Annotated in this window: 57 protein-coding genes and 3 tRNA genes (1 of these 60 running past the window's edge); 32 read left to right on the forward strand and 28 right to left on the reverse strand. The window is 46.3% G+C overall.

What is annotated here, in order from left to right; translation table 11 throughout:
* The 4 genes from tuf to NA59_RS04415 form a co-directional block, all read right to left on the reverse strand.
* Entirely contained in the window at positions 1 to 1,191 is a 1,191-nt protein-coding gene (gene tuf, locus NA59_RS04400; protein WP_044408878.1) for an elongation factor Tu, read from the reverse strand.
* 57 nt (positions 1,192 to 1,248) lie between these two features.
* A tRNA-Thr gene (locus NA59_RS04405) sits at positions 1,249 to 1,324 on the reverse strand.
* Between the two features lie 10 nt (positions 1,325 to 1,334).
* Positions 1,335 to 1,409, reverse strand: a tRNA-Gly gene (locus NA59_RS04410).
* 5 nt (positions 1,410 to 1,414) lie between these two features.
* A tRNA-Tyr gene (locus NA59_RS04415) sits at positions 1,415 to 1,499 on the reverse strand.
* Positions 1,500 to 1,616: 117 nt separating this feature from the next.
* Here NA59_RS04415 and bioA point away from each other — a divergent pair.
* Positions 1,617 to 2,948 (forward strand): adenosylmethionine--8-amino-7-oxononanoate transaminase, encoded by a 1,332-nt coding sequence (gene bioA, locus NA59_RS04420; RefSeq protein WP_044408607.1) that lies wholly within the window; start codon positions 1,617 to 1,619, stop codon positions 2,946 to 2,948.
* Here bioA and speE read toward each other — a convergent pair.
* The 9 genes from speE to rpe all read right to left on the reverse strand — a co-directional run bounded on the left by speE (position 2,928) and on the right by rpe (position 10,220).
* Entirely contained in the window at positions 2,928 to 3,779 is an 852-nt protein-coding gene (gene speE / locus NA59_RS04425) for a polyamine aminopropyltransferase (RefSeq protein ID WP_044408609.1), read from the reverse strand. The two genes, bioA and speE, sit on opposite strands and share 21 nt — an antisense overlap.
* Complete coding sequence (speD, locus tag NA59_RS04430) at positions 3,772 to 4,260, reverse strand: adenosylmethionine decarboxylase (RefSeq protein ID WP_044408612.1); 489 nt, start codon at positions 4,258 to 4,260, stop codon at positions 3,772 to 3,774. The genes speE and speD overlap by 8 nt, the downstream gene beginning before the upstream one ends.
* A gap of 87 nt (positions 4,261 to 4,347) precedes the next feature.
* On the reverse strand, positions 4,348 to 4,773 hold the full coding sequence (locus NA59_RS04435; RefSeq protein ID WP_044408615.1) for an OsmC family protein: 426 nt from the start codon (positions 4,771 to 4,773) through the stop codon (positions 4,348 to 4,350).
* Positions 4,774 to 4,842: 69 nt separating this feature from the next.
* Complete coding sequence (trpC, locus tag NA59_RS04440; RefSeq protein WP_044408618.1) at positions 4,843 to 5,637, reverse strand: indole-3-glycerol phosphate synthase TrpC; 795 nt, start codon at positions 5,635 to 5,637, stop codon at positions 4,843 to 4,845.
* Positions 5,637 to 6,656, reverse strand: coding sequence for an anthranilate phosphoribosyltransferase (trpD, locus tag NA59_RS04445; protein ID WP_044408622.1), 1,020 nt, complete (start codon positions 6,654 to 6,656; stop codon positions 5,637 to 5,639). Before trpD ends, trpC begins: the two co-directional genes overlap by 1 nt.
* Positions 6,657 to 6,697: 41 nt before the next feature.
* Complete coding sequence (locus NA59_RS04450; RefSeq protein WP_044408625.1) at positions 6,698 to 7,285, reverse strand: aminodeoxychorismate/anthranilate synthase component II; 588 nt, start codon at positions 7,283 to 7,285, stop codon at positions 6,698 to 6,700.
* Between the two features lie 12 nt (positions 7,286 to 7,297).
* Complete coding sequence (gene trpE / locus NA59_RS04455) at positions 7,298 to 8,797, reverse strand: anthranilate synthase component I (RefSeq protein WP_044408628.1); 1,500 nt, start codon at positions 8,795 to 8,797, stop codon at positions 7,298 to 7,300.
* 18 nt (positions 8,798 to 8,815) lie between these two features.
* Positions 8,816 to 9,502 (reverse strand): phosphoglycolate phosphatase, encoded by a 687-nt coding sequence (locus NA59_RS04460; RefSeq protein ID WP_044408631.1) that lies wholly within the window; start codon positions 9,500 to 9,502, stop codon positions 8,816 to 8,818.
* Positions 9,503 to 9,515: 13 nt separating this feature from the next.
* Positions 9,516 to 10,220 (reverse strand): ribulose-phosphate 3-epimerase, encoded by a 705-nt coding sequence (gene rpe, locus NA59_RS04465; RefSeq protein ID WP_044408880.1) that lies wholly within the window; start codon positions 10,218 to 10,220, stop codon positions 9,516 to 9,518.
* A gap of 127 nt (positions 10,221 to 10,347) precedes the next feature.
* Between rpe and NA59_RS04470 the strand changes: the two genes are divergently transcribed.
* The 4 genes from NA59_RS04470 to NA59_RS04485 are packed head-to-tail and all read left to right on the forward strand — an operon-like array spanning position 10,348 to position 13,742.
* Positions 10,348 to 10,836: a phosphate-starvation-inducible protein PsiE gene (locus NA59_RS04470; RefSeq protein ID WP_083944942.1), complete on the forward strand. Its 489-nt coding sequence runs from the start codon at positions 10,348 to 10,350 to the stop codon at positions 10,834 to 10,836.
* Positions 10,833 to 11,717: a phosphoribosylaminoimidazolesuccinocarboxamide synthase gene (locus tag NA59_RS04475; protein ID WP_044408634.1), complete on the forward strand. Its 885-nt coding sequence runs from the start codon at positions 10,833 to 10,835 to the stop codon at positions 11,715 to 11,717. The genes NA59_RS04470 and NA59_RS04475 overlap by 4 nt, the downstream gene beginning before the upstream one ends.
* Positions 11,718 to 11,737: 20 nt before the next feature.
* On the forward strand, positions 11,738 to 12,445 hold the full coding sequence (bioD, locus tag NA59_RS04480; protein WP_083944943.1) for a dethiobiotin synthase: 708 nt from the start codon (positions 11,738 to 11,740) through the stop codon (positions 12,443 to 12,445).
* Between the two features lie 19 nt (positions 12,446 to 12,464).
* Positions 12,465 to 13,742 (forward strand): O-acetylhomoserine aminocarboxypropyltransferase/cysteine synthase family protein, encoded by a 1,278-nt coding sequence (locus tag NA59_RS04485; RefSeq protein ID WP_044408637.1) that lies wholly within the window; start codon positions 12,465 to 12,467, stop codon positions 13,740 to 13,742.
* 28 nt (positions 13,743 to 13,770) lie between these two features.
* Here NA59_RS04485 and NA59_RS04490 read toward each other — a convergent pair whose 3' ends face one another.
* The 10 genes from NA59_RS04490 to NA59_RS04535 form a co-directional block, all read right to left on the reverse strand.
* Positions 13,771 to 14,028: a hypothetical protein gene (locus tag NA59_RS04490; protein WP_044408640.1), complete on the reverse strand. Its 258-nt coding sequence runs from the start codon at positions 14,026 to 14,028 to the stop codon at positions 13,771 to 13,773.
* Positions 14,029 to 14,052: 24 nt separating this feature from the next.
* A complete protein-coding gene (locus NA59_RS04495) occupies positions 14,053 to 14,322 on the reverse strand; it encodes a Txe/YoeB family addiction module toxin (RefSeq protein WP_044408643.1) in 270 nt (89 codons plus the stop codon).
* On the reverse strand, positions 14,312 to 14,569 hold the full coding sequence (locus tag NA59_RS04500; protein ID WP_044408646.1) for a type II toxin-antitoxin system Phd/YefM family antitoxin: 258 nt from the start codon (positions 14,567 to 14,569) through the stop codon (positions 14,312 to 14,314). The genes NA59_RS04495 and NA59_RS04500 overlap by 11 nt, the downstream gene beginning before the upstream one ends.
* Positions 14,570 to 14,908: 339 nt before the next feature.
* Complete coding sequence (locus tag NA59_RS04505; RefSeq protein WP_044408649.1) at positions 14,909 to 15,178, reverse strand: type II toxin-antitoxin system RelE/ParE family toxin; 270 nt, start codon at positions 15,176 to 15,178, stop codon at positions 14,909 to 14,911.
* An 11-nt stretch (positions 15,179 to 15,189) separates the two neighbouring features.
* On the reverse strand, positions 15,190 to 15,405 hold the full coding sequence (locus tag NA59_RS04510) for a TA system antitoxin ParD family protein (RefSeq protein WP_044408651.1): 216 nt from the start codon (positions 15,403 to 15,405) through the stop codon (positions 15,190 to 15,192).
* A gap of 79 nt (positions 15,406 to 15,484) precedes the next feature.
* Positions 15,485 to 16,762 carry an McrC family protein gene (locus tag NA59_RS04515; protein ID WP_044408654.1) on the reverse strand — a complete coding sequence of 426 codons (1,278 nt, stop codon included), beginning with the start codon at positions 16,760 to 16,762 and terminating at the stop codon, positions 15,485 to 15,487.
* Positions 16,763 to 17,014: a DUF2442 domain-containing protein gene (locus tag NA59_RS04520; RefSeq protein ID WP_044408656.1), complete on the reverse strand. Its 252-nt coding sequence runs from the start codon at positions 17,012 to 17,014 to the stop codon at positions 16,763 to 16,765.
* On the reverse strand, positions 17,007 to 17,273 hold the full coding sequence (locus NA59_RS04525; protein WP_044408659.1) for a DUF4160 domain-containing protein: 267 nt from the start codon (positions 17,271 to 17,273) through the stop codon (positions 17,007 to 17,009). Before NA59_RS04525 ends, NA59_RS04520 begins: the two co-directional genes overlap by 8 nt.
* Positions 17,274 to 17,288: 15 nt before the next feature.
* Positions 17,289 to 19,199: an McrB family protein gene (locus NA59_RS04530; RefSeq protein ID WP_232504029.1), complete on the reverse strand. Its 1,911-nt coding sequence runs from the start codon at positions 19,197 to 19,199 to the stop codon at positions 17,289 to 17,291.
* A 50-nt stretch (positions 19,200 to 19,249) separates the two neighbouring features.
* Positions 19,250 to 19,939 (reverse strand): class I SAM-dependent methyltransferase, encoded by a 690-nt coding sequence (locus NA59_RS04535; RefSeq protein WP_044408662.1) that lies wholly within the window; start codon positions 19,937 to 19,939, stop codon positions 19,250 to 19,252.
* 68 nt (positions 19,940 to 20,007) lie between these two features.
* Here NA59_RS04535 and NA59_RS04540 point away from each other — a divergent pair, with 68 nt between their 5' ends.
* Complete coding sequence (locus NA59_RS04540; protein WP_044408665.1) at positions 20,008 to 20,343, forward strand: zinc ribbon domain-containing protein YjdM; 336 nt, start codon at positions 20,008 to 20,010, stop codon at positions 20,341 to 20,343.
* 100 nt (positions 20,344 to 20,443) lie between these two features.
* Here NA59_RS04540 and NA59_RS04545 read toward each other — a convergent pair whose 3' ends face one another.
* Positions 20,444 to 20,854 (reverse strand): DsrE family protein, encoded by a 411-nt coding sequence (locus NA59_RS04545; RefSeq protein WP_044408892.1) that lies wholly within the window; start codon positions 20,852 to 20,854, stop codon positions 20,444 to 20,446.
* A gap of 358 nt (positions 20,855 to 21,212) precedes the next feature.
* Between NA59_RS04545 and NA59_RS04550 the strand changes: the two genes are divergently transcribed.
* The 9 genes from NA59_RS04550 to hisI all read left to right on the forward strand — a co-directional run bounded on the left by NA59_RS04550 (position 21,213) and on the right by hisI (position 31,964).
* Positions 21,213 to 24,053 carry a monovalent cation/H+ antiporter subunit A gene (locus NA59_RS04550; protein WP_044408668.1) on the forward strand — a complete coding sequence of 947 codons (2,841 nt, stop codon included), beginning with the start codon at positions 21,213 to 21,215 and terminating at the stop codon, positions 24,051 to 24,053.
* Complete coding sequence (locus tag NA59_RS04555; RefSeq protein ID WP_044408671.1) at positions 24,053 to 24,487, forward strand: Na+/H+ antiporter subunit C; 435 nt, start codon at positions 24,053 to 24,055, stop codon at positions 24,485 to 24,487. The genes NA59_RS04550 and NA59_RS04555 overlap by 1 nt, the downstream gene beginning before the upstream one ends.
* Complete coding sequence (locus NA59_RS04560; protein WP_044408674.1) at positions 24,484 to 26,010, forward strand: monovalent cation/H+ antiporter subunit D; 1,527 nt, start codon at positions 24,484 to 24,486, stop codon at positions 26,008 to 26,010. The genes NA59_RS04555 and NA59_RS04560 overlap by 4 nt, the downstream gene beginning before the upstream one ends.
* Positions 26,007 to 26,501 (forward strand): Na+/H+ antiporter subunit E, encoded by a 495-nt coding sequence (locus NA59_RS04565; protein WP_044408677.1) that lies wholly within the window; start codon positions 26,007 to 26,009, stop codon positions 26,499 to 26,501. Before NA59_RS04560 ends, NA59_RS04565 begins: the two co-directional genes overlap by 4 nt.
* Positions 26,495 to 26,764: a K+/H+ antiporter subunit F gene (locus NA59_RS04570; protein ID WP_044408680.1), complete on the forward strand. Its 270-nt coding sequence runs from the start codon at positions 26,495 to 26,497 to the stop codon at positions 26,762 to 26,764. The genes NA59_RS04565 and NA59_RS04570 overlap by 7 nt, the downstream gene beginning before the upstream one ends.
* A 10-nt stretch (positions 26,765 to 26,774) precedes the next feature.
* Positions 26,775 to 27,110 (forward strand): Na+/H+ antiporter subunit G, encoded by a 336-nt coding sequence (locus NA59_RS04575; protein ID WP_044408683.1) that lies wholly within the window; start codon positions 26,775 to 26,777, stop codon positions 27,108 to 27,110.
* 151 nt (positions 27,111 to 27,261) lie between these two features.
* On the forward strand, positions 27,262 to 30,330 hold the full coding sequence (locus tag NA59_RS14245; protein WP_052501463.1) for a methyl-accepting chemotaxis protein: 3,069 nt from the start codon (positions 27,262 to 27,264) through the stop codon (positions 30,328 to 30,330).
* A gap of 105 nt (positions 30,331 to 30,435) precedes the next feature.
* Entirely contained in the window at positions 30,436 to 31,515 is a 1,080-nt protein-coding gene (locus NA59_RS04585) for a 3'-5' exonuclease (protein ID WP_044408686.1), read from the forward strand.
* Between the two features lie 11 nt (positions 31,516 to 31,526).
* Positions 31,527 to 31,964, forward strand: a complete 438-nt coding sequence (hisI, locus tag NA59_RS04590) for a phosphoribosyl-AMP cyclohydrolase (RefSeq protein ID WP_232504030.1) — start codon at positions 31,527 to 31,529, stop codon at positions 31,962 to 31,964.
* Between the two features lie 63 nt (positions 31,965 to 32,027).
* On the opposite strand, the gene NA59_RS04595 is transcribed toward hisI, so the two are convergent.
* Positions 32,028 to 32,243, reverse strand: a complete 216-nt coding sequence (locus NA59_RS04595; protein ID WP_044408692.1) for a hypothetical protein — start codon at positions 32,241 to 32,243, stop codon at positions 32,028 to 32,030.
* A gap of 218 nt (positions 32,244 to 32,461) precedes the next feature.
* Between NA59_RS04595 and NA59_RS04600 the strand changes: the two genes are divergently transcribed.
* Positions 32,462 to 34,195 carry a hypothetical protein gene (locus tag NA59_RS04600; protein ID WP_044408695.1) on the forward strand — a complete coding sequence of 578 codons (1,734 nt, stop codon included), beginning with the start codon at positions 32,462 to 32,464 and terminating at the stop codon, positions 34,193 to 34,195.
* 16 nt (positions 34,196 to 34,211) lie between these two features.
* Here NA59_RS04600 and NA59_RS04605 read toward each other — a convergent pair whose 3' ends face one another.
* Positions 34,212 to 35,141: a DnaJ C-terminal domain-containing protein gene (locus tag NA59_RS04605; protein ID WP_044408698.1), complete on the reverse strand. Its 930-nt coding sequence runs from the start codon at positions 35,139 to 35,141 to the stop codon at positions 34,212 to 34,214.
* 117 nt (positions 35,142 to 35,258) lie between these two features.
* Here NA59_RS04605 and ppnN point away from each other — a divergent pair, with 117 nt between their 5' ends.
* On the forward strand, positions 35,259 to 36,638 hold the full coding sequence (gene ppnN, locus NA59_RS04610) for a nucleotide 5'-monophosphate nucleosidase PpnN (protein ID WP_044408701.1): 1,380 nt from the start codon (positions 35,259 to 35,261) through the stop codon (positions 36,636 to 36,638).
* 26 nt (positions 36,639 to 36,664) lie between these two features.
* Positions 36,665 to 37,876 (forward strand): DEAD/DEAH box helicase, encoded by a 1,212-nt coding sequence (locus tag NA59_RS04615; RefSeq protein WP_044408704.1) that lies wholly within the window; start codon positions 36,665 to 36,667, stop codon positions 37,874 to 37,876.
* 26 nt (positions 37,877 to 37,902) lie between these two features.
* On the opposite strand, the gene NA59_RS04620 is transcribed toward NA59_RS04615, so the two are convergent.
* Positions 37,903 to 38,319, reverse strand: a complete 417-nt coding sequence (locus tag NA59_RS04620; RefSeq protein WP_232504031.1) for a YkgJ family cysteine cluster protein — start codon at positions 38,317 to 38,319, stop codon at positions 37,903 to 37,905.
* Between the two features lie 509 nt (positions 38,320 to 38,828).
* On the opposite strand from NA59_RS04620, the gene NA59_RS04625 reads away from it, so the two are divergent.
* The 4 genes from NA59_RS04625 (at position 38,829) to NA59_RS04640 (ending at position 43,298) form a co-directional block, all read left to right on the forward strand.
* A complete protein-coding gene (locus tag NA59_RS04625) occupies positions 38,829 to 39,191 on the forward strand; it encodes a hypothetical protein (protein ID WP_044408710.1) in 363 nt (120 codons plus the stop codon).
* Between the two features lie 133 nt (positions 39,192 to 39,324).
* Positions 39,325 to 40,284, forward strand: coding sequence for a hypothetical protein (locus NA59_RS04630; protein WP_044408713.1), 960 nt, complete (start codon positions 39,325 to 39,327; stop codon positions 40,282 to 40,284).
* Positions 40,285 to 40,535: 251 nt separating this feature from the next.
* On the forward strand, positions 40,536 to 42,635 hold the full coding sequence (locus tag NA59_RS04635; RefSeq protein WP_044408716.1) for a TonB-dependent receptor domain-containing protein: 2,100 nt from the start codon (positions 40,536 to 40,538) through the stop codon (positions 42,633 to 42,635).
* 126 nt (positions 42,636 to 42,761) lie between these two features.
* A complete protein-coding gene (locus NA59_RS04640; protein ID WP_044408719.1) occupies positions 42,762 to 43,298 on the forward strand; it encodes a hypothetical protein in 537 nt (178 codons plus the stop codon).
* A 20-nt stretch (positions 43,299 to 43,318) separates the two neighbouring features.
* Here the strand turns inward: NA59_RS04640 and NA59_RS14250 are convergent, their stop codons facing one another.
* Entirely contained in the window at positions 43,319 to 45,493 is a 2,175-nt protein-coding gene (locus NA59_RS14250) for a diguanylate cyclase (protein ID WP_052501464.1), read from the reverse strand.
* A 252-nt stretch (positions 45,494 to 45,745) separates the two neighbouring features.
* Here NA59_RS14250 and NA59_RS04650 point away from each other — a divergent pair, with 252 nt between their 5' ends.
* From NA59_RS04650 to NA59_RS04695, 10 genes are all read left to right on the forward strand, one after another.
* Positions 45,746 to 48,349, forward strand: coding sequence for a putative bifunctional diguanylate cyclase/phosphodiesterase (locus NA59_RS04650; protein ID WP_052501465.1), 2,604 nt, complete (start codon positions 45,746 to 45,748; stop codon positions 48,347 to 48,349).
* Between the two features lie 69 nt (positions 48,350 to 48,418).
* A complete protein-coding gene (locus tag NA59_RS04655; protein ID WP_052501466.1) occupies positions 48,419 to 49,411 on the forward strand; it encodes an ABC transporter substrate-binding protein in 993 nt (330 codons plus the stop codon).
* On the forward strand, positions 49,408 to 52,122 hold the full coding sequence (locus NA59_RS14255; protein ID WP_052501467.1) for an EAL domain-containing protein: 2,715 nt from the start codon (positions 49,408 to 49,410) through the stop codon (positions 52,120 to 52,122). The genes NA59_RS04655 and NA59_RS14255 overlap by 4 nt, the downstream gene beginning before the upstream one ends.
* Positions 52,122 to 52,640, forward strand: coding sequence for an adenine phosphoribosyltransferase (locus tag NA59_RS04665; protein ID WP_044408721.1), 519 nt, complete (start codon positions 52,122 to 52,124; stop codon positions 52,638 to 52,640). Before NA59_RS14255 ends, NA59_RS04665 begins: the two co-directional genes overlap by 1 nt.
* 99 nt (positions 52,641 to 52,739) lie before the next feature.
* Positions 52,740 to 53,111 (forward strand): hypothetical protein, encoded by a 372-nt coding sequence (locus tag NA59_RS04670; protein ID WP_052501468.1) that lies wholly within the window; start codon positions 52,740 to 52,742, stop codon positions 53,109 to 53,111.
* Positions 53,112 to 53,442: 331 nt separating this feature from the next.
* A complete protein-coding gene (locus tag NA59_RS04675) occupies positions 53,443 to 53,889 on the forward strand; it encodes a hypothetical protein (RefSeq protein WP_044408724.1) in 447 nt (148 codons plus the stop codon).
* Positions 53,890 to 53,892: 3 nt separating this feature from the next.
* Positions 53,893 to 55,059 carry a DUF3095 domain-containing protein gene (locus tag NA59_RS04680; protein WP_044408727.1) on the forward strand — a complete coding sequence of 389 codons (1,167 nt, stop codon included), beginning with the start codon at positions 53,893 to 53,895 and terminating at the stop codon, positions 55,057 to 55,059.
* Entirely contained in the window at positions 55,056 to 55,844 is a 789-nt protein-coding gene (locus tag NA59_RS04685) for a methyltransferase domain-containing protein (RefSeq protein WP_044408730.1), read from the forward strand. Before NA59_RS04680 ends, NA59_RS04685 begins: the two co-directional genes overlap by 4 nt.
* Before the next feature lie 181 nt (positions 55,845 to 56,025).
* Positions 56,026 to 56,655 carry a rhodanese-like domain-containing protein gene (locus tag NA59_RS04690; protein ID WP_044408912.1) on the forward strand — a complete coding sequence of 210 codons (630 nt, stop codon included), beginning with the start codon at positions 56,026 to 56,028 and terminating at the stop codon, positions 56,653 to 56,655.
* A gap of 253 nt (positions 56,656 to 56,908) precedes the next feature.
* On the forward strand, positions 56,909 to 57,671 hold the 5' portion of the coding sequence (locus NA59_RS04695) for a DNA/RNA non-specific endonuclease (protein WP_232504032.1). It continues 167 nt past the right edge of the window; the window shows 763 of its 930 coding nt (coding positions 1-763); the start codon lies at positions 56,909 to 56,911; its stop codon lies off the right edge, out of view.

Here is a 57,671-nt window from a genome sequence, read left to right on the forward strand (position 1 = left end):
TTATTTTAAAATCTTAGAAACAACACCCGCACCAACTGTACGCCCACCTTCACGAATCGCAAAACGTAGACCTTCGTCCATCGCAATTGGGTTGATTAGGGTGATTGTCATTTGAATGTTATCACCTGGCATAACCATTTCAACACCTGAAGGTAATTCACACGCACCCGTTACATCCGTTGTACGGAAGTAGAACTGTGGACGGTAGCCATTGAAGAATGGAGTATGACGACCACCCTCTTCTTTTGACAATACGTAAACTTCGCCTTCAAACGTGGTATGCGGCTTGATTTTACCTACATGTGACAATACCTGACCACGCTCAACGTCTTCACGCTTGGTTCCACGCAACAATACACCTACGTTATCGCCTGCTTCACCCTGGTCAAGCAGTTTACGGAACATTTCAACACCGGTTACAGTGGTGCTTACCGTGTCGCGAATACCAACGATTTCAATCGTGTCACCCACTTTAACAATACCGGTTTCAATACGCCCAGTAACAACCGTACCACGACCTTGGATTGAGAATACGTCTTCTACTGGCATTAGGAACGGTTTATCTGTGTCACGCTGTGGCTCCGGAATATAGGTATCCAAAGCATCAATTAGACGCGCAATGGCTGGCTCACCAATTTCTGATTGGTCGCCTTCGATTGCTTTCAATGCTGAACCCATAATTACTGGCGTGTCATCACCTGGGAAGTCGTAGTCTGAAAGCAATTCACGCACTTCCATTTCTACCAATTCCATCAATTCTTCGTCATCAACCATGTCGGCTTTGTTTAGGAATACAACGATGTAAGGTACACCTACTTGACGTGATAACAAAATGTGCTCACGCGTTTGTGGCATAGGGCCATCAGCCGCTGAACATACTAGGATCGCACCATCCATCTGTGCCGCACCCGTGATCATGTTTTTTACATAGTCAGCATGCCCTGGGCAGTCAACGTGCGCATAGTGACGCGTATCCGACTCATACTCCACGTGTGAAGTTGAAATGGTGATCCCACGTGCTTTTTCTTCTGGTGCATTATCGATCTGGCTGTAATCTTTTACTTCGCCACCGAATTTTCTACCTTGAACAATGGTTAGGGCCGCTGTCAATGTAGTTTTTCCATGGTCAACGTGACCAATTGTGCCTACGTTTACATGGGGCTTGTTACGTTCAAACTTAGCTTTTGCCATGATGAAACCCTTTTGACATATTACAAGGACTGGCTCTAACCAGCCGGTTAAAAATAATGGAGCTCTCAACCAGAATCGAACTGGTGACCTCTTCCTTACCATGGAAGCGCTCTACCGACTGAGCTATGAGAGCATTTAGACAATGGAGCGGGTGATGAGAATCGAACTCACGTCATCGGCTTGGAAGGCCGAGGTAATAACCACTATACGACACCCGCGAATTTGGTGGAGGGTGGTGGATTCGAACCACCGAAGGCTGTGCCAGCAGATTTACAGTCTGCCCCCTTTGGCCGCTCGGGAAACCCTCCAAATGTGGGGCGTATTCTACCTGTTAATTTATTCCTGTCAACTCAGTTTTTAGAATTTATTGAAAAAAAACTTAAATCAACGTAACCTGTTTTAAATTTTATAACTTAAAAGCAACTATGACACTCTCTGATTTCGATCGCCAGCACATTTGGCACCCCTACAATAAAATACCCTCTGCACAGCCACAACTAAGCGTCTCCCATGCAGAAGGAAGCCTAATTTACCTTGATAAGGGTGACGTTCTCATAGATGCCATGTCATCTTGGTGGTCCGCGATTCATGGCTACAACCACCCTACAATTAATCAAGCCGCCAAGCAACAGATTGACCAACTTTCCCATATTATGTTTGGTGGCTTTACCCATCAACCCGCCATTGACCTTGCCAAACTACTGGTTGAAATTACACCAAGCGGTTTAGATAAGATCTTTTTTGCAGACTCCGGCTCTATTGCCGTTGAAGTCGCATTAAAAGTCAGCTTGCAGTATTGGAAAAGTGCCAACCAGCCTGGGAAATCGAAATTCTTAGCACTTAAGCAAGCTTACCACGGAGATACCTTTGGCGCGATGTCGGTTTGCGATCCTGATGAGGGTATGCATAGCCTGTTTAATAGTAACATGATGCAAAATATTTTCGCCCCAGCGCCACAACCAGGCCTGGTTGTTCATCACCAACAGGATTTAGATGAACTTGAGGCTTTATTCAAAGCACATCATCACGAATTAGCGGCGTTTATTGTTGAACCCTTGGTTCAGGGTGCGGGCGGCATGCATTTTTATCGCCCTGAATATCTCACTAAAGCGCGCGAGCTTTGTGATCGTTATCAGGTTCTGCTGATTGCTGATGAAATCGCTACCGGTTTTGGGCGCACCGGAAAACTGTTTGCCTGCGAATGGGCGAATATTTCCCCAGACATTATGTGCTTGGGCAAAGGCTTGACCGGTGGTTACATGACGCTCGCCGCGATGTTATGTACTGAAGAAATTAGCCGCACGATTTCATCGGCCAACCCTGGCCTATTAATGCACGGCCCTACCTTTATGGGCAATCCACTCGCCTGCCGTATTGCACACACCAGCACAAAACTACTTTTAGACAGTCCTTGGCAAGCCAATATAGCGCACATTAATCAGGTTTTGACAGCCCAATTTATCCCACTTATGCAGCTCAAAGGCATTAAGGATGTGCGTGTTTTTGGCGCAATTGGTGTCATTGAGTTGGAACAAGAGGGCTTAGGTAGCCTTATTCAGCAGGCGGCGATGGAGCTAGGTATCTGGCTTCGGCCGTTCGGACGAATTATCTACACCATGCCCGCTTACACGATCGAATCCGTTCAGTTAGACCGCTTAGCCCAAGTCATGGCGCAAGCGGTGAAAACGGTGGTGAATCAAAACCAGCAAAAACAGAATAAAAATAATAAGACCGAACTAGTCAATCAATTCGTTTAGATATTGTGGCAAAGCAAAGCAGGCCTGGTGGAGTGCGGGCGTGTAGTAGCGGGTTTTAATTGCGGCTGTCTGATAACGTGCAACTACCTGAGCTAAAGCCTGCTGACTCAAGTCCTGCTGCTGTGTAGCCCAAGCAAAACTCATCACGCCACCGACATAGGTAGGCACAGCCGCGCAATAGAATCCGCGTTGTTGAAACAAGGGTTTCAGACGTAAAGCCGTATTCTTAACTTCGTCCTGCTGCAAGAAGCTCACGCCATTCTGCGCAACAAATACGCCATCAGGATTTAAACAGGATGCAATGCCTTGATAAAACCTTGAGGTAAACAATACCTCACCAGGTCCGACCGGATCGGTGGAATCAGAAATCACCACATCAAAGGTTTGCTTGGTTTGATTGACAAACTCAACACCATCAGCAATGACCAAATTTAAGCGAGGATCATCAAACGCACCCTGAGAATGGTTGGGTAGATAGGTTTTGCACATTTCAACCACTTGCGCATCGATTTCCACCATTGTGACGGTTTCAACAGAAGCGTGTTTCAAAACCTCACGCAGAATACCGCCATCACCCCCGCCAATAATCAACACGGATTTAGGGTTAGGATGGGAAAACATGGGAACATGAGTTAACATCTCATGATAGATAAACTCATCGCCTTCGGTGGTTTGAATCACGCCATCGAGCGCCATTACTGTACCCCACTGGGCATTGCGAAAAATAACGAGATGCTGGTGCTCGGTTTTGCTTTCAAACAACACCTCGTCCATCACAAACGACTGCCCCCAGCTTGGGTGTAGGGTTTCTAAATAGCTTAACTCACTCACCTACAACCTCACCACGTAAAAGGGTTTCAACATTCACACTCGTTGGTGTAAACGCGCGTTTTAATACCTCAATGGCTTTTTCAGGTTGGGCATCACCACACATAAACACATCAAATGCCGCAAAATCGCGTTCAGGCCAAGAATGGACACTGATATGGGATTCCGCCAATACCGCGACACCGGAAATACCGCCATTCGGGGTAAAGTGGTGTAAATGGATGTGTAATAAGGTTGCGCCCGCCGCCTCAACGGCTTCGCGTAATGTGCTCTCCATTAAATCGAGTTCATCCAGACGCTTCGCGCCCCATAGATCGATAATCAGGTGTGTACCTGCATATTCTTTACCGTCACGGACAATAAAGTGATCTTGAGTGAGGTCATCCACCGCCTGATCATGCGTTGGCCAACTTGACTCAATCACTGTGGTTTTTTCGATTATTTCAAAATGTTCGTTTCCAGTTTTTAGAATATTTTCAGGCATTTGCGGCCCACCTTCCTGTTTATATAGATTTAAAAAAAGACGTGATTATCACCATTCTCTTACGAATTGCAAGCGATTTAGCCCGGATTAACTCAACTCAACGATCTCAAAGTCATGGGTAACCTCGGCAGATTGCTCGAGCATTTTAGACACAGAGCAGTATTTTTCTGACGATAAATTAACAGCGCGCGCCACTTTTGCTTCGCTTAATTCCCTACCCTTCACAACATAATGCACATGAATTTTAGTATAGACCTTCGGAATGGTTTCAGCACGCTCGGCACTGACTTCAATGTGACAATCAACCACCGCTTGATTACTTTTTTGCAGCATCATAATTACATCAACCGCTGTACAACCACCCAAACCTAACAACACCATTTCCATCGGGCGCGGTCCAAGATTTTGTCCGCCAATATCAGGCGGCCCATCCATCACTACCGCATGCCCTGATGACGTTTGCCCAACCAGACACAGGTTATCTAACCATTTTACTGTTGCGATTTTATCCATACTTATCAGACTCCTAAACCAACCAGGCCTGGTTGTCATTTGACTTACCAGGCCTGGTTGCTATTTCATTTATTTAAATAAATTTTGCAAGGCTTCACCGGGCTCAGTGGCACGCATGAATGCCTCGCCCACCAAAAAGCTATTGACTTGATGCTGACGCATTAATGTCACATCTTGCGCCGACAAAATGCCACTCTCCGTCACCACTATGCGATCAGTCGGAATCTGCTCAAGTAAATCCAAAGTGGTTTGCAAGCTGACTTCAAAGGTATGTAAATTGCGATTATTAATCCCAATCAATGGTAAAGGAATTCTAAGCGCACGGCTTAACTCTTCGCCATCATGCACCTCAATCAACACATCCATGCCTAACGACTGAGCGAGCTCAGCGAGCTGCGCCATTAAGGCATCATCGAGTGACGCGGCGATCAATAAAATACAATCCGCCCCCATCGCCCGTGCCTGATAAACCTGATAGGGGTCAATAATGAAATCCTTACGAATCACCGGTAAGTCGGTCGCGGCTCTAGCTTGCTTAAGATACTCGATCGAGCCTTGGAAATAATCCACATCGGTTAACACCGACAAACAAGCGGCGCCATGGTGCTCATAGGATTGAGCAATCGCGAGAGGATCAAACGGATCACGCAGTACGCCTTTGCTGGGTGAGGCTTTTTTAATTTCCGCAATCACCGCCGACTGACCGGCCGCTAGCTTGGCTTGCATCGCTTTGACAAAACCACGTGGCGCATCGGCCCGCGCGGCTTGCGCTATAATTTCATCAAGCGACACCTGCTTAATCGCCTCGGCAATTTCTTCGCGCTTGCGTTGATTAATTTTATTGAGAATAGTGGGCGTCTTCATTAAATGGCCTGCGTAAACTGAATAAATTCATCGAATTTTTTAGATGCCAGCCCCTTCGCCACTGTTTGACGCGCAAGCATCACCCCGGCCGCATAATTATCAACCAGGCCTGCTACATAGAGCGCAGCACCGGCATTCAAACAGATAATATCACGCGCGGCGCCATCACTATTATGCAGCGCAGCACGAATAAGGTTTAAGCTTTCCATCGATGAGTTGACTACCAAGTCTTGCAAACTTGGGTGATCTAAATCATAGTCCTGTGGATTGAGCGTCCATTGAGTGATTGCGCCGTCTTTTAGCTCGGCGACATGGGTTAGACAGGAAACCGAAATCTCATCCAAACCATCTTCAGCGTTTACCACCATCACATGCTTGGAGCCGAGTTTTTGCAGCACCTGCGCAAAGGGCAGCAACAAGGCTTTATCATAGACACCAAGCACTTGATAAGGTGCGTTAGCAGGATTGGTTAAGGGGCCCAGTAGATTAAAAATTGTTCTGACACCGAGTTCTTTGCGCGCACTAATCACATGTTTCATGGCGCCATGATGCGCCGGCGCAAACATAAAACCAACACCAACCTGCTCAACACAAGCCGCCACCTGATTAGCAGTCAAATTTAGATTCACCCCCGCTGTTTCCAATAAATCGGCACTGCCAGATTTACTCGACACAGACCGGTTGCCATGCTTCGCCACCTTTGCACCGGCAGCAGCAGCGACAAATGCGGTTGCGGTAGAAACATTAAAAATATTCGCACCATCACCGCCAGTACCACAGGTATCAACCAGATGATCCACCCCTTCGAGTTCGACTTTCGTTGAAAGCTGTCGCATGACTTGGGCGGCGGCGCTGATTTCTTCAATCGTCTCGCCCTTCATGCGCAAGGCAATCAGTAAGGCGCCAATTTGTGCATCCGTTGCTTGACCAGACATCAGCTGAGTCATCACTGACTGCATGTCGGTTTCGGATAAATCTTGGCGGGCTAAAAGCTGGTTTAAGGCCTGGGATAATTCCATCTGAGTCTCGCTTTGGTTAATCAGTTAAATCTGAGCTCTACTTAAACAGCAAACTGCTCAAGAAAGTTCTGTAACATCTTATGACCCTGTTCGGTCAGAATCGATTCGGGGTGAAATTGCACGCCCTCAATCGGTAAGGTTTTATGACGCACCCCCATAATCTCATCGATTTCACCCGCAGCCGTTTGTGTCCAAGCGGTCACTTCTAGACAGTCAGGCAGGCTTGACTGTTCAATCACCAACGAATGATAACGCGTGGTTTCGACCGGATTAGGCAGGTTGGCAAACACCCCCAAATTATGGTGAAAAACCGGCGAGGTCTTACCGTGCATTACTTGCTTGGCGCGAATAATATGGCCACCAAATGCCTGCCCAATCGACTGATGGCCTAAACACACGCCAAGAATTGGCAGTTTACCGGCAAAATGATGAATGGCTTCAATCGAAATACCGGCTTCATTTGGCGTACAAGGTCCAGGGGAAATCACCAGATAATCAGGTTTTAACTCCACAATCTGCTCCAGCGTTATCTGGTCATTGCGATAAACCACCACTTCTTGACCTAGTTCACCAAAATACTGCACCAAGTTATAGGTAAATGAATCATAGTTATCAATCATTAATAACATTACACAGGTTCCTTAATTCGACGGCGGATGATCGGCACGCATGCCTTGACTGACAAACTGTGCCGCGCGGAAAATCGCACGCCCCTTATTCATGGTTTCGTCCCACTCGCTTTGTGCCACTGAGTCAGCGACAATCCCTGCTCCAGCCTGCACAAATAGCTTGCCGTTTTTAATCACGGCAGTGCGTATCGCAATCGCCGTGTCCATATTGCCATGCCAGCCAATATAACCGACCGCGCCCGCATAGGCGCCACGCTTAACCGGCTCTAATTCATCAATAATTTCCATCGCACGAATTTTTGGCGCACCTGAAACGGTACCGGCTGGAAAGGTGGCGCGCAAGACTTCTAGCGGGGTAAGGCCCGGTTGCAACTGGCCATCAACATTCGACACAATATGCATCACATGCGAATAACGCTCAACGATCATTTTTTCAGTCAGCTTCACCGACCCCACCTGCGCGATACGACCCACATCATTACGTCCTAGGTCAATCAGCATCAAATGTTCGGCCAACTCTTTTGGATCGGCCAACAAATCTTGCTCTAACGCTAAATCCTTATCAGCATCCGCTCCACGACGACGCGTACCGGCAATCGGCCGCACCGTCACCAAACCATCTTCTAAACGAACCAAAATCTCTGGCGAGGAACCAACAATTTGCACTTCATCCAAGTCCAGATAAAACATATAGGGTGAAGGATTGAGATAACGAAGCGCACGGTACAAATCCAGGGACGGCTGATTAAAGTCCAGTGACATTTGTTGTGACAAAACCACCTGCATCGCATCGCCCGCCAGAATATAGTCCTTGATTTGATCAACCGCCTGCTTAAAGGCCGCTTCACCAAAGCTTGATTCAAAATCCGCTTCACTCGGAATCACAGCGGCCACTTGGCTGGCTGATTTTTCAAGCGGTTGGTTGAGCTGGTCTAATAAGTCACTGATACGTTGCTGGGCTTTTTGATAAGATTGACTGTCCGATAAATCCGTTTGAATAATGATATGCACCTGACCGCTGAGGTTATCAAATACCACCAGTTCTTTTGATACCATCAACAGAATATCCGGCGCACCAATATCATCACGCGAGGGCACAGATTCACTTAAGCGCGGCTCGACATAGCGAACGGTATCATAGCCAAAATAGCCGACTAACCCACCACAAAATTTTGGCAGGCTTTGATCTTCCAGTACTTTAAACCGTGCTTGATAAGCTTCAATCCACGCCAATGGATCACTGGCGACTTGATGCTCCACCAGTGCGCCCTGTTTATAGAGTTTGACATGCTGACCTTCAACGCGTAATTGGGTATCGCAAGGTAAGCCAATAATCGAATAGCGCCCCCACTTATCGCCCCCTTGCACCGATTCAAACAAATAGGAATAGGGTTGATTCGCCAACTTGCAATAGACCGACAAGGGCGTTTCAAAGTCCGCCAACAGGGTGCGCATCACGGGCGCATGGCTATAACCCTGTTGAGCTAACTGATCAAAATGGGATTGATTCATGGTTTGTTTCGCTTCAATTTAAATCGCTTCTAAATAGTTCGCTAATTCTGTCATCGAGTCCATGACAACATCTGGCTGATAATCACGAATATCTTCACCGTGGTTATAGCCATAGGTCATGCAGAAAATATGAAAACCAGCGGCACGCGCGGCTTTGACATCACTTTTCGAATCGCCAATCATTAGCGCATTGTCCGGTGACACCTTCATCAACTCGGCGGCATGAAGCAGCGGCATCGGATGCGGTTTTTTTTCCGCACAGGTATCGCCACTGACAACAAATTCAAAATAGTCATGCAAGCCCTTGTCTTTGAGCAAAGGCAAAGTGAAGGCTTCGGCTTTATTGGTCACGCAGCTCAAACGATAGCCTTGCGCCAACATCCACTCCAACCCCTCAACCACACCGTCATAAACACGACTGCGTTGCGAGTAGTTGTCGGTATAAAGCGCAAGAAAAATAGGATAGGCCCTGGCAAATAAGTCCTCATCCGGTTCGCCATCCACCGCATTGATCAATGCACGACGCACCAAACGCTCGACCCCATTGCCCACCCAATTACGCACAGCGGCTTCACCACGCAAGGGCATAGCCAGCTGCGCCATCATTTGATCTACGCAATAAGCCAAATCCGGCACACTATCAATCAGTGTACCGTCCAAATCAATCAGCACCAGGCCTGGTTTAATCTTGCTTGTTATCGTCATTAAATTACTCTATTTACGCTTTCGCTAATTCTTCACGCATTTGCTTGATAATCGTGTCATAACGATTCGCATCTGATGCATTAGCTTTACCAAAAATGCCTGAGCCTGAAACAAAGGTATCACAGCCTGCAGCGGCCACTTCCGCGATGTTTTCCGCTTTTACGCCACCGTCAATTTCTAAGCGAATATCACGTCCGCTCGCATCAATCAATGCACGCGCGGCACGTAACTTATCCAAAGCGTGAGGAATAAACGCCTGACCACCAAAACCTGGGTTCACTGACATAATCAAAATCATGTCAATTTTATCCATTACATGCTCAAGGTAGCTCAACGAGGTCGCTGGGTTAAATACCAGGCCAGCCTTACAACCCGCACCTTTAATCAACTGCAAACTGCGGTCAATATGCTCTGAAGCTTCAGGGTGGAAGGTAATATAGTCAGCACCCGCATTCGCGAAGTCGCCGATCACGCGATCAACTGGCTTAACCATTAAATGCACATCAATCGGCGCCGTTAAGGCTTCACGTACCATATAGTTTTTCAACGATTCACACACCAACGGGCCAATCGTTAAGTTTGGAACATAATGGTTGTCCATTACATCGAAGTGAACCACGTCTGCGCCTGCGTTTAACACGTCTTTAACGTCTTTACCCAATTGCGCAAAATCCGCTGATAAAATTGAAGGAGCGATCCAGTTTTGTTGCTTTGCCATGATATTTTTCCTCTGTTTAATTAAAATCAATTTTTCCATTTTACCAGCATCCGAATAAATTTCACCTAAAGCTTCGATAAAAACAATATAATGCGGCGAAAACCATTATTTAATGAAGAGGTCAACCATGAGTGTCCACCACACACCTGTTACACGCACCATTCGCCGCACGATTGGTATTTTTGAAATAATCGGCCTAGTGATTATTGCCATCGCCACCGTTTATGCCGGCTATACCGAAGTGATGCATATGGTTAGCAACGCGACGGTTACGCTCGGCGATTTACTGCTACTGTTTCTTTATCTTGAAGTATTAGCGATGGTCGCCATCTACCTCGACTCCGGTAAGCTACCCATACGTTTACCGCTTTATATTGCAATTATTGCAATGGCACGTTATATGATTTTGGAAATGAAAGAACTCACTGAGTGGGAAATGCTCGCGGTTGGTGTATCGATTATTCTGATTTCGCTGGCTATTCTGGCACTACGCTATGGCTCGCTGCGCTTCCCATCCGAAGACCGTCTGGGTCCGCGCTGGAAAGCACCCGAGGTATTCACACAAAGTAAATCAAACACATCTAAAAACTCAGAAAGACAAGGTGATGACCTATGAACGCACTGCACCAATCCAACTTAACCAGCCTTAAACTGATTAACCGTGGCAAGGTTCGTGATATTTACGAGCTTGACGACCAACACCTGCTGATTGTCACTACCGACCGTATCTCCGCGTTTGATGTGATTTTGCCCAACCCGATTCCGGGCAAAGGACGCATCTTGAGTGAAACGGCGCTGTTTTGGTTTAATAAAACCGAAAATATTATCCCGAACCACATCGCCAAAAACATTTCTTTGTCCGACTATCTGAGCGCCGATGAATTAGCGCAATTAGAAGGACGCGGCATGGTGGTGCGTAAACTTAAACCGCTACCGGTTGAAGCGATTGTGCGCGGTTATTTGGTTGGCTCGGGTTGGAAAGAATACCAACAAAGCCAAAGCGTTTGCGGCATCAAACTCCAACCAGGCCTGGTTAACGCCCAACAACTTCCTGAGCCCATTTTTACCCCTTCAAGCAAAGCCGACGTTGGCGATCATGACATTAATATCAGTTTTGATGAAATGGTTAAACTACTTGGTCAGAACAAAGCGGAAAAGGTACGCGACTACAGCTTGGCGCTTTATAAGCAAGCGGCTGAATTTGCGCTTGAGCGTGGGATTATTATCGCTGACACCAAATTTGAATTTGGCGAAGATGAACAGGGCACGATTTACCTCATTGATGAAGCGCTAACGCCCGATAGTTCACGTTTCTGGCCAGCGGCTAGCTATGTCGCGGGCAGCAACCCACCGAGTTTTGACAAACAGTACATTCGTGACTATTTAGAAACGCTCGACTGGAACAAAACCGCACCTGGCCCCGAACTACCGCAAGATGTGATTAACAAAACCCTAGAGAAATACACCGAAGCCAAAGCGCGCCTAACCGAAAACTAAGCAACGCAAAGGTGAGAGGCATGGTAAAAGGCTTTTTTGTTACAGGCACCGATACCGAAATTGGCAAAACCCAAGTCAGCTGTGCGCTGATACTGGGTTTTCGCCAACAGGGTTTCGAAGTCATCCCACGCAAACCAATTGCCTCCGGCTGCATTTGGCAAGCTGGGCAACGGGTGTCCGAAGACGCCTTACAACTGCAACAAGCCGCCGCATCCAATGAGCCACTTGCCCAAATCTGCCGTTATCAATTTGAACCGGCTATTTCACCCGCAAGGGCGATTAGGCAGTCCAACCAAGTCAATCAATCCAACCAAGCTATTTGTCTGCAAGATTTAATCAACGCCTGCCAGGTTTCACAACCAGGCCTGGTTGTCGTTGAGGGCGCGGGCGGTTTTTTATCGCCGATTGCACCCGACGGACTGAATGCGGATTTAGCAGGCCAACTGGGCTACCCAATCATACTGGTCGTTGGCAATCGCTTAGGTTGCATTAACCATGCCCTGCTGACCATTGAAGCCATTAGCCAACGACAACTCACACTGCATGCCGTCATCGTCAACGACCTTAGCCCTGATGCCGACCCAGACAACCTTGACGACCTAAAAGCACTGCTCAAAACACATGCCCAAACACATAACCAAACACATGAAGAAAAACTAGGCACAACGCCCGTATTCCATTATCCTTACCAAAGTAACGTCCCGAATCCGCTTCTGATCAAACTATAGATAAACAAAGGAGATACCCATGAAACTAGAAACCATCGCACTCCATGGCGGCTACCAGCCAGAAGACACCACCAAGTCGGTTGCCGTACCGATTTACCAAACCACCTCGTTCGCGTTTGATGACGCCCAGCATGCCGCCGATTTATTTGACCTTAAAGTGGCAGGCAATATCTATTCACGGATTATGAACCCCACCAATGCGGTTTTAGAAAGTCGCATTGCCGCGATGGAAAGCGGTATAGCCGCGTTAGCGGTCGCATCAGGCATGTCGGCGATCACCTATACCATTCAAACCCTGGCCGAAGCCGGCGACAATATCGTAAGCACGGGCGAACTCTATGGCGGCAGCTACAACCTGTTCGCCCACACCCTGCCTCGCCAAGGGCTAGACGTGCGCTTTTTCAACAAGGATGCCAGCGATGCCGATATCGCCAAGCTGATTGATAGCAAAACTAAAATGCTCTACTGCGAAACCGTTGGCAATCCCTCTGGCGGTATCGCAGACATTGAACGGCTAGCGAACTTAGCGCACCAGCACGGCATTCCGCTGGTCGTCGATAACACCGTGCCCTCCCCGATTTTGTGGCGTCCGATTGAACAGGGAGCCGACATCGTGGTTCATGCCGCCACCAAATACATTGGCGGCCACGGCACCACCATTGGCGGTGTGATTGTCGATTCGGGCAAATTCCCTTGGGCAGAGCATGCAGACCGCTTTCCGCTATTGAATACGCCAGATATTTCTTATCATGGCGTCACCTACACCCAAGACTTTGGCGCCGCCGCCTTTATCGCCCGCGCGCGTGTCGTGCCCCTGCGTAATATGGGCGCTGCCTTGTCACCGATGAATGCGTTTCAACTGCTACAAGGTTTAGAAACCCTCGCGTTGCGGATGGAACGCGTGTGTGAGAACACCCAAAAAGTGGCCGAGTTTCTAGTAGCTCACCCATTGGTGTCTTGGGTTAACTATGCGGGACTCGCGAGCCACAAAGACCATGCCTTAACGCAGAAATACATGAACGGCAAAGCCTCGGGGATTTTGAGCTTTGGTTTAAAATCAGGTCGTGAAGGTACGCGTAAATTCTATGACGCGTTGGCGATGATTATTCGCTTGGTAAATATTGGCGATGCCAAATCCTGCGCCAGCATCCCCGCCGAAACCACCCATCGCCAGCTGAATGACGCCGAGCTCAAAGCCGCTGGCGTCTCACCCGACATGGTGCGTTTATCGATTGGCATTGAACATATTGATGATATTTTAGCGGATATCGAACAGGCGCTTAACGCCTCTGTTTAATTGATCTACAACTAGCCCTGCGGCTTGTCTAATCCTTATCGGTTGGGCAGGTCGCGCAACCTAGCGAACGCTTTTGAGTGAGATTTAAATACAACATCACCGCCGCCATTGTCAGCAATACTGTGGCTAAAATCAACGGCCAAAGCCCAGGAATCATCTCCCAGCCCACCGCCAAAGTGATTTCACTATGCGCATCCAGCCGCTCGACCAACTCCCAATTCGCCAAATGCCCATCCAAATAAAACAGCAACAACCCCACCGCAACCAACAACACCACAAAACACATATTCGTTCCTTGTTTTAAAATTGGTTAAAATTGATAATGATAACGACAGGCTATGATCGTTACCTGTTGATCATCAACCGCATACACCAATCGATTCGACTCATCAATTCGCCTTGACCAAAAGCCCGATAAGCTTTCTTTCAGGGGCTCAGGCTTGCCAATTCCTTCGAACGATGTCCTTAAGGTGTCCTGTATCAGCTTATTAATGCGCTTCAGCGTTTTTCTATCTTGCGTTTGCCAATACTCATAATCAGCCCAAGCCCGCTGAGTCCAACGCAATAACTCAATGCGCATCGACCAAGGCATTAGCGATCACATCGCCCTGACGATACTGCTCAATTGACGCCTGCAAATGCGCGGCATTAGCGGGTGACTTCAACAAGTGCACCGTCTCCATCAAACTATCGAAATAGTCTTGTGACATCACCACCGCATTCTGCGCATCACGGCGCGTAATCAATGTGTAATCCGCATCATTGACCACCGAATCCAAAACCGCCTTTAATCCATTACGCGCCTCGGTATAACTCACAACCTGCATAAGATCGCCCTCCCCTATTCACTTTTAATAGAGCATAACACATGAACAATAAACTGTACATATAACACAACAACTGAATCACTCACCAGAAAAACTCAACAACCAGGCCTGGTTGGGCGCAATGCAAGATTCACTCCAACACCTAACCCGAATATTTAGCCTTGTTCGACATACTCCTAGGAGCCTGTCGGACTAAACCGGTCGAAGCGAAAAAAAGTCTGGTTTGAGTCAGTTTTTGTTCAATTCCGAGGAGAATAGCTAGCTATTTGACGAGGAAGTGGACAAAAAATGGCCAAATCCAGCTTTTTTGCAGCCGATTGGCTTTAGTCCGACAGGCTCCTAGCGCTTTAAATCTCTATAAAAGTTTTCGTGTACGCCCAACAACAATAACGTTCTTGAGCACTCATCCCACTCATAGGCCAGCAAAAACTGCTGCCCTAAACACTCAAACTTATAAACAAACACACCTGATAAATCGCCCTTCTTTTCAACACCTAACTCAGGCGAATCAACTAGTGTCTGAATGGCACGATTAACAGAACCAAGTTGATTTTTATGCAACTTCTTATAAACTCGCTTAAACGCAGGCTTTTGAAATAACTTAACCACAATCCGATGCCTTACTCACTTAAACGAAACTCAAACGGTTCAGCGTCTTGATGCTTGGCTACCAACAGCGCTTGTATTGCTTCAACAGACATTTCGGGATTATCCATCGCCGTTCTGCCGATTCTTGCCCAATACTCAACTTGATTAGGTATTGAACGCAACTCCGCTCTAGCTTGCGACCTAGCTTCAAAATAAAAATCATCACTTATTCTGATACTTACACTCATAACTTTCTCCACAAAGAAACAGATTGCCTACAATTGTAGTTGCTATTTAACCTAAAACCAATAGACTTCGCTCGGATTTTTAGCAGAACAAACTCAACAACCAGGCCTGGTTGGGCTCTGGATGTTCCAAATCAAAGGGGATGATGCTTAAACGCAGGTTGTCCGCAAACTCAAATGGCACAAGGGGTTCATCAAACCTTTGCCATTTTGGATAGATCAGCGCCAACTTGCCCTGTCCCCCAAGCAACTTATGACCATAAGCAAACAGCTGATACATGTCCGCTTGGGCAATACCTGCCTTGCCATCGGGCTGCGACGGGTCGAGCAGTTTCCATTTCGTATCCAATACCGCCACTAATTTATCTTTGTGATAAATCACCAGGTCTGGTCGAAGTTGAAATATCGGCTTGGCATTTTGCCTAGCCAGATAATGTTGGGTTGATTGGGTTTGTAATCGATAACCCGCTGGCAAACTTGGCTGAATTTGGCTGGCCACATAGGCTTCAAATAGCCTATCCATCGGCAATAAAAACGAAATACCGGCATGTTGGCTCGCAGTCGCAAACGGACTGTACTGGCTCAAAATCAACCTTAACCAAGGCAAGAGCGTTTGATAATAGGCCATATCACGCCCGTTTGACCAGGCCTGAAAATCCAATGCAATGTGGCGCGAAACCGGAACACCATCAAACGCAAACCGCAACTCACGCGCTAGCTTTTGATTGGGCAAATACTGGCTCCATCGGCTCAGCAAAACCAACGCCGCATGAATCAAACGATTTTCGGCACGATTGTCGCTAAACACATCATATTCGATACAAAACTGCGTTTGTTTAGCTGGAGATTGGCGCAATTGACGCGCCGTTTGTAACTGACCCTTTAAAAACCGCTCCTGCGCCTCAATCCGCTGGTAGTCCTTGCGTATGCCTTGGCGCACCACCTGCGCCAAATCCTGCAAAAACCGACTGATTAACACCTCCGGCAAAGGCTGTTTTATTTTATCCAACAGCGCATCGGTCGCTTCTAAAAACGGCAACACCTTCGCCGCCTTGAGCATTCGCAACAACAACGTTCGGCTGGCAAGCAAATCCGCCTCGTCAAAACGCGTTTGGCATTTTGGCAGTATCTCAATCTGCGTACCGTCAGGGGTCATCACCACCCCGACAAAACCCTGAACCTTCAGTACCGAGGGACTAACAAACTGCAGATATCGGTGCGCTTTATCAGACGATTGTGCAATCTGCGCCAAAAAAGACCAGGCCTGGTGGTTGACTTCGATTTCATCAAAGTGCGTTTGCGCATTATCTTGTGCGCGAACCACCCGCCCCCATTCACGTAAAACTAGATGATTTAGCAATCACGCCGCCTGCTTTTGATGGACTAATTCATACAAACGAGATGGTGAAAGCTCCAAACCATGAGGCCAACAAAGCGCCCCCGCATCAATAAAACAACGACTCGCAAAGGAGTCATCTTTAAGCTTCTCAAGCAAATCACCCGTTCTTGATTTGATATAGTCCGACAAATTAAACACGCCATCCGTCCCATCAGAAAAAGCTAAATAAATCAGTCCAGTTGCTTGATAATCACAGGTTAAAATTTTAATCATAATCCGCTCCTCGAATTCTTTCCAACGTCTGCAGGTTTTGAGCTTTGCACCAGTTAGCCATCAATTCCTGTTGATGCTCTAAACACCACTCCTTTACAATATTAGCTACTTTTCTGGGAAGCCTACCTTCCTTTACTTCGCCAGTTTTGATTTCCACTAAGCCCTCAAAGCCTTGATACTCAACATGAATATGAGGCGGCGGGTGATCATCGTGCCACATTCTAACGACTATACCAAAAAACACAGACAATATTGGCATGATGCCCTCCTAGGTTTAATAAATCGCTTTAAAATGCACGGCAGTCAAGTCGTCAATATTTTTACGCTGAAACTTTTCAACATCGTTTGGTGCATCGCTGTCAGTAAATAAATTTGCATAGCTTTGGCGCTGATAAAAATCATCCGCACTCGCACCCAATACCCAACGGATTTTTTGCCAGTCATCGTAAAAATACTCTTCCAGCAGAGGCAATATTTTGTTTTTGAAGGCGTGGCGTAAATCATTCAAATCCTTAAGATTCATTAAAAACGCATGGCCAAGCGTGTGTTCGCGGTCATACAAGGCTTCAATGCGTTGGTTCATCACTTCCAACATTTTGCGGACATCAACACCTTCTATATCATCGGTAACCAGGCCTGGTTGCGGCATCATTTCAATAAAATCAAACCGGCGGCGTAATGCCGTATCCATCAGCGCCAATGATCTATCGGCCGTATTCATCGTGCCAATAATATACAAATTATTCGGCACCGAAAACGGCTCTTTTGAATAGGGCAAGGTCACCTCAATCGCCTCCTCATTCCCCGCCCGCTTACTGGTCTCAATCAAGGTAATCAGCTCACCAAATATCCGCGAAATATTGCCACGATTGATTTCGTCGATGATTAAGACGTGGGGGTTAAGCTGAACACTAGCTGTTTCATCATCCTGCTCAAGAGGTATATTAAAGTTGCGAAACTCATTTACCAATCCAAGATGATATGTATCTTGCTGACTCGTATACTTATACTTATTAATAAAGATTTGTTGATGAATATCGCTAGCACTTTTGAATTGATAATCCGATTGAAGCACTCGTTTTAAATCTTCAACTTTTAATTGCACCTCTCCATTGCTAGAGGGAGTGTCAGGTGATTCAATTATAATTCGCTCTTCATCACTGCTAACAATCCTAAACTGATTGCCTTTTTTCTTTTTAAAAAGCGTATTTTCTTCAATTGCTTGAGCAATAAAAGCGTCAAATCGTTTTTCGAAGTTTAAGGATTTTGACACCTCGTACTTTGATTTCTTACTGTCTTCTAAATTCTTTAATGCCGTCTTAGCAATACGTTTAAACACGCCACTTTCGACCTGATAACTGATTCTACCATCATTAGTTTTCGCTTGAATCCCTTCCACAAAATCCTCATAACTAAAACTTTGGTGAAAGGTCACAAATTCAACTTGTCCTGGATAGGCTTGTTTAAGCGCCTGAATACAACCAGGCCTGGTTGTATTTTCCGTGCTTTCATGCTTATTCAAAATCTGCCATGCCACATCCACCGTATTAAATGTTTTCCCCGTGCCTGGTGGGCCGTAAAGAATAGTGTTTAAACTCATCATGTCAGTGTTTGCTAGTTTAGTTTGCATATTACTTTCTTCGCAATGCCGATCATAAAATCGACTATAAATATTTTGGTATGGTTGAAGAAGGCCCTTAAAAATATCTATCCAACCAACCAAGTCTGCATCCATATTTTCAATAGGCGTTACACCCGAATTATTGCCATAAATAGAAACCTTGTACTGACTACCATTAAAAGCCAAACCCACTTCTTGTACAATCGCCTCATAAATACTTTCAGAACATGCTTTTTCCATATCAGTTAGACTGGAGTCATTCAGCCCAATTCCCGCACGCAATCCATGCTCACTTAAATTCAGATAAATAAGTAACGTACCTTTTGTCTGAAAAGGCAGGTAAAACCTATTCCAAAAGTAACGTGAAAAATAACCGCTATTTTGCCACAACCCCTTCTTAACGCTTGCAACATGAATAGTTTCTGTTTCTAGCCCTTTTAGAATGTCTTCAAATAATTGATTAAACGATGCCCAGATTTTTTTATATTCAGCATGCACTGATGGATGGTCATTAATCTTCAATCCACCATAGTCTGAAAACAATGATAAATCAATTTTCTCCATATCTTGCTCCTTAAAAGCTTTCAACCAGGCCTGGTTGCGAATTTAGTATTTCAAGCGGGTTTCTCAACCACTAACCTCACCATTCGTCCGTTCTTTAACTCTGTTTGTTCTACGATTTTGAAACCGCAGGTTTGGAGCATATAGATAATATCTTCGGCATGATAGCGGTTGTGTTCGAGGAAGTGTTCAAAGGCGTCTTCGAGTTTTTCGCGGCTTAGGTTGGCGTTCGTGAGTTCGGCGTTGGGGTATTTGTGGGTCAGGTAGTTTTGCAGGGGCTGGCGCACCAAGTCAATCACACACAATCGCCCACCAGGTTTCAGCCAGCGATAGGCGGCTTGAAACATTAACACCGGCTGAATCAATTCATGCACCAGCATATTACACATGATTGCGGCGATACTTTCCGCCTCGACCAACTCAGTCGGTTCATTCAAGTCATCGGCCAGCACCTCTGCATTATCTGGCAAATCAACCAACGCATCGAGCATATAGGGCGCGGCTTCGATACCGACAATCGTTGAATCGGGATACCGTTGTGCCAAGGCTTGCACAAACAGCCCCGTACCCGCGCCCAAATCCATTAAACCATCGCCCGCTTTCATCACCGGCTCTATTTGTTGCGCCCAGAACTGCCAGAACGCTTCATTATGACGTTCAGCGTAGGTTTGGCTAATCATCTTGCGTGCATGCTCGCCGTCACCGCCATGGTGGCGCAAAATCTGTTGTTGGGTTTTTTGCATATCTTCCTCACATTTTAAATTCAGCTCTTATAATAGCCGACTTTATTCTTTAGACAAAAGGTTAAGCGATGAGTAATTTACCGAATTGTCCACAATGCGACTCTGAATACACCTATGAAATGGGCGAAATCTTGGCCTGCCCGGAGTGTGCGCATGAATGGTCAGAACAAGATTCTAACAGGAATGATGAAAAGGTCTTTAAGGATGCCAATGGCACCATTTTGCAAGACGGCGATACCGTGACGGTCATCAAGGATTTAAAAGTAAAAGGCTCGTCGTTGGTAGTGAAAGTCGGCACCAAGGTGAAGAATATCCGCTTGAAAGATGGCGACCACGATATAGATTGCAAGATTGATGGCATTGGTCAGATGAGTTTAAAAACCCAGTTTGTAAAGAAGGTTTAGTCGTTGAAGGCTAGGAGCCTGTGGGACTAAAGCCAAAACGGGTGCTCACTGAAAGTCTACCAGCCGTTATGCCGATCACATTTGTTGTTTAAACGTGTGATTAGGGGCGAATGTAGTGGTAGCCTTTTGCCTGTAAGTAGGCCAATTCGGCTACACCGGCTGGAACGATATCGGTTTCTTTCACATCTTTTAGCGTGCGCCAATCGACGTTTCGAGCGCGTAGCGTGTTATTACAGACTTTGACTTCAACACCTTGAGCACGCAAGCTTTCGAGGGCTTTGACGGTTTCAGGTTTTGTTGTTTCTAATGCTGACATCCCACCCGCGAACACCACTATTTTTAAATCAATATTTTCAGCACCCACCGCACGCACGTGGTTGTTGATATTACGAAGAATCTGGATCTGAAAATCCGGATTACTGTCGTTAAGCTGGTACACCACATTTTGTTTGCCATAAGGCTCATGCGTGATGTTTGGCTGCACATATTGCGCACTAACAGCAAAAGCCATCAGCCACAAACCCATTATTGTTGCTATTTTTTTTCATGCGTCCTCCTATTATGTGATAAACAACGCATAAATATCATACTCCGGAGGTTGGTTGTTTTCGCGCTGAATAAAATGATATGTTGATAAGTTTTTCTGATTGATCCAGTTTCACAGAAATACATCATGCCCAATCCACATAATTTAGAAACTTTATATTATTCGGTCGATTCTAAATGACTAAAATAAACTAAAACAATGTTCAACCAGACATCATTGCAAAAACCATGACTATCATTCCTAAAAATATTGACATGAAACGCAGGCATGGTAAGCTTTTGACGTTATAAACTAAATTTATCACCTCTAAATAGGGCAAACCATGAGCTTACTTGCGTTTAACCTTCCAATAGTGGCACTGCTACCCTTTGCGGGTGCGGCATTGGCCGCTTGGGCATCCAAAATTAATCGTGTTGCTTCGGCCTGGACCGCAGCGGCGATTACCATATTGGCATTGGCTTTTCTTGCGCCATCCATGCACCTTCCTTTTCAAGGCGAAACCCTAGTCCAAAGTTGGGCTTGGATGCCCGCGATTGGGCTTGATTTCGCATTCCGACTCGACGGTTTAGCTTTGCTATTCGCACTGCTAATTCTCGTCATCGGTTTACTGATCATTATTTATGCACGCTATTACCTGTCCAACAAAGACTCAATGGGGCGGTTTTATGCCTACATGATGATGTTTATGGGCTCGATGCTAGGTATCGTTCTGTCTGAAAACCTCATTCAGTTAGTGGTGTTCTGGGAGTTAACGTCTTTAAGCTCCTTCTTGCTGATCAGTTATTGGCAGCATCGCAAGGACGCGCGTCATGGCGCTCGAATGGCATTGGCGATTACCGGCGCCGGTGGTTTGGCCCTATTAGGTGGGGTATTAATTCTTGGCAATATCGTCGGCAGTTATAATCTAACCGACGTATTAGCCGCAGGCGACATGATTCGTGCGCACGAACTGTATGTGCCGATTCTTGTATTAATCCTGTTAGGGGTATTTACCAAGTCTGCCCAGTTCCCTTTCCACTTTTGGTTACCTCACGCGATGGCAGCACCGACACCGGTATCCGCTTATTTGCACTCGGCAACCATGGTAAAAGCGGGTATTTTCTTGCTAGCCCGTTTCTTCCCGGCTTTATCTGGCACACCCGAGTGGATGTGGTTGGTTGGCGGCGCAGGATTAATCACCTTTATGATTGGCGCGTATACCGCGCTGTTTAAGCATGACTTAAAAGGCTTGCTCGCCTATTCAACCATTAGTCATTTAGGGCTAATCACCCTGTTATTTGGCTTTGGCACGCAACTGGCCGCTGTGGCTGCTTTGTTCCACATCATCAACCATGCCACATTTAAGGCGTCGTTATTCATGGTGGCGGGGATTATTGACCATGAAACCGGCAGCCGAGATATGCGCAAACTAAGTGGTTTAATGAAATACATGCCACACACGGCGATACTGGCGATGGTGGCCGCCGCCGCGATGGCAGGGGTTCCGTTATTAAACGGTTTCTTGAGTAAAGAAATGTTCTTTGAACAAGCCGTATTTGCCGCTGAAACCAATGCTTGGGCATGGTTATTGCCGGTGCTCGTGACGATAGCGGCGATCTTCTCTGTAGCCTACTCGTTGCGTTTTATTCATGATGTATTCTTTGGTGGCGAACCGAAAGACCTGCCTAAAACCCCTCACGAACCGCCACGTTTTATGAAAATCCCCGTGGATTTGCTGGTGGTCATTTGTTTGGCGGTCGGTATTATCCCAATGTTTACGGTAGCGCCGATCTTAGCGGTAGCGGCAGCGGGTACCCTACAAGGCGTGCCACCTGAGTATAGCTTGTCGATTTGGCACGGCTTTAACCTACCGTTGATGATGAGTATTTTGGCGCTCATTTTAGGTGTTGGCGTTTACTTTATCCGTCATAAACTATTTGCAATCCATGCGAAATTGTTTGAACGCTTGGATGCACGGGTGGTTTATCATGCGATATTGAACAACACCCTCGCGTTTGCACTCAAAATAACGCGTGGATTTGATAAAGGATCACTTCAAAACGCAGCGGTCTGGATTATCGGTGCCTCAGTAATTGCGGGTGCCATTGGCTTTATGTCATCCAGTGCCAGCCTATTTGGTTCGCGTGAAATGTTACCGGTTGATCCGGTTACACTGGTGGCCGCTGTCGCGCTGATGATTGCTACTGTGATGACGGTCGTTTGGCATGCACAACGCCTTGTTTCACTGATTACCCTGGGTGTCATCGGCTTGGTGATTGCCTTGGGCTTTGTCAAGTTCTCTGCACCTGATTTGGCCTTGACACAATTGTCGGTTGAAATAGTCACGATTGTGCTATTGCTCCTAGCGCTCTACTTCCTACCACAAAAAACACCGAAAGAAATTGGCCGTTTTAGAATCGGGCGCGACGCGGTTATTGCGTTGTTATCGGGCATTGGCGCAACCCTGCTTACGCTGGCGGTGCTGACGCGCGATTTCGCACCGATTTCTGAATACTTCCTTGAGAACTCGGTGCCGGGCGGCGGCGGAACCAACGTGGTTAACGTGATTCTAGTTGATTTCCGTGGTATCGATACCCTTGGCGAAATCGTGGTACTGGCGCTGGCCGGTCTGGGTATCTATGCGATGTTGCAAGGCATGAAACTCCCCGCGCCGAACAAGGATATCTATGGTCGTTTCTGGGATACGGACAACCATCCCGTGATTATGCAAACCTTAACCCGTTTGTTATTACCCTTAATGTTATTGGTCGCGGTATTTATTTTCTTGCGTGGTCACAACCTACCGGGCGGCGGCTTTATTGCTGGCTTGATTGCGGCGGTCGCGATTATTGTCCAGTACCTATCCAACGGTATCGCTTGGACAGGTGAGCGTTTGAAAACGGATATGCATTGGGTCATTGGCTTCGGCTTGCTGATCGGTACGGGTACGGGCATTGTTTCCATGATGATTGGTTTCCCATTCCTGACGTCGAGCTTCACCTATATCACTTGGCCAGTCGTTGGCAAGTTTGAGGTGGCAAGTGCCATCGCCTTTGATATTGGTGTGTTCCTAGTAGTGGTCGGCGCAACCGTGCTGTCACTCGTTCAACTCGGACGATTGAGCAATGCGTCCCACGCACCGCATCAAAACTCGATCCCCGCTAAAAAACAGGAGGCGAAATAATGGAATTATTGATTGCCTTGGTCATCGGCGTGATGACCACTGCCGGGGTTTATTTGACACTCCGCGCACGCACCTTCCCGGTGGTACTTGGCTTAACATTGCTGGCCTATGCGGTCAACGTGTTCTTGTTCACCATGGGGCGTTTAACCATTGGTCAACCCGCTGTCATTGACGCGGCGGCCGCTGGCTATGGCGACCCTTTACCGCAGGCCTTGGTACTCACCGCGATTGTTATTGCGTTTGGTATGACGGCATTTTTAATTGTACTCGCACTTAAAGCACGCGGTGAGCTAGGGAATGATCATGTCGATGGGCTACATTTAGCGCCAGACGAAGTGCCTTATGAAAAGCCTGAGCAAATCAAGCCTTCACAACAAACGCAAGTGACAGAAACAACGATGAACTCACAATCAAACCAGGAGGTTAAGCCATGATGCAATTAACGGCTTGGCCAGTTTTATTACCACTTGTTGGTGGCTTCTTAGTGTTGTTTGCACGCTTTGGTGGCTTACGCCTACAGCGTTCACTTAACCTGCTGATTGTTTTGGGCTTAATTTTCTTAAGCATCGAAATGGTTAAGGTGTCTATGACAGGTGTGCATCAAGTTTACTTATCAGGTAACTGGATCGCACCTTTCGGTATCGTATTTGTACTCGACAAGCTTTCTGCGATGATGGTGTTAATCACCTCGATCCTCGCACTAGGCTCGTTATGGTATGCGATTGCGACCAAGATAGATGAAAAAGGCTCGCACTTCCATGTGCTGTTCCAGTTACAGTTATTTGGTTTAAATGGCGCCTTTATGACAGGTGACTTGTTCAACCTGTTCGTATTCTTTGAAGTGATGTTATTGGCCTCTTATGGCTTGCTACTGCACGGGTCTGGGCGCTTGCGTACCAAGGCGGGCTTGCACTATGTAGTCATTAACATGATTGGCGCAACCCTATTCTTGTTTGCGGTCGGTGCCTTGTATGGCGCGGTCGGCACATTGAATATTGCTGACATGGCGGCAAAAATCGCGGTTGCGCCGCCGGAAAACCAAGGGTTAATAGCGGCCGCAGGTCTGTTATTGCTTATTGTATTCGGGGTTAAAGCCGCGATGTTCCCACTTTATCTATGGCTACCTGCCGCTTATGCCAATACCTCGGCACCGGTCGCCGCTTTGTTTGCCATTATGACCAAAGTGGGGATTTACTCGATTGTGCGTGCCCACGGTACGATATTTGGCGAAACCGCTGGCGACCTTGCTTTCTTCTGGACGCCTTGGGTACTGGGCTTGGGCTTACTGACCCTTGCATTGGCCGCACTAGGTGTAATGGCGGCACGTGGTCTGCGTGAACAGGTCGCCTATCTTGTGCTCGCCTCGGTCGCAACACTGCTGGTCGGCGTCGGGCTCAATTCGCCCGAAGCCTTAGGCGCGACCTTCTATTACCTGATTCACTCTACACTCGTCGCGGGCGGTATGTTCTTGCTTGCTGACGTGATTGCAAGGGGGCGGGGGCCTATGAATGATAAATTCACCTCCGCACCGATTATGCCTAATGCGGTGTTGGTAGGCTCAATGTTTATGTTTGGTGCGGTTGCGATGACCGGGATGCCACCCTTATCCGGCTTCTTCGGTAAGGTGCTTATTTTAGGCGCGGCACTTGACCATGCATGGCTATTCACTATTTATGGTGTTGTATTGGTTGCCGGCCTCATGACCATTGTGGCGATGGCGCGTTCAGGTTCTTTACTGTTTTATCGCACCCAGCCTTGCAACGAACTGCCTGGCGAACCGGTGAATAAATCGGCCTTTGTCGCGGTGGTCGGTCTATTGGCTGCTAGCCCGTTGTTAGTCATTTTTGGCAACCCGGTGAGCAACTTCACCGAACTGGTTGCGCTGCAGCAATTTGATAGCATCAGTTATATTGAAGCCGTTTTAACCACACCGGCTATTGAGAGGGTTAAACCATGATCAACAAAATATTGCCTCACCCTATTTTAACCGTCGTACTCTGGATCAGCTGGCTGTTACTCAATAACAGCTTTGATCCTGGGCATATGGTACTAGGGTTGATTTTAGCTATTTTTATTCCCTGGTTTACATCCAGCTTTTGGCAAGAAAAAGTATGCCTGAAAAACCCCTTAACCTTGCTTAAGTTTTTTGGGGTGGTGATGTGGGATATCGTCATCGCCAATATTACTGTCGCTAAATTAATTTTAGGCAAAAACGACAAGCTACAGCCGGCGTTTTTTTATATTGATCTAGACGTTGAACACCGCTTGGGGATCAGTATTCTCGCCAATACGATTTCACTCACACCCGGTACGGTGTCCTGTGACCTTACGGCTGATCGTAAACGTTTATTAATCCATGCGTTGCATGTTGAGGACATAGACCAAACCATTGCAGACATCAAACAACGCTATGAAAAGCCGCTGAAAGAGGTATTTACAAAATGTTAGACATCGCACTCCCGATTGCATTTACGCTAGTTTCCTTTGCGCTTGCACTCAGTTTATTGCGCTTAATTATTGGCCCTGATTTACCTGACCGCATTTTGGCACTAGACACCCTTTATATTAATTCGATAGCACTGTTAATTTTGCTCGGCCTCTATCTAGGTAGTGCTTTGTATTTTGAAGCGGCGTTATTAATTGCCGTGATGGGCTTTGTTGGCACCGTTGCGCTCAGCAAATATTTGCTGCGCGGCGATATTATGGAATAAGGATAAAAACATGTTAGAAACTATTCTCGCCCTATTAATCATCATCGGTGCCTTCTTTACGCTTGTCGGCTCGATTGGTCTGTATAAGTTACCGGATTTTTATATGCGTTTACATGGCCCTACCAAGGCTACCACACTTGGGGTAGGTGCTATATTGGTCGCATCGGCTCTTTACTTTAGTTTCAAGCCAGGCGAAATTAGCTTGCATGAAATTTTAGTGACGGTATTTTTATTCATCACCGCCCCCGTTAGCGCGCACTTAATGGCCAAAGCGGCGATCCACATCAAGCTTAAACAAATAGAACGCACTAAAAACACGCCCTATCAAGCGGATAACAACAGCTAGCTTAGTATGGCAATCTTCACAGATTGCCATACCCTCCCCCCAAAAAAACATCTTTTGTATTTACCTAAAGCAAGAATTGTATTAGGATAAAATTATCCAAGGATAAAAACCAATTAATGGTTTGCTTGATTTCAAAAGGAATCTATTCGTTATGCGCAACAACCAGCCCGTTACACAAAAAGAAATCACGATACCCAATCACTTTAATCTATCAAGCACGACCGATTTAAACGGTACGGTGTTAAGTGCATCTGAGGATTTCTTGACGATTAGTGGCTATAGCGCGGATGAAATGCTCGGTCAACCGCACAATATTTTGCGCCATCCCGATGTGCCAGCACAAGTTTTTGACGACATGTGGACTACCTTAAAACAAGGTAAGGACTGGACAGGCATCGTAAAAAACCGTGCAAAAAATGGTGATTACTACTGGGTACGGGCAAACAATTCACCAATGCTGGTCAACAACAAAATTCAAGGCTTTGTGTCGGTCAGAACACCCGCTACCCCCGAAGAAGTAACCGCTACCACCCAGCTCTACAAACAAATAGACCAAAACAAATGCCAACTCAAACAGGGACTGGCTATTAAACCCTGGCAAAGCACCCTGCATAAATTTAGTATTAAAGGTGGCCTAGCCAAAACCCTCGTTATCTACGCAAGCATTATCCTACTTGTCTCTATTGCACTACTTGGCAGTATTTTCTACAACACGCAAATAAAGCCGATTGTTGAAAAAGAACTGCATGAAGAAATGCTATTGGCTGAACAGCAAATCCAGAACCAAATCGCATTCAAGTCGCTCTCTGTCACGGATATTGCCGCAACTGCAGCCATGATGCCTGAGTTGCAACAAGCATTAGCCGGTGTAGCCGATCGTCTGCCAGCGCAAACACGCCTTTCAGAAGTACAAAAACACTTTGCTAACATTACAGACTATCGGAATATACGCATTCAGCTTTATGATCCGGAGGGACGTTCATTCATGCGCTCATGGGCACCTGAACGTTTTGGCGATATGCATCTGGATCGCATTCGTGATCGTGCATTAGAAACACGAAAAACCCTTGGCGATATTTCGGTTCACAAGAATGACTTTGGCATCGGCGTCACCGGTTATGCCCCTGTGTTTTACCAAGGTCAGCTTGTCGGTGTGATTTCAGCCTCCGGTGGCGTCGGCTCGGTTGTGCGTGACTTAAAAGCTTTAAATAATGAATGGGTTATGGTGATTGATCAATCCTTTTACGGTCAAAGAATCCCCCCCACTCTAGCAAACAATACCCCGTTCACTAACGGCTACCTACTGGCACATAACAGCTGGTTTGATAACCAATCTATCGACAATCTTCGCCAACACCTACCCGAGCTAGCTCAAGGTGAAGAGCGCAAAAGCTATTTTGTAGGTGACTCCATTATTATTGATTTACCCGCCTATAACCCGGCAGGTGAAATTAGGGGGCGCCACTTAATGATAAAACCCGCCGATGCGATCCATCAACAAATCGCACAAGCTACACAGCAAGTGATTTGGTCCTTAGCTAGCGTGGTATTGGTTGTACTGGCGATTATCATCACCTTGCTGGTCATTATTTCAGCGCGCGTCATTCGTCCATTAAAAACCCTCTCTACCTCATTGAGTCAAATGGTTAAAACTGGGCGTTTTAATGAAAGAGTTATGCGCCTTGATAATGGTGACGAGATCAGTCAAATTATTCAGACCTACAACCGATTTGCAGGAAATGTCCAGCGTGCTATTACCAACATTAATGATGTGATGTCCTCCGTGGCCAAGGGGCAATTTAATGTTGAGGTCACCGACGAGTTACAAGGCGATCTAGACATTATGAAACAATCGGTAAATGGCTCTGTAGCCAGTGTTCGCAATACGATGGATGCATTAAGTACGGTGATGGATAGCCTATACCAAGGCCAATTCGATACTAAAATGCCCGATCATATACGTGGCGAATTCCGTGTGAAGGTCAATCAAGCCACCGAGTCGCTCAGTGCGGTGGTGGCCGATATTAATCAAGCGATGAACAAAATGCGCGAAGGACAATTTAATGCCCGCGTTACAGCCGACGCCCGGGGCTCAATGGCGGAATTAAAACAAAACTTTAACCATTCTATGGAAGTTATCTCCCATGCCATAACCGAAATCAGTCGTGTGGTTGCATCGCAAGCATCCGGCGACTTAACCGTTAAATTACCTTCTGGGACGTTTAAAGGTGAGCTGCACGACCTGAAGAATGCCATTAATTATTCATCCTTAAAAATGAATGAAGTGGTCAACGTTGCCATCGACACATCACGGATTGTGAAAAGCGCGGCGGATGAGGTAGCGCATGGCGCGAGTGATCTAAGTCACCGAGTCCAAGAACAAGCCGCGGCTCTTGAGCAAACATCCGCTACCATGGAGCAAATGTCAAGCCAGCTTAAAGGCTCGACACAACAGGCAAACCAAGCGACCCAGATGGCGCTGAATGTCAATCAGCAAGCCAAACAAGGTGTTGTTATTATGACGAGCACTATTGAGGCAATGAGCGCTATTGAAGAGTCTAGTCGTCGTATTTCTGAAATTGTGACCTTGATTGACAGCATTGCTTTCCAAACGAACTTGCTGGCACTTAACGCGGCCGTAGAAGCCGCCAGAGCCGGCGACCATGGACGTGGCTTTGCTGTTGTAGCAGGTGAAGTGCGTAGTCTTGCACAAAAATCCGCACAGGCGGCTAAGGAAATCGAGGGGCTAATTCATGAAACCGCAACCCGCGTATCTAACGGCGCCAAGCTCGCTAACCAAACAGGTGAAACCCTTAATCAAATATCCAATGCCATAAATGAAGTCAGTAGCATGATTGAGCAGATTGCACAGGCGACGGAAGAGCAATCGGAAGGTGTACACCAGGTTAACCAGGCTATCACTCAAATTGATGGTGTGACACAACAAAATGCCGCCTTGGTTGAGCAAACCAGTGCCGCCTCAGAAAGTCTGAGTGAACAGGCAAAAACTTTACAACAAGAAATGAATTTCTTTAAAACCGATGCCCATCCGAGCTACCACCATGACAAAGAGCCAAACCCCGCGACACCCTCATCACACCAAGCGCGACACAAAAAACCCACGCCGGTGTTGAGCAAACCAAACAACAATAAGACACTGAAAGCTCAAGCTTCACGCAACCAAGCTAAGAGCGAAGACCAAAACTGGAGTGAGTTCTAATCCCGCTTTTTTGCAGCGGATTGACTTAAGTCTGACAGGCTACTAAGACAAAGCCCATTTTAACTGCTAAAATGGGCTTTTATTTTAACTAGACCCTTATTCCCCATGAGCCAAGCCCAACTAATTCTGTTTGATAAACGCAACCAACCCATTAAAGAATACATCGTCGCGGTTGCCGCGTCTGATGGATTAGATATTAAAGGGGTACAACTGGTCGCTTCACCGGCTAAAGGTGAAAAATCCTTAATCACGGCGGGGTTACGTATCCCGGCCCTCGAAGCCTATGGTTATAACACCAAAAAAATAGCCCATGCCACACTTGACCAACTATTGGTTAACGAAGATGTGTTGACCCTCGAACAATTTATTGAACGCGCCTCGGATGATGAAGCTGTACGCCAAGCTTTGCAAAAATCAGCCAATAAAGCACAGCTTGCGGTTGAAGCCTTGATTAGCGAATTCACCGCGTCTGAAGTGATTAATCTGATACAAGAAAATCGTAACGATGCGCTATTTAAACTCAAAACCCATGACAAGGAGCTCAAGGACAAACGGGTGCTATGCCTTGATATTGAGGCCACCGACATTTCTACTAATCCTGAAGCAGATGTTATACAAATTTCGATTTGTGACTTTGAGGGCAATGAAGTGCTTAACCAACTGATTAACCCAGGTTATGACGTACCCGACAATGAAAAACACAACATCACCACCGAAATGGTTCAGGATGCGCCCTTGTTTTCAAAATGCTGGGATCAAATACACCGTACTCTATTGGAAGCAGATGTTATTTTAGCTTATAGCACAGAAAGTGATTTTGCTTACCTGCAAAACTCGGCTACTAAAAAAATGCTCGATTTTGAATTAGATTACAACAAGTGGTTAGATGTTGCAGAACTGAGCAAAGAGTTAGTCGGTTCGATGCGCTGGCATTCGGAAAAAATGTATTGGTTCTGGAAAACCCCAAAACTGACCGCGGCCTATGAAAAAGTATTAGACAAGCCCTTTCCAGGAGATGCACACGATGCACTTGCTGACGCACAAGCGACCGCCGAATTGATGCGCGCGATGCTTATTCAAGGCCGTAACTCACAAGTCAAAGAGAAAAAACCGGTTGTCGAAGCGAAAAAAGCCGTAACCAACAACCTGTTTGCACAAGCCTTCGCTAACGCCAAGCGCAAATAATGGAGAGCATGATGAATTTTTTAGACCTAGAAAAAGCCAAAAAAGGCGACCAGTTTGATTGGCAGCCTTTTAAAGCCCAGCTAAAATTTGACCAAGACGGCTTAATGCCTGCGATTGCTCAGCAACATGATACGGGTGAGGTGTTAATGCTCGCCTATATAAACCTAGCGGCATTGGAAGAAACCCTAAGTACAGGGCGTGTATGCTACTGGTCGCGTTCGCGCCAAAACTACTGGCGAAAGGGCGAAGCTTCAGGTCAAATACAACGCCTTAAAGAGGCACGTTTAGATTGTGATGGCGACACTTTATTGCTATTAGTCGACCAAACCGGTCCGGCCTGCCATACAGGACGTTCTAACTGTTTCTACAACGGTATCAAAGGCGATAAACTTGAAATCCTATCAGACCCTTTAATCGACCCCGCCGAGCTCTACAAACACGCACAGTAATTCCCCAATAAAAAAGCCCGGAAATCCGGGCTTTTTGCTCTGAGGAGAGTGCAATCTTGCTAATTAACGCATAGATACAACAGGTAACTCACGCGCTTCAAATGTCCAAGTGTTTTCCTGTGTTGTCTTCACTTCTTTTACTTCAACCTGTGCTTGTTGTTCAACAGCTGGCTTTTGGGCGTCAAGTTTACAACCAAATTCCCATGTAGGTTGTTCTTGGCTTGCAACCGCTACACCCGCGAACATCATAGAGGCTAAAACTAGGCTTGTCTTTTTCATGGTTAACTCCTTCATTCAAGTAAGATGAGAGCCGCAGCTCTTGTTTTCAATTCGTGTATAGAATAACACATAGATTTTATTTATCAATACATCAGACTAAAATATATTAGTAAATTATTATATTCTAATATATGTAACAAATGCACGCCACACCTAGCGAATAGAACAAGAACTCGCTACACTTAGCACTAACTATGAATGATTAACTTAATAAACCTATGAACCTAAATCAAACCTTTACCCTTAACATCATGGTCAGCGCACCGAATTGGACCGAACAATACAACTACCCAGAACTCGAGGTGAAATGGCAGGCGCTGTTCCGTCAAATCGAAAATAGATTACCGACATCCGTCACCCCGCAGCTTATTACCGGATATCGAGAGGGGATAGAGCAACTCAGTGTTGAGCTGGCTCATCAAAATGAATTTAAAATTCAACTCCTGCTTTGCCAAAAATTTGGTCAACTTACCAAACTCGTTGAAAATGAAAAACGGCTACATATTCATCGCATTATTTCGCTTGGTCGTGACAAAAATGAACTCATGCTGTCGCCCTCGCCTTTGGCTATGCGTGATAATTTAATGCTTGACTATGCAGATGTGTTACTCATCGCGTGGCAACCAGGCCTGGACACCCTGGAAAGCCGTGCGGGGTTTGAATTGATATCCCAAGCCGCGCAGAGTCTTAAGCCTGTGATTTGGATGGATGAGCAAGGTGAATTGCACTGGCTAAAACTCAGCCAACTGGACAATCCTAACCTATTACTTTTAAAAGCAAAAAATAACTGCGCGCAACTTGTGAACTATTTTAAGTCGTTTAGCAACTTAGAACAAACGCCTTTTGAATCAACATTAAAGCAACTGTTTTTAATAAAAAACAATGAAAAAGACACCATTCCCGAAGAAATAAATACGCTTTGGGCGCAGCCAAGCGCTAACGATACGCAAGTCAATACCGGCTGGTGGTACCAACTTAAGCAACGGATTGGCCATTATAAAAACCCCACAACAGTCGAGTCGGCACACGATGACATCAAACCCAAGCCGACCTTAACCCAAGCGTTTAAACACCACAATCAGCTTGCTGAACAAGCAGGCGAGGGCTATCGCTTCAATGTATGGATGCTGTATGGGTTTGCGGCACTCGCGGTGATTTTAGCGGTCAGCGCCGAGGTTTGGCAGCTGCACTGGCTGGCCTATTTTGAATTGATCGTCATCGCAACAATTATTTACCGGGTTTATTGGGCGCGTAAAACACAGCTGCATGAAAAATGGATGCGCCATCGCTATATTGCCGAACAATTGCGCTATTGTATTATGGGGCACCCGTTAATGGTTGTACCCGAACCATTTCGTGCGCCGCAATGGCTGATTAAAAACGGACAGCTTGAACTGAAGTCTGCCGAAATCTGGCTATTGCAGCGTTATCTGATGGCGAGCGGCCTACCCTGTGAAGACGGTAAAATTTATACCCCACCCTATCATAATCATGCGCTGGTTGACCACATGCAACAGGTGATCAACAATCAAAAAACCTATCACCAACGCCACCATCACCAAAAACATCTCGGGCATCATCACCTCCATCGGCTCACCGAGGTCTTCTTTGTGTTCACCTTTGTCGCCGTGTCTATACACTTATTTATCCATGACATTTGGTTGCTGCTGTTCACTGCCGCGTTACCCGCCGTAGCGGCGAGTATGCACGGTATCCTCACCAAGCTAGAAATGCAACGCATTGCCAGTCAGTCAGCACTGCTCTACCAACAATTAAGCGAAACAGACCAGGCTTTTTCACGCTTTATTCAACAAACTGAAAAAGGCGATGATGACTGGCAAGCGTGGATGAGCCTTTTTGCACTCGCCAATGCCAACAGCCAGATCATGTCAGACAATATCAACCAATGGCAACACTTAATTCAAAAGCAGCGTATTGATATCCCTGCTTAATCATACCGCTTAGTGATTAAAAATGAATTCGCGGGTTAAACGGCATTTTACCGGCCATTGTCTGATAGAAGGCTTTTGATTCATCATCTAACGCAGGGGGGGTATGAATTTGAATCACCACATACTGGTCGCCAGGTGTTTTGCCTAAACCACGCCCTTTAATACGCAATTTTGCTCCAGACTGCGTACCCACAGGAATTGACATATTCACCTTGCCTTTGAGTGTTGGGATTTCAACCTTTGTACCGAGCGCCGCTTCCCAAGGTGTAAGGGGTAAGTCTAAAAACACATTTTCGTCTTCAACGCGGTAGAGGGGGTGATTTTGCAAATCTATTTCCAGATATAAATCACCATTCGGACCGCCACCGTGGCCAGGCGCACCTTGACCCGTTAGCCGAATACGCTGCCCCTGCTTAATGCCGGCAGGGATCTTAACCTTAATTTGCTTGCTACGTTGAAACACGCGCCCTTGTTGATCAGCCTGTGGGATTTGCAACGTCAAATTACGCTCATTGCCATTCACAGCCTCCTCTAGGCTCACTAATACCTTAACGGACTGATCCTCGCCCTTCTGACGAAAAGGCTGACGCCCCCCATAGCCGCTGCCAAATCCTTGACCACCAAACCCACCTTGACCACGAAACAACGACTCAAAAAAATCACTAAAGCCGCCCGCCTGACCGCCACCAAACATCTGTTCAAAACCTGGAGGCGGATCAAAATGCTGACCATTTTGATAACCCGAGCCAAACTGATCAAAGGTCGAGCGTTTTTGTTTATCGCTCAACACCTCATAGGCTTCGCTAATATCCTTAAACCTTGACTCATCGCCAGTAGGTTTATCTGGGTGATATTGGGCCGCCAGCTTTCGATAGGCTTTTTTAATTTCCGCCTCTGTTGCTGAACGCTCCACACCTAAAATCTTGTAATAATCTTTATATTCCATACGCTGTCCTCAAAAATTTTAAACTTCATGGGGTTTAAACCGGCCTTTTTCAATGTTTACTTTTAAATAAGCTTATTTAGACGCATAATATCGCTAACCAACGAATAAAAGACAGCCATGAGTACAAAAAACAATGAAATGACCATCCGCCCGAATGGCGCGCTACAAATTTTATCCAAACAAGAAGCGAACCAGCTTTGTGATCACTCTGACACAGGGCTAAATGATCTATTAAGACGTTGCTCGTTAGCCGTACTCAATACCGGTAACAATATAGACTGTGGTGAAAAGCTGCTTGAGATGCACCCAGATTTTGACATCAAAGTCCAATCACGAGGACGCGGCATTGAGCTGATTATCTGCAACCCCCCAGAGTCGGCATTTATTGACGGTGAAATGCTGGAAGGCTTACGTGAGCATCTATTTGCGGTCGTGCGCGACCTGGTTTATGTGCGCAACAATATTACCGACTCTGGACTCTTTGACCTTAACGATAGTGCAGGCATCACGAATGCCGTATTTCATATACTACGCAATGCCGAGGTGTTGCGCACGAATGAAGAACCTAACCTAGTCGCATGTTGGGGAGGGCACGCCATTTCTCGGCGTGAATACGAGTATTCACGCCATGTTGGTATTGCACTAGGAGAGCGCAGGCTTAATATCTGCACAGGCTGCGGACCAGGCGTAATGAAAGGCCCGATGCGCGGTGCCGAGGCCGGGCATCACAACCAACGCTTTACTAATCGTCGCTATATTGGCTTGTCTGAACCTGGCATCATTGCGGCAGAGGCACCCAATACAGTTGTCAACGAGCTGGTTATCTTGCCTGATATTGAAAAGCGCCTTGAAGCCTTTGTTCGCTTGGCGCACGGGATTATTATTTTTCCTGGTGGTCCTGGTACCCTCGAAGAGCTACTTTATATTCTAAGCATTTTGCTCGACCCTAAAAATACACAACACCCCTACCCCTTGGTGCTAACGGGTGATAAAGGCTGTGCAAACTATTTTGAGGAAGTAAAATATTTTATTTCCCAAACGCTGGGGCAAACAGCATTGGATCGACTCAACATACAACTCGATAACCCTGACGATGTAGCCAGCTTTATGAAGCAACAGATGCAGGTCATCAAAAAAGATCGAATACAAACCAGCGACGCTTACTATTTTAACTGGCAAATCCATATCGAAGCCGATTTGCAAAAAACCTTTGAACCAACACATCAAAGTATGCGCGCATTAAACTTAACCAAAGCCCAACCCGCTCACCTGCTAGCCTCACAACTACGCTGTGCCTTTTCTGGCATCGTTGCGGGTAATGTCAAGGCGGAAGGCTTGCGCGCCGTGGCTCAACATGGCCCATTTGAACTATGTGGTGATCCTGAAATCATGGCCGCACTTGAGCGGTTACTGAACTTTATGATTGAACAAAAACGCATGAAAATTGATGCCGAAAACTACATTCCTAGCTATCGCATATTAAAAACAACACAATAACAAACAGAATAATAAAAGGCTAAACCATGACATTTGCAGAACTTGAACTTGACGAACTTTTACTTGATGCCCTTGAACAGCATGGCTTTCATCGCCCCACCCCGATTCAACAAGCAACCATTCCAGTGATGATGGCGGGGCAAGATGTACTGGCTGGCGCAGCCACAGGAACGGGGAAAACAGCCGCTTTTGTACTACCTGCACTACAACACTTGATTGACAACCCAAGTCAAACCCGATCACCTCGCATTCTGATGCTCGCGCCGACGCGTGAGTTAGCCATGCAAATTCGCCAAGTGGTGCGTGAACTCAGCCAAAATATGTCACTGCGTTCGCTGGTCATTACAGGTGGGCTAGCACAAGATAAACAGATTGAACACCTCAGCCAGCCGTTTCAGATACTCATCGCCACGCCCGGTCGTCTACTCAACTTATTAGAACAGGAAATGGTGGACCTTGAACAGCTGGAAATGGTGATTATCGACGAAGCCGATCGAATGCTGGATATGGGTCAAGGGCCTGATGTGCACGCCTTGCTCGATGCCATTCCTGGTGATTTTCAAGCTGGCCTATTTTCCGCTACCCTTGCTGGCACAGGTATTCACACATTTGCCGAAAAAACCCTAGATCAGCCGACGGTGATACAGGTTGACGCCGCCAATACGCAATCAACACAGGTTCAGCAAATGATTTACTTTGCCGATGATCGCGCGCATAAGGAACAACTGCTTCTAACCCTATTGCAAGATCCTAGCTGTAAAAGTGCTATTGTTTTTTGCAATAAAAAGGAACGCGCCATCTCGCTTACCGAATGGTTGCAAGCGCAAGAAATCATTGCACAGGTATTGCATGGCGACTTTATTCAAGCCAAACGACTAGAAAAGATAAGTAAATTCAAAGAGGGCAAAATTCAGGTACTGGTTGCGACCGATGTCGCGGCACGCGGACTCGATCTATTAAATATCACCCACGTGGTCAATTACGACTTACCTTTACGTGGCGATCTTTATATTCACCGCATCGGTCGCACCGGACGGGCGCAAAATGTCGGTCTAGCCATTAGTCTAGTCGAAGGCCACGAATTACGCACCTTAGAGCGCATCCAATATCATCTACAAGCTAAAATCCCTGTCAGTAAAATCAAAGGCATGGAGGCGCGCTTAAAGCCCTCTAAGCTCAAAGAAAAGAAAAAACCACACAAGAAGAAAGCCGCCAAAAAAGCGGCAAAAAAGAAATAGCGACGATAGATACCCGCCAGGCGACGCTAGGCTACCTGGGGCTCTATCGGCGGTGTATTCGGACTTTGTGGTGGATTGAAAGAAGGGTCAACCGGTGGCAAGCCATATAAAGCACGCAGTTCTTGGCACTTTGGATTAATCGATCCATCCTCCATCCACAAAGGGTAATCACGACAAGGGTTAGGCCGGTTCTCATAAATAGCACAATAAATTGATTCACCGATTTCACCTTGCAACGCCATACAACGCCGTGACTCACCGTTCTTAGCATTGGTTCCTTTCATACACTTGAAACGATCATTAATATCTTCCGTGTAGTCTACCGGCACCACACCGCCTAAAAAAGGTTCGGCTTCGGCCCAGTAAAATGAAACACGAAAATGGGTACAGCAGACACCACAAGACAAGCATGGATTAAAGTCATCCATACGCCACCTCATCATAAAAAAGCATTAAAGAAAATAATACGAAAACCCAACCGACCCGTTGAGCGGCGCTATTTTACTTTAAAGCGAGCAAATAAAAAGTAGCGCAAAAAATATTTTGCAACACCACATACCGCCCCCATCAAGTGACGCGCTAGCCCGCGTTTAGTCCGACAGACTCCTAGCCTCCCTCATTGCCCTGTCACCCTGCGCGAAGTCGCAGGGTCTATTGCCGCCAGCGGCTGGATCCTGGGACTTCGCGCAGGATGACGGCTCTGGGTAAAAAAAATGGGGCATTGCGAGGCCAAAGGCCGTGGCAATCTCTTGCAGACTGTGGACGCCCTTGAGAGATTCAGGCTTCGCGCTGACTTCGTTGGCCGCATCGCTGCGCCCCTCGCAATGACGCGGTTTTTCTTAACTTAATGGCCGTGAGATGAAACGTGGGAGCGCGATCAGGTTGTAATTTGTTAGTTTATTATTTAGACACGTTTGCCCTGATCTATTGACAGCTTCGCTATAATAGAAAGATGACTATTAAAACGGCTTTATTATCATTTATATTTGCGCTGACACTCTTGGGTTCTCAAACCATCCAAGTGGTGCACGATGCCGTGCACCCGTTTCACGCGCATTTAGTTGATAAGGATCACCGCTTCGAGGCACATCCTCACGATCACACACCCTCAGCTCACGCCCATTCGATTGAAGCTTGGCTCTGTGATTTATTTGATGCTTTTTCACATTCTAAAGCCGCCGTTGCGAATTATTTTAACCTTGATTTAATCCCCGATTTACAACCAGGCCTGGTTGTATTTTCCGGCTTTTTAGCCGTTTTTTATCGCTATTACCCCTTTCAGTCGCGCGCTCCGCCTTTAACCTTCTCCGTTTAATCTCGTTTAAAAACTATTTTAATCTTGCGCTGCCCTTGAGCTAGATTGTTGTGGCCTTTCACCAAGCCATGACGATGCTCTGGCAGGCATAATCTTGATACGGTATATTCGCAAAACTGAAAAGGATATTGCTATGAACTTTAAAACCAAACCGATTGCTTTGGCGTTAAGCGCTGTTTTTTCTGCCGGATTATTAACAGGCTGTTTAGATAGCAGCAGCCATAAAGATGATCACCATGACCACGATCACGCCCACACTAACTTAGATAAATCTCTAGTTTTTATTAATTCAACCACTGGCGATCAATACATTTATGACTTCCAAACCAAACAAGCGATTGATTTAAACGATAAAGCGAATGCTTCAACAAGGGATTCTGAAAAGAAACTCAATATTTTTGGTGAAGCTAATTTAAGCCACTTTATTCACTGGCCAGACTTCCGTGTCGTAGAAGGTACGCTTCGAGAAGACAAAAAAGTTGTGCTAATGAATAACAATTACACCAGTGGCGATGTCGATGCCAGCCACTTTTTCTATTTGGCCCATTTTCATGGAACAGGTGACGAGCGTTATTTAGCCGCTCACTCTTCGGATGAATTTGACAATCTTCCTGAAGGACACGGTCGCCTTGCAGGCCTAGCACGGCTTAACAACTTCATTTCCAATCAAGCTCAATTAGAATCGGACTTGGCCGCTGTTTTGCCCGCTGACCAAACACTATGTAAAGCCTATGTTGATCCCTACCTTAAAAACAAAGAAGGTGTAGAAGCTAACAGCCTGGTTCACTATACGCTGACTACCTCTGGGCGTATGTACTTCTATAAAAACGACGGCGGCACTTTCAGCCTTGTACAAAACAGCTTCGAAACCCTTGATGGTATAAGCGCCATAGATAATTGTAATAAAGTCACCATTACGCGTGAAAGCGACGATGGCGTGTATGTGTTTGTGCCCTCTGCAACACACCTTTATTTCATTGATCGCCACGGTGCAGATTTCCATTTACACGAGCGCATTCGTATTGATAGCTTAATCCCAGCGGGCGTTAACCCAGATATCATGGGCGCTATTGGCAAAGGTAAAGACCACTAAACGCTATTTGTAACTATTCAGCACGTTTCTTGGAAATATAAACCATTAAAAACAGTGACTTATGTTTTTTCAATCAAAAAACATCACCAAAAAATCTATTTTTCGATGCTTTCTTGAAGATGTTTTTACAACAGGTAGTGTCAAAAATACATTATTGGGACCACATGTAGTGGCTGAATAGTTACCGCTATTTTAACCTTAACCAGGCCTGGTGAACTCACCAGGCCTGCCTGTCACTATCGAGGTTTCACGTGAAACAATCCTTCCCTATTTTATTGTTACTGCCTTGGTCGTTGAGCAGTTGGGCGCAAACCAGCCTAAACACCATTGAAGTACAGGGCGTCAGCGAACCGCCAAGTGCCGAACGCCAAAGTCATAGCCAAACCGAGCTTGAACGTGAAGCGAGCGGCTTTACTCTCGGCGATTATTTAGAACATCTGCCATTGGTCAATTCCGCCAGCTACGGCCAGGGCGTCGGTCAACCCGTCATTCGCGGTCAGTCTGGCTATCGCGTTAAAATCCTGAACAATGATCAACAAACCACCGACCTCTCCAGCATGGGGGCCGATCATGCGGTCGCCGTGATGCCGAAAGCGGCTAAGCGTATCGAATTGCTTAAAGGCCCCGCGTCCTTACTCTATGGCGCACAATCGGGCGGTACGATTCGGGTTATTGATAGTTTTAACGATGAGCTTTTAGCGCAACCAGGCCTGGCCGGCAAGCTGTATGGTTCGGGTTCAACCAATAACCAGGCCACTCAACTGGGTGCGGCCGTGAGCGCTGCGAACGAAAAATTCAGCCTAGAACTGGATGGTCATCGCCAATCGGTTGGCAATTATCAAGATGGCAAGGGTCAAGCTATTGCGCATTCGGATACCTGGAGCCAACAGGTTCAAGCCATCGCAGGTTACCAGCAAAACGATTGGTTGCTCAAAGCCTTTGTCAGCGACTTGGAAATGGACTATGGCATTCCGAATGGTTCGAGCAAAGCGAGCCGAATTAACCTGAAGCAACAACGCGCTGGCCTCAAGTCGATTCACAATCTGCATGGTGATTATTTGGAACGTATGCAATTTGATCTACAATACACCGATTATCTGCATAATGAAACCGAGGGCGGCAGTGCCGACGGCCTATTTGGTTTAGAAAGTTTTGCAGCGAATATCAAACTGGATGCCCACTATGATACCTGGCTAGCGAGCTTTTTAATGGGCTACCAACAACAAAACCTGCAGGTCTGTCATGAGCATGGCGCCTGTCAAGGCTTCTCGATCGCACCACGTACCGGCAACAATGTCAGCGCCAGCGTTAAACCCATTGGTAGCGGCTATGATCAAACACCCTACTTTCACGGCCACCCCATGCCTGATACGCAAACCCAAAGCCTCAGCCTTGGCAGTCACCTCGAAGCGGATATGACTCAAGGGATATTCAGTTTCGGCGGCTATATTGAGCTGCGCCAACTCACCCCAGATAGTAAAAACATTCAGGAAAACTGGCTGATGCCCAGTACACCGACCGCCAATATCAATTACGCTGATCCCGACTTTTACCGCCAACAAACCGATACCGCCATTAGCTTGTCAATAGGTTGGCAACAACCGCTCAGCCAATACCTAACCACCGAAGTATCGCTCAGTTATATTGAACGCTTGCCCAGTAGCGAAGAACTGCTTTGGAATGGCAATCACCATGCAACCCAAACTTATATTATCGGTAATCGTGATCTCAACAAAGAGCGCTCGGTGACCTTGGACTGGGACTTAACCTATCAAACCAAACGTACACGCAATACATTCAACCTGTTTATCACCGAGTTCAGCGACTTTATCTACCAAACCCCTTTGCGCGATGCCCAGGGTAATGAAATCAAGGACCCCGATCATAACAATACGGTATGGCAAACCCAACAAGCGAATGCCGAATTTTATGGTGCCAGCTTGCAACAAGACTGGGAAATCGGCCGTTGGCAAGGCTCGGATTGGCGTTTAAGCCATCAAGCCGACTGGCTGAGCGGACAACTCCGCTCAGGAGAAAACCTACCACGAATTCCACCGATGCGTTATCAGATCGCGCTGCAACAGCAAACCCCACACTGGTTTAATCAAATCAGCCTTAAGCAGGTGTTTAAAGCCCGCCAGCTTGAAGATTACGAAACCGCCACGCCTGGCTACCCATGGCTAAGCCTCTACAGTCGTTGGCAAACTCACGCCTTTGGTATGAACACCGAGCTGTGGTTCAAAGCCGACAACCTGCTCGATCAACAGGCCCAAAACCACCTGTCCTATTTAAAAGACACAGCGCCGCTGATCGGACGACAACTCAGCGCAGGGATAGAGCTGAGGTTTTAAATAAATAGCGCGTGAAATTTACAATTTTTACGCGCTTTCTATTTAATTTTAGATTTAAAATACTGAAATAATTAAACAATCAGGTATGTTGAGGCTAGGACGTGTTAATGAACTTTAGGAAACGGTATGAATAAACGTGGTTTTGCCCTTACAGGGAGTCTAATTTTTTTGCTACTACCCAGCCTAGCACTGGCACAACAAGAGCATCGAATTTTAGTGCAAACTTCACTATGGACCAAACACTTCAACCCTGATCCTAAACACAACAATCATCAACAATTGATTAACCTGCAACTTCACCCCAAAAAGACTAGCACACTGGCTTTAACAGCCGAACAACCTTTTTTAAATCAGTTGGATTGGTTTTATGGCGGTGCTTTTTTTAAAAACTCCTTTTCACAAAACACCACCTATTTGTATCTCGGTGGTCGCTTTAATTTTTTGCAAGCAACCCAAGCAAATCTACAACCCTATGCCACTCTAACAGGCGGGCTTATCCATGGCTATCGAGGTGAATACCAACACAAAATCCCCTTTAACAATCTTGGCGTTGCGCCAGCGATTATTCCATCTATGGGCATTGAATACCGTAAAGTGACTACGGAGGTAAGTTTGTTTGGTATATCGGGAATCATGTGGAAACTAGGCTATTTTTTTAATTGATATCCGGATAAAAAGTGATGCTATGTACAAACACGGTCACGGCCGGCTGTTTTAGCCTGATATAGCAAGCCGTCTGCACGGTTGATAAGTTGATCGAGCGTTTCATTGGGCTGCGCCATCGCCACACCCGCACTAATGGTCACCTTAGCCTGATCAACTAAGCATGTACTCGCAACAATACGACGCAGTTTTTCAGCCAATTGACGCCCTTCATCAAGCGGGTTATTTACCACCACCACTAAAAACTCTTCACCGCCCCAGCGGCCAAAAATATCGGTATTGCGCACTGACGCGGCAATCGTTTTGGCCAGCTTAACCAACACTTCATCCCCCACCAGATGACCAAACTGATCGTTGAACTTTTTAAAATGATCAATATCAAACAAAATAAGGGAAAACGGAATCTGATAGCGTTGAAACAACGCAAAATTATGCGCCAACACCTCATTCAGCTTTTGCCGATTAGCAATGCCAGTAAGTGAATCATGATACGCCATATGATGGTAACGTTCTTTTAATGCATTTAACTTTGCATTGACCTCTACCCTCGGCGTGATATCAAGCATCGAACCAATCGTGCCGTAAGCCGTACCATTTTTATCACGCAATAAGGCCGCATTCACTTCGACCCACTTACGCTGCCCATCGGCACATTCGACCTGAAATTCCTCCTTGTAATCAGCCAAATTGCAGGACATAAAGGCATTGCATTGTGCGAGTCCTGCCCCGGCTGAATCTTCAAACAATAAATCTTGCCAAATTAAACCCAGATAGTCTTGCGGGTTTTTGCCCGTCAACTTTTGCCAGGATTCGCTCAAATAAGTAATGCGCTGATTCAAATCGGTTTGGAACACCACCTCTTTTAAATGTTCGGTAATTGTCTTGTATTTCTGTTCAGCATCACTGAGCTTGATAAAGGCCGTGGATTGCAAAGGCGCATCCGACTGCACTAAACCCGCTACAAAATCACCATACAGGTTTAAATCTGATTGCTGCGTGACAAGCTGAAATAATGCAACGATTTGACCCAGACCAATACGCGTATAGAACCCGGGGGTGTTTCCATAGCTTTTAGCACCAATCACATAAAAATTAGGTTCTGGATTTTTTAAAGACGAAGGTGGCATGGCTTGTTTTAGCACTCGACCTTCGCGGACATCTTTTAACATCGCCGCGGCATAATTAATCGGCGCACCCGAGGCATAACACTGGTGTACTTGAAGGTTTTGCCAAAGCTGACTGTCCGCTTGGTAACCATAGTTACTCACCACAAAGTCCGCAGACATATCAAAAGTTTGGGCAGAATCACAGACACGACACAACCAGGCCTGGTTAGCTGTGGGTTGATAATCAAGTGCTAAGACCTGTGTTTGTGTTTTAAATTCGATTAGCTGAGATGAATGATAGTCTTTTTGTATCCGCTGGTAAGTGGAGGCGCGCTCGCAAAATAGATCATCAATAAAGCCCTGATAAAAGGGCTCTGTCGGGCTTTCTTTAATGCAAATTAAACGTGTATCTGGATGCCAGCGTTCAATCAAGTCCGCAAATTGCTTAAAACTGCAAAACGCGGCATAACAATCACCAAACAATAATGTTTTACGACCATTAAAGCGTTCAAATTGCGCTTCAAAATCAACAACACCATACTCAATCCATTTGGCCATGCGCGCTTCATTGATTGCAGGGGTACGGCCTTCACCCAGCGGCAAGGGTTTGCTATAACTGCCCGTCGCATCTATCAGCGTATGTGCAAATAACGTTTTATCACCCTGTGGCGTCGTCACCACCAATTTAAATGGCGACTTTTTACGCAAATTTAGCTCCAAAACCGGTTTCGTGGCCCCGCGTCGCCCGATTTGTGTCACCTTATGCGCTAGCCGCACCCTTAGCCCACTGCGCTCAACCAAAGGCTGCAAATACGCTTGAGCGTAACGCTGCGCGCTAAAATGCGTGTAGTGCGCTACCTCTGGCACCCATGCCAAACCTAAAGGCGTGCAAAGTTGAGCGGCATCTGGATACAGGCGCTGAGACCCCAAACGCCTAAACGTTTGCGCGACCGAATCACCGGCTTCCAACAGCAGGGGTTCATAGCCCAACTGTCTAGCATAAAGTGCCGCTTCGATGCCCACGGCACCCGCACCGATAATGACAAGGGGCAGCACATCACCCTCGGGTTCACAACAGACGTTATTCATACAAAACGGGATCCAAAACCATGATTTGAGAGAATACTAGCATGAAATCCTACCCTATTCCATTGTATTAAGCGTTTTTACAAATGAGCCCGCTTAGCACATACCGATCACGCCGCGTGATATGAAAAGAACATATGCCAGATCAATTTTTATACAAAATCAATAACCATATTATTCTTTTTTATTGGTTCTCATTTGAATAATTGTCTATACTGCAAGCTAGAAAATTTTTATACAAGGCAGTGAAAAATCTTGAAAAAAACACGCAGTATCAAAAACTTAATTATGCTAGGTGCGATTGTTGCCTCCTTTACTCTTTTTGGGCTATCTTACCTAGTAGCATCCACGATTTTTGAACGCGTCTTAACTCAAAACGCACAAAAAGGCGCTGTGACACTCTCCCAACTGACCTTTGACAAGATGTACGAAGTGATGAGCCAAGGCTGGAACCGTGAACAACTCAACGCGTTTCTTGAGGAAAGCCAACAAGCCTACCAGCGCTCTGAAATCAAACTCGACATATTTCGCAGTCAACTTATCACGGAAGTTTATGGTGAAATCGAACAACCCAATTACACTAGCGTTGCGCATTGGGTGCAACCCGTTTTTGAAACAGGCCAAGCCGTTACTCATGCACGAGGTGATCAACGCATCAACTTGTTCCCTCTCAACGCTGAAGCGCGTTGCTTAAGCTGTCATGCCAATGCGAAGGTCGGTGATACACTCGGTGTCATGTTAATTGAGCAGGATTTGAGCGCTGAAATCAATGAAGCCAAATCTCAATTTTTTTGGTTTTTCTTAATGCTGCTACCGCTACCGCTGTTGATGGCCTATGTGATTGGCTTAAAACTCAATGCTGTGCTTCAGCAAGCCATTGGTAAGCTACACGACCAAGTCGTTAGTATTCAAAAAGTCCGCGATTTACGTCAAATTAAAAATGACCACGTCATCTCAGAGTACAAAGAATTTCAACAACTCGGCGAAGAGTTTCAAGCCCTGGCAGAAAAGCTGCAAACCGTCGCCGTGGACCGTGATATTTTGGAGTTTGAAATCCAGCTACTCGATAAATTTATTATTACCTCAGATGTTGTCAAAGACTGGAAGGAGCACATTAGCTACTTAATTAATGAAATGACCAAGATCCTGCCAATGTACGCCTTGTTTGTCGTCTTTCGTACCGATAATGAAGAACGTTTTGCAATGGAAATCTTTTGGGCAGGCCACCCCACCCCAAGCATGAAACAGCGCTTTGAAAACGCCGCGCGCGCGCAAATTCACAACCACCCGATTTTGAAGCTGGATCCGACTATCGATATTCACCACTCGATTACCAACGAAGGTCGGCAACTTGAAGAAAACCTAGAGTCGTTTGAACTACAAACCAAAAGCTTAATGCTCGAAACCCCAAAAATCGGCGGCGTGGTTGGATTGGGCGTGCAATCTTTAATCGACCAAGACTTAACCCGCACCATGGTAATTGAAAGCATCCTGACCACCTTGATTAATGTGGTCGGTTCCATCAAGGCGATTAATAAATACACCCATGAACTTGAATACTATGCGACCCGTGATCCGTTAACCAATCTGCTTAACCAGCGTGTATTCAACGAGCTGCTGGAGTACGAAATGGGGCGCGCCGTGCGCAAAGACTATAAGTTTTCGTTAATGGTTTTGGATTTTGATAATTTTAAAAATATCAACGACCGCTTTGGTCATGCGTTTGGTGACTTGATGCTCCAAACCTTCGCTAACAGGGTGCATGACGTTTTACGCGCCGGCGATATGTTTGGACGCTATGGCGGTGACGAATTTGTGATCCTATTACCCGAAACAAACACCGAACAAGCCAGCCATGTCGCAGACCTAGTGATGCAAACGGTTCATAAAATTGAAGAAACCGCCAACAGTGGTCAGAAGGTGCATATTGCCTGCTCGATTGGCATCGCTTGCTATCCCGATCATGCTAGCAGCAGCAAAGAGCTATTTGTTGTTGCCGATAATATGATGTATAAGAGCAAACACATAGGTAAAGATCAAATCTCAATGCCAACCGAGGATGAGCTCCACGATTTATTTAATCGCAATATCGAAAAAACCTCTTTCTTATTAGATGTACTTGAAAACGAGGACTGGATTGAAGCACACTTCCAACCCATTTTAGGTGTGGCGGGCGCCGCACCCGAACTTTCTATACATGAATTGCTGATGCGTATTCGCCATAATGGTGAATTAGTCAGCGCCTACCAGTTTATTGATATCGCTGAAAGCATGGGGATCATCGCCAAGCTTGATTATATTCTCATCAAACAGGCCTTCAAACAAATGCAAGAAACCGGCTACCGAGGCTTGTTGTTTATCAACCTGTCACCCAAAGCGATGATCCTAAACGAGTTTATTAACAAGGTCAAAGATCTTGCACAAGAATTTCAGATCGCGCCAGACCGCATTGTGTTTGAATTGACCGAGCGCGAAACCGTAAGCAATATCGCACTGCTCGAAAAATTTGTGCGTGATTTAAAGTTTGAAGGCTTCCGGTTTGCCATCGATGATTTTGGTTCGGGGTTTTCATCCTTCCACTACCTTAAACACTTCCCGATTGACTATCTAAAAATCGAAGGTGAGTTTATCAGTAATATGCTTAAAGATCCGATTGATCTTGCGTTTGTAAAAAGTGCCGTCACGCTGGCACAATCGATCGGCATTCTCACCGTCGCGGAGTTTATTGAAGATGCGCCCACACTACAAGCGGTTAAAGATTTAGGCATTGATTATGCACAGGGCTATTTTGTTCAACGCCCCGAACCTCGGTTTTTAACCGAGGTGCCTGAACAGGTGCGCTTTTTAAAAAGCGAATAAATCGTGATTTTTGGTTAAATTTTGATAAACTTAACCTTCTATAACATTTAGGTACCCATGTAAAAGCCCATGTCAGCGCAAATGCACACACCTCTTCCGCGCCGCCGCTTTCTGCAAGCGGGGTTATGCACTATCGCTGCGCCTTGGTGGTTGAGCGGTTGCGAACGCAAAATCCCACTTGCGCTCGCTGGACACATTTGGCCGGGCTATGAATTTATTCACTTAGCAACACAATTTAACTGGCTAAACAACCCTGGATTACACCTTGTTCACACCCCCTCTGCGACCGAGTCGATGGACGCCTTACGCCAAGGCAAGGTGCAAGCCGCTAAGCTCACACTTGATGAAGTGATACGCCTGTGTGCCGAAGGGCTCGAATTAGAAGTCGTACTGATCTTTAATATATCGATGGGGGCCGATGTGGTACTCAGTCGCCCTGAGATTACCCAGCTCTACCAGCTCGAAGGTAAACGCGTTGGCTTTGAAAAAACCGCACTGGGTTCGTTACTCTTTCATGCGATGCTAAAACGCGCACAGTTAACCACTGAACAAGTAACACCGGTTAACCTGACCATTGATGATCATAACCAGGCCTGGTTAGCTGATGACATTGATGCACTTATTACCTATGAACCGGTTGCCACCCAAATTGTCAACCAGGGCAAAGCGTTCCGCTTATTTGATAGTCGCCAAATACCTGATATGATTTTTGATGTATTAGTGGTCAAAAAATCACTCAAACCCGCCCAGCAGTCGGCACTTAAAGATCTGATTGCACAACATTTTAATGCCCTGCGCTATTTTAACAGCAACCCAATGGATGCCAGTCACCGTATGGCCGATCGGCTAGCACTAACCCCTGAACAGGTACTGCAAATTTTTCGTGGTCTATTCATACCGGATGAGCTGGCAAACACCGCTTATTTATCGGGTCACGATAATCGGCTAGCTCACAGCGCTCACACGCTCTTACAGGTGATGAAAGTAGCGAAGTTGCTTGATGCCGAGTGTGACCTGGAGGGCTTATTTACGAACCGATTCCTTCCCAGGGTGCAACAATGAAGCGCCTATTCGCCACCCTCTTGTTACTCGCGCTGAGCATAAGCCTGTCGGCTGCACAAACACACCTTGTCATTGGTATGCTCGCCTTTGAGCCAAAAGAACTCATTGAGTCACGTTGGCAGCCACTTGAACAACAAATCAATCTGAAGCTTGAACATGCACAAGTCTCCATTCGCCCCCTTAATTATGAAGAACTCGATAAAGCGGTACAGCGCCGAGAAGTCGATTTTGTATTCACTAACTCAGGGCATTTTATTCAACTGAGTCATGCACATGGCCTCAGCAGCCCCCTCGTGACCCTCATCAAACTCGACAAAGGTGTACCATTGCGTGGCTTTGGCGGTGTTATCATGGTACATAACGACCGCACAGACTTATTAGACCTATCTGACTTGAAAGGACTCAAAGTCGCTACACCTGGCCAAGGCTCATTTGGTGGTTACATGGTACAAGCCCATGAAATGATGAAGCATGCGATCCGTATGCCACAGGATGTCATACTCATTGAAACCGATATGCCCCACGATAAAGCGGTGATGGCGGTACTCAATCGGCAAGCAGATGCCGCCTTTATTCGTACAGGACTGCTTGAATCGATGAGTGAACGCGGGCTGATTAACCTGCAAGATGTCCGCGTCCTCAACCCGCAATCGCTCACTAGTTTCCCGTTTCAGCTGTCTACCCGCCTCTATCCTGAGTGGCCATTAACGGCGATGACCCACGTTGATGAACAACTCGCAGGCCAAGTAGCTGGCGCGTTGCTGGCACTACCCTATCAAGGCCCCGCGATGGAACAAGCTGGCGTGTATGGCTTTACCATTCCAGCGGACTACGAACCGGTGCGCGAGCTGATGCGCACACTTAAACTCCCACCGTTTGATGTTGAAACCCCAATAAGGTGGCAAGATATTTGGGAAGCACATCAACTCACGCTTCAAACCATCGCGCTAGCCATAACGATTATTTTACTGCTAGGGGTATTGCTGCTCTTTATTAACGTGCGGCTCAAGTCTAGCTTGGCGCAGCTTAAAACGAATGAACAAAAATTGCGCCTCGCCGCCGTTGCGTTCCAAACCCAAGAAGCCATCTTAATTACCGATGTCAACGAGCGTATTATCAGTGTGAACAAGGCATTTACCGATATCTCAGGGTTTAGCTCAGAAGATGCGCTGGGCAAAACACCGCGTATTTTCAAATCCAACTTACACGACAAACAGTTTTACCAGGCCATGTGGGACGATATTTTAACCATGGGAGGCTGGCAAGGCGAAGTCTGGAACCGGCGCAAAAACGGCGAAATTTATCCCGAACTCCAAACGATCACCGTCATTAAAGATGAGCAAGGTAACACCACCCATTACCTATCAACCTTTAACGATATTACCCAACGTAAACTCAGTGAACAACAAATTAACCAGCTCGCCTTCTACGACCCGCTGACGGGTTTAGCCAACCGGCGTTTACTGGAAGACCATATTAAGCAAGCCATTTCCGTGAGCGCTCGCAGCTTACATTATTGCGCGCTCCTGTTTATTGACCTAGACCATTTTAAAAACCTCAATGATACCTTAGGTCACAAATTAGGTGATGAACTACTCAAACAGGTCGCGATACGCTTAAAAACGGTAGTGCGTGATGGTGACACCATTGCGCGCCCAGGGGGTGATGAATTTATTATTTTGTTAGAAAACCTCCACTCAGATAAAACCCATGCCGCACAAGAAGCGCAATTTATTAGTGAAAAACTGCTGCATCAATTTAGTCAGCCGTTTGAAATGTCTGAAAACCAATATGTCATGACTGCCAGTATTGGCATCAACCTGTTTATTGATCACTACGAAACCGTCGATGAATTAATGAAACGCTCGGATTTAGCCATGTATAAAGCAAAAGAAGAAGGCCGCAACACCCTGCGCTTCTTCGACACCAGCATGCAAATTGCCGCCAGCAAACGCATTGAGCTTGAGGCAAAGCTACGCCAAGCGATTGAACAACAACAATTTCAACTATTCTACCAACCTAAGGTTGATCAACACGCACAACTCACTGGCTACGAAGCTTTAATTCGCTGGATTCATCCGGTCGATGGCATGGTATCACCCGCGGACTTTATTCCTATTTCTGAAGAAACTGGGTTAATTTTACCGATTGGCGACTGGGTGCTTGACCAGGCCTGCCAACAACTCCAGGCCTGGTCAAACCAACCGACTCAATCGCATTTAACGCTTGCAGTTAACATTAGCGCCTATCAGTTCCGCCAGGCTGACTTTGTGAACAAGGTGGTCCAGGTGATGGAGCGCTACCAATTTGATCACAAATGCCTTGAGCTTGAACTCACGGAAAGCATGTTGATGCAAGATGTACAAACAACGATTAATAAAATGTTGCAACTGAGCGAGTTTGGCGTGCATTTCTCGCTCGATGACTTTGGCACGGGTTATTCATCGCTCAGCTATTTAAAAAACCTACCCCTGAGCTGCCTCAAAGTAGACCAGTCCTTTGTGCGCGATATGTTAGTTGACCCTAATGATGCGGCCATTGTTGAAACCATTATTGCACTGGCAAAAACCTTAAAGCTCGAAGTCGTCGCCGAGGGTGTAGAAACTCAACAACAAGCCGATAAACTTCAACAACTCGGTTGTGACTTATTCCAAGGCTATTTCTTTGGCAAGCCACAACCACTTGAAAACCCATTATTAAAGGACGCATAATGACTACTCACCCGCTAGCAGATTATATGACTGAGGTGCCTGATTTTCCTAAACCCGGCATTTTGTTTCGTGACATCTCCCCCTTACTCAAACACCACTTTACACAAACGCTGGATGCCATGAGTGCGCTCTTTAGTGAAGAGGAATGGGCCCATATTGACCATATTGCAGGGATTGAGTCACGCGGCTTTATTTTTGCCTCAGCATTAGCTTATAAGCACAATAAAGGCTTTATTAAAATCCGCAAACCCGGCAAGTTACCCCAGGTTCATGCTTCGATTGAATACGGTCTAGAATACGGTCGTGATAAGCTCGAAATGCAAAAAGGCTGTGGCGCGCGTATTATTTTATTAGATGACCTGATTGCCACAGGTGGATCAATGGGCGCCGCCTGTGCATTATCTGAACAAGTCGGCTATGAAGTCGTCGGTTTGGCTTGTCTTGTCGATTTAGCGGCCCTCAACAGCTTTGAATACAAAGGAATGACTGTGCGATCGGTAATCCAATATCATGATTAATGCACGATTTCACTTGATTTAACCTATTGATTAATGAAATAATTGGTTCGTAAATAAATATTCATAACACAAGGATACCGCGAAAGCAAAGGAGTGATTATGAGCATAGGCATTAACCCTAATTTATCATCAATGGCCTTGTCGATGATGCCAAACCAAAACCAGGCATCGTCGCAAGATTCGGCCAGCCGCGTGAGTGATAGACCGACCTCGTCGGTATCGGCCGCAGGCAATGACACCGTTACCCTATCATCGGCCACACAGGGCGTCAACGGCGCAAATGATTATATGAATTTGGCAGCGAGTCAAACCGTCAATGCCAACAACCCTGTTCAAGAACAGGCTGTACAAACTAACGACACCACAAATGGATTGACTTATGCTAGCAATTTGCAAGCGGCGGCCAACTTTAATGCACAGCAGCTCAACCAAGTAGGTACAGAGCAATCCGATAACCGCCAACCTAGTTAAGCTCATCGGGTAGAAAAGGATGGGCGCACGATGCTGCGCCCGCCCCTCTTTTTCTAACGCACAACGCCATGGCGCGATCATCACACGAATTTATGAGATATCCGGGTTAAATCTTCATACTTTCTCAATACTCTCTAGAGTATTTTTCATTAAACTGATTACAAGATTTGATTAACGTCATTGATCAGGTTGGACTTAGGAGACCCCCTTTGTCACTGAATGGCATTGGCCATTCAACTCCTCAGACTTTTACGCGGCCTCCATGCCGCGTTTTTTTATTTGCGCTTTTAAGCTACAATAACGCCTCTTTTCACTAGACCTATTAAATGCCATGACTCAATACATCTATAAACATGGGCGCGGTAGCGACGATGCACACAAACGTGATGCGGCCTTGTTTGCTGAACTATTGAGCCAGCACCACCAATTAAAGCGCGAAACCACTCGGCTAGCGAATGGCATTCTGGCACGCACCACCAGCAACAACCCCAACCTAGCGAAAATACTACAAGCGCATGTCAGCGGCATGGCACAACGCTTTGCATCCGGTCGCGCTATTCGCTCTTGGGATCCCTTGTTTGCGGCATTGTTTGAGTTTCGTGATCAAATCGTGATGCAATACCGCGACATTGACGGTGGCGTTGAAGCTCAACTGACGAGTGATGATCCTAGGTTAATTGAATTAATTCATAGCCACGACCAAACCCTGCACCAATTTGTCGATTTCGGTTATGAAAAATCTGGCGCCATAAGCCCCAAACCCGACTGGCTGAAATAAAATATGACGCATTCTAATGACTTCTATCAAACCTTGCCAAAAGTTCAACAATTTGACCAAATACTCGTTGAACAGAACTTTAGCGAACTGCCTGCTGATTGGCTAGTGGTCATCACCGATGTCATTAACTCCACAAAAGCGATTGAACAAGGCGACTACCGGTCCATCAATGCTGTGGGTGGGTTTACAGTAGCCGCCATGGTCAACACCCTCAAACCCCTAGCCTTCCCTTATGTGTTTGGCGGTGATGGGGCGACATTTTGCATCCCACCGCGCTACCGTGACGCGGTAACCACCGCCTTACAAGCCTGTCAACAACTCGCTAAAAACAGTTTTAATCTTGACTTACGCATCGGTTTAATCGCCTACCGCGAGTTGACGTCCAAGATTTTTGTCGCCCACTATCAAAAAAACGCCAGCCTTGATCAGGCCGTGTTTATGGGGGGTGGGTTAAGCGAAGCGGATGACAAAATTAAATATAATGATCGCTACCATATCCCCAAAGCGACAAAAACCGTCGAAGCCGATTTTTCAGGTTTCGAGTGTCGCTGGAAACGATTGCCAAGCCCTCACGAAATCACGGTAAGCTTACTAGTGAAGGCGCACGGTGATTTAAGCGAGCAAATGAGGCGCTTAAAATCTTTACAACAACAGATTAACCAAACCCTTGGTGACGAAAAAGATTATCACCCACTGGCGGTGACACACCTCCAGCTTGGCTTTTCTGCACAAACCTTAATGGGCGAAATGCTAGTAAAATCAGCAGGGCGTCGCTCGATGATCACCCGACTTAAATACTTGTGGATAATAAGACTACAAAATCTACTTGGCCTGGTACTCATGCGATTTGGCATTAAAATAGGTGAAGCACACTGGGGACACTACAAACAAGACTTTTTGCACAATGCCGACTACCGAAAGGTTGACGATGTTTATCGCACGGTATTGAGTTGTGATAAAGCTCAATGGCAACAGCTTGAATACTGGCTCACCGCGCAGGGACCCAACGAATTGATTTATGGCGCACATACTAGTGATGCGGCTCTCGTAACCTGCTTAATTAGCAAAGCAGGTGTACAGCACCTACATTTTGTCGATGGCGCAGACGGCGGCTATGCATTGGCTGCTAAACAACTCAAATCACGCTTGCATGCGAACAACCCAAGATGAAAAAAGCATCAGACCGCAATTTTGACCAACTCGCTGATCAGTTTGCACAAAAAGTCTATGGCACACTCAAAGGTGAATGGCGCTTAAAGCTACTTAAAGAAGACTTAGCGATGTTTCACGTGAAACCTCAACCAGGCCTGGTTGAAAAACCGCTAAAAATATGGGATGCCGGTTGTGGTTTTGGACAAATAAGTCAATGGTTAGCGCAGGCTGGCCACGATATGCTGCTCTCTGACCTATCAAAAAACATGCTCTATCATGCACAACAACACTTTTATGACGCGGGGCAACCCGCAAAGTTCTTGCATGGCGCGTCCCAAGATTTGGCGCCAACGCTGCCCGATTTTGATCTGGTGCTTTTTCATGCCGTACTCGAATGGTTAGCCGAGCCAAAAGCAACACTTGAAACGGTCATCAGCAAAGTCAAACCAGGCGGTTATTTGTCACTGTTGTTTTATAACCGCAATGCCATTGTCTATACCAATGTACTTAAAGGTGAATGGCGCTGGCAACATATTTTAGATGATGCCTATATCGGTAAGGGCAAGAAGCTCACACCACCGAACCCGCATTATCCACACGAAGTCCAGGCCTGGTTAACCGAATGGGGGTTTGAAGTGAAACAACACACCGGTATTCGGGTATTTCATGATTATCTCCCCCCACAAGTGATGACCAAGAGCCCAGTTGAACAACTAATGGCGCTTGAATACCAATACTGTCGCACACCCACTTATCGCGATATGGGACGCTATATTCACCTACTCGCCCAACGCACAACTTAACCTCCGGATCTGGGTCACGGCCGTTAACCCGATAGAACTGGGGACGGAGGTATAAGGTAGCCGCCACGCTCGATTGCACACCTAATTATCTCAATTAATGGAAAAAAGCTTTTTTATATTAGAAAATGGTTATATAATTATGGCGTTAATATTTTGTTACCTCATCCAAAAGGAAACCATTATGAAAAAGAATTGGTTATACGCCACGCTATTATCAGGCATGCTAGGCGCCTCTGGCGCTGTCCATGCCAATGCCCTGCCGCATTCACCCTCTCCGGCACCTAAAAAAGAAAACCACCAGATCCCACAAGGCCTCTATGTCACACCACAACAAGCCTATGACATGGTCACTCAAGATGAAAAGGTGATCTTGGTTGACGTCCGCACCCCGGAAGAATGGATGTTTGTGGGCTACAGCCCATTAGCTAAAATCATGCTCCCGTCCGTCATGTTTGACTATTCAAAAATGGATACGCATCAAAATCTGCCGCGTTATATGCCTGTTCCACATGCGAACTGGATTAGTGAGTTTGAAGAAAAACTGGCGGACTTAGATGGTGACAATGAAAGTAAAATCATCGTCATGTGCCGCTCCGCTTCAGAGCGCGCCGCGCCAATGGCGAATGTACTGCATCAGTACGGTTACAAAAACGTATATCTACTATTAGGCGGCTTTGAAGGTGGCACGGTCAAAGACGGCGAAAAGAAAGGGTTCCGTTTAGTCAATGGTTGGAAAAATGCTAACCTACCGTGGACCTATAATATTGAAGCCGATAAGGTTTACTTTAAAAAGTACGGTGTAGAATATTAATTTGCTTGTCATGTGATCAACAAGGCAAGCGCATCTAAATAATGCAAAAATCATAGCAATAAGCATGATTAGCCTATCAAACAACGCTCAAACTCAAGCCCCTGGCTTGTTGATTTATTATTTAAGATGCGTTTTCCTTGATTTTATCAGGTATTCAATGCCTTAGACAGCTAAAAAGCCGCTTTTTCAGCGGCTTTTTTTATGTTCAATTCCTTTATAATAAGCCCACTTTTGTACTTAAGAGGATAAGACCATGACAATCTGGCCGTTTGGACGCAAAAAACCAACCGCAGCAAGCGCGGCATCACACTTTAAAAAAGCAAGACTAAAAACACGTCTTCAAATCGTGTTAGTGGTGATAATGATTGGTGGGATAGGCTATGCGCATGAAACCCTTGTCGCTCGACCAGCGATGGCGTTTGAAGGCGTGCCCTATCACCAAGACTGGAAAATTCAGCTTAGCACACGTGTCATGCGCAATGAAGCCTTTATGGTTGGCTATTCAGAGCTGCTCGGGAATCCCTTATGGGTCAAATACCAGGTGCTACCTAAACCCGATAACATGCAACGCCTGCCCAGACCAGACCGCTTTTCTCATGACTGGCGGAGTGTGCGCTGTTGGTTACATTTTCCTTGTGTAAATCATGATGACTATACGCGAACAGGTTATGATCGGGGACACATGGCACCTAACCATGTCATCGCAACCCGCTATGGTCAACATGCACAACATGAAACCTTTTTGATGACCAATATCACCCCACAACTGCCCAATTTAAATCGCCGCGCTTGGCAACGATTAGAAGAAATCGCTGCCAATCATTTTTCTGATAACCTTGGCCCATTTTGGGTGGTTACAGGGCCTATTTTTGACGATAAGCCTAATTTTCTACCTGGTTATAAAATGATTGCCATACCCAAAGCTTTTTACAAGATTTTCATTCGTGAAGCAGACACAGCGGGAGACCCCCCCAAAGTATTAGCCTTTGTGATGCCTCAAGAACTCAGTGGCAACG

The organism is Thiomicrospira microaerophila, assembly GCF_000934765.1.
In the GTDB taxonomy this organism is placed as follows: domain Bacteria; phylum Pseudomonadota; class Gammaproteobacteria; order Thiomicrospirales; family Thiomicrospiraceae; genus Thiomicrospira; species Thiomicrospira microaerophila.

Bases quoted from the DNA above. Each gene is read 5' to 3' on its own strand.
- tuf (WP_044408878.1), bottom strand. From the start codon at position 1,191: ATGGCAAAAGCTAAGTTTGAACGTAACAAGCCCCATGTAAACGTAGGC.
- bioA (WP_044408607.1), top strand. From the start codon at position 1,617: ATGACACTCTCTGATTTCGATCGCCAGCACATTTGGCACCCCTACAAT.
- speD (WP_044408612.1), bottom strand. From the start codon at position 4,260: ATGCCTGAAAATATTCTAAAAACTGGAAACGAACATTTTGAAATAATC.
- NA59_RS04435 (WP_044408615.1), bottom strand. From the start codon at position 4,773: ATGGATAAAATCGCAACAGTAAAATGGTTAGATAACCTGTGTCTGGTT.
- trpC (WP_044408618.1), bottom strand. From the start codon at position 5,637: ATGAAGACGCCCACTATTCTCAATAAAATTAATCAACGCAAGCGCGAA.
- trpD (WP_044408622.1), bottom strand. From the start codon at position 6,656: ATGGAATTATCCCAGGCCTTAAACCAGCTTTTAGCCCGCCAAGATTTA.
- NA59_RS04450 (WP_044408625.1), bottom strand. From the start codon at position 7,285: ATGTTATTAATGATTGATAACTATGATTCATTTACCTATAACTTGGTG.
- trpE (WP_044408628.1), bottom strand. From the start codon at position 8,797: ATGAATCAATCCCATTTTGATCAGTTAGCTCAACAGGGTTATAGCCAT.
- NA59_RS04460 (WP_044408631.1), bottom strand. From the start codon at position 9,502: ATGACGATAACAAGCAAGATTAAACCAGGCCTGGTGCTGATTGATTTG.
- rpe (WP_044408880.1), bottom strand. From the start codon at position 10,220: ATGGCAAAGCAACAAAACTGGATCGCTCCTTCAATTTTATCAGCGGAT.
- NA59_RS04470 (WP_083944942.1), top strand. From the start codon at position 10,348: ATGAGTGTCCACCACACACCTGTTACACGCACCATTCGCCGCACGATT.
- NA59_RS04475 (WP_044408634.1), top strand. From the start codon at position 10,833: ATGAACGCACTGCACCAATCCAACTTAACCAGCCTTAAACTGATTAAC.
- bioD (WP_083944943.1), top strand. From the start codon at position 11,738: ATGGTAAAAGGCTTTTTTGTTACAGGCACCGATACCGAAATTGGCAAA.
- NA59_RS04485 (WP_044408637.1), top strand. From the start codon at position 12,465: ATGAAACTAGAAACCATCGCACTCCATGGCGGCTACCAGCCAGAAGAC.
- NA59_RS04490 (WP_044408640.1), bottom strand. From the start codon at position 14,028: ATGTGTTTTGTGGTGTTGTTGGTTGCGGTGGGGTTGTTGCTGTTTTAT.
- NA59_RS04495 (WP_044408643.1), bottom strand. From the start codon at position 14,322: ATGCGCATTGAGTTATTGCGTTGGACTCAGCGGGCTTGGGCTGATTAT.
- NA59_RS04500 (WP_044408646.1), bottom strand. From the start codon at position 14,569: ATGCAGGTTGTGAGTTATACCGAGGCGCGTAATGGATTAAAGGCGGTT.
- NA59_RS04510 (WP_044408651.1), bottom strand. From the start codon at position 15,405: ATGAGTGTAAGTATCAGAATAAGTGATGATTTTTATTTTGAAGCTAGG.
- NA59_RS04520 (WP_044408656.1), bottom strand. From the start codon at position 17,014: ATGATTAAAATTTTAACCTGTGATTATCAAGCAACTGGACTGATTTAT.
- NA59_RS04525 (WP_044408659.1), bottom strand. From the start codon at position 17,273: ATGCCAATATTGTCTGTGTTTTTTGGTATAGTCGTTAGAATGTGGCAC.
- NA59_RS04530 (WP_232504029.1), bottom strand. From the start codon at position 19,199: ATGGAGAAAATTGATTTATCATTGTTTTCAGACTATGGTGGATTGAAG.
- NA59_RS04535 (WP_044408662.1), bottom strand. From the start codon at position 19,939: ATGCAAAAAACCCAACAACAGATTTTGCGCCACCATGGCGGTGACGGC.
- NA59_RS04540 (WP_044408665.1), top strand. From the start codon at position 20,008: ATGAGTAATTTACCGAATTGTCCACAATGCGACTCTGAATACACCTAT.
- NA59_RS04545 (WP_044408892.1), bottom strand. From the start codon at position 20,854: ATGGCTTTTGCTGTTAGTGCGCAATATGTGCAGCCAAACATCACGCAT.
- NA59_RS04550 (WP_044408668.1), top strand. From the start codon at position 21,213: ATGAGCTTACTTGCGTTTAACCTTCCAATAGTGGCACTGCTACCCTTT.
- NA59_RS04555 (WP_044408671.1), top strand. From the start codon at position 24,053: ATGGAATTATTGATTGCCTTGGTCATCGGCGTGATGACCACTGCCGGG.
- NA59_RS04560 (WP_044408674.1), top strand. From the start codon at position 24,484: ATGATGCAATTAACGGCTTGGCCAGTTTTATTACCACTTGTTGGTGGC.
- NA59_RS04565 (WP_044408677.1), top strand. From the start codon at position 26,007: ATGATCAACAAAATATTGCCTCACCCTATTTTAACCGTCGTACTCTGG.
- NA59_RS04570 (WP_044408680.1), top strand. From the start codon at position 26,495: ATGTTAGACATCGCACTCCCGATTGCATTTACGCTAGTTTCCTTTGCG.
- NA59_RS04575 (WP_044408683.1), top strand. From the start codon at position 26,775: ATGTTAGAAACTATTCTCGCCCTATTAATCATCATCGGTGCCTTCTTT.
- NA59_RS14245 (WP_052501463.1), top strand. From the start codon at position 27,262: ATGCGCAACAACCAGCCCGTTACACAAAAAGAAATCACGATACCCAAT.
- NA59_RS04585 (WP_044408686.1), top strand. From the start codon at position 30,436: ATGAGCCAAGCCCAACTAATTCTGTTTGATAAACGCAACCAACCCATT.
- hisI (WP_232504030.1), top strand. From the start codon at position 31,527: ATGAATTTTTTAGACCTAGAAAAAGCCAAAAAAGGCGACCAGTTTGAT.
- NA59_RS04595 (WP_044408692.1), bottom strand. From the start codon at position 32,243: ATGAAAAAGACAAGCCTAGTTTTAGCCTCTATGATGTTCGCGGGTGTA.
- NA59_RS04600 (WP_044408695.1), top strand. From the start codon at position 32,462: ATGAACCTAAATCAAACCTTTACCCTTAACATCATGGTCAGCGCACCG.
- NA59_RS04605 (WP_044408698.1), bottom strand. From the start codon at position 35,141: ATGGAATATAAAGATTATTACAAGATTTTAGGTGTGGAGCGTTCAGCA.
- ppnN (WP_044408701.1), top strand. From the start codon at position 35,259: ATGAGTACAAAAAACAATGAAATGACCATCCGCCCGAATGGCGCGCTA.
- NA59_RS04615 (WP_044408704.1), top strand. From the start codon at position 36,665: ATGACATTTGCAGAACTTGAACTTGACGAACTTTTACTTGATGCCCTT.
- NA59_RS04620 (WP_232504031.1), bottom strand. From the start codon at position 38,319: ATGATGAGGTGGCGTATGGATGACTTTAATCCATGCTTGTCTTGTGGT.
- NA59_RS04625 (WP_044408710.1), top strand. From the start codon at position 38,829: ATGACTATTAAAACGGCTTTATTATCATTTATATTTGCGCTGACACTC.
- NA59_RS04630 (WP_044408713.1), top strand. From the start codon at position 39,325: ATGAACTTTAAAACCAAACCGATTGCTTTGGCGTTAAGCGCTGTTTTT.
- NA59_RS04640 (WP_044408719.1), top strand. From the start codon at position 42,762: ATGAATAAACGTGGTTTTGCCCTTACAGGGAGTCTAATTTTTTTGCTA.
- NA59_RS14250 (WP_052501464.1), bottom strand. From the start codon at position 45,493: ATGAATAACGTCTGTTGTGAACCCGAGGGTGATGTGCTGCCCCTTGTC.
- NA59_RS04655 (WP_052501466.1), top strand. From the start codon at position 48,419: ATGTCAGCGCAAATGCACACACCTCTTCCGCGCCGCCGCTTTCTGCAA.
- NA59_RS14255 (WP_052501467.1), top strand. From the start codon at position 49,408: ATGAAGCGCCTATTCGCCACCCTCTTGTTACTCGCGCTGAGCATAAGC.
- NA59_RS04665 (WP_044408721.1), top strand. From the start codon at position 52,122: ATGACTACTCACCCGCTAGCAGATTATATGACTGAGGTGCCTGATTTT.
- NA59_RS04670 (WP_052501468.1), top strand. From the start codon at position 52,740: ATGAGCATAGGCATTAACCCTAATTTATCATCAATGGCCTTGTCGATG.
- NA59_RS04675 (WP_044408724.1), top strand. From the start codon at position 53,443: ATGACTCAATACATCTATAAACATGGGCGCGGTAGCGACGATGCACAC.
- NA59_RS04680 (WP_044408727.1), top strand. From the start codon at position 53,893: ATGACGCATTCTAATGACTTCTATCAAACCTTGCCAAAAGTTCAACAA.
- NA59_RS04685 (WP_044408730.1), top strand. From the start codon at position 55,056: ATGAAAAAAGCATCAGACCGCAATTTTGACCAACTCGCTGATCAGTTT.
- NA59_RS04690 (WP_044408912.1), top strand. From the start codon at position 56,026: ATGAAAAAGAATTGGTTATACGCCACGCTATTATCAGGCATGCTAGGC.